Consider the following 57,541-nt stretch of genomic DNA (forward strand, 5'->3'; position numbering starts at 1 on the left):
AAGTCGCTGACGATCCCGGTGCGTGCGAACGAACCGCCGGTCTCGCGCCGCAACGTCGTCAGCCTTGCCGCCCGCACCGGGCGGTTGACCATCGACGGCGAGGTGCTCGAGGAGTTCCTGCCGGGCACCGGCTCCGTGGCGGTCTCCATCAGCGGTGCCGGCGCCCTCGACATTCCGGGCATCGTCGCCGCCCTCGACCGCTACCCCTATGGCTGCGCGGAGCAGATCACCAGCCGGGCGCTGCCGCTCGTTTACCTGGACTCTGTCGCCATTGCCGCCGGCCTCGGCCGCGACGCGGAGGTGGCGCCGAGGGTCGCCGAAGCGGTCAAAGGCGTGCTCGCCAAGCAGGCGTCCTCCGGCAGCTTCGGCATGTGGTATCCGGGGTCGGACAATCTCTGGCTCGACGCCTATGTCTCGGACTTTCTGACCCGGGCGAAGGAAAAGGACTACCCGGTGCCGCGCATCGGCTACGACCTTGCCATCGACAACCTCTCCAACCGGCTCTCCTATGCCACCGATTTCGAGGATGGCGGCGAGGATGTCGCCTATGCGCTCTATGTGCTGGCGCGGGCCGGGCGGGCATCGATCGGCGATCTGCGCTACTACGCCGATATCAAGATCAACAGCTTCGCAACGCCGCTCGCAAAGGCCCAAATCGGTGCCGCGCTGGCGCTCTATGGCGACCGGCTGAGGGCCGACAAGGCGTTCAAGGCGGCCTATGCGGACCTGTCGCGCGGCCAGGACGACGTGCGCGTCTCGCGCCACGACTACGGCTCGGACCTGCGCGACGGGGCGGGGCTGGTGACGCTCGTTGCAGAATCCCGCTCAAAGGCCCTCGACATGAAGCGGCTGGTCGCCGGGCTGGCAAAGCGGAGCCTCCGCTCGCGCTACACCAGCACCCAGGAAAAGGCCTGGATGTTGTTGGCCGCGAATGCCCTCGTGGAGACCTCGGCGAAGCCCGACCTTCGCGTGGATGGTCGCGGTCTTGACCGGGCGCTCTATGCCCGCTTCGATGCGGAACGGCTGACCGGCAATCCGGTGGAGGTGGAGAATCTCGGGGCCGACGGGCTCGACGCGGTTATCACCGTCTCCGGCGTGCCGCGCGTGCCGGAGCCGGCAGGCGGCAATGGCTACCGGATCGAGCGGGCCTATTACACCATGGAGGGAAAACCGCTCGACATCGCCGAGGTCAAGCAGAACACCCGCTTCGTCACGGTGCTGACGGTGACGGCCGAGGCCGACGTGCGCGGCCGGCTGCTGATCGTCGACCCGCTGCCGGCGGGCATCGAGATCGACAATCCAAACCTCCTTTCGGGCGGCAGCATCCAGGCGCTCGACTGGCTGGGGCTCTCCTCCAGCGCCGACCACCTGGAGTTCCGCGCCGACCGGTTCGTCGCCTCGGTCGACCGGCAGCCGCGGTCGCCGCTGTCGTTCCGGCTCGCCTATATCGCGCGGGCTGTGTCGCCCGGCAGCTTCGCCCATCCGGCGGCGCTGGTCGAAGACATGTATCGGCCCGAGCAACGCGGCCGCACGGCGAGCGGGCGGGTCGACGTCATCGGTCCGGTCCGGTAACGGTCGCGGGGGACGTTTGCGGGTCGAGCCGATGGTGGCGTTGAAAACCGGGACGGCAGGGCATGCCTGCCGGGCCCCGACCGGGGTGCAGCGGGGTTGGCGATGCGTGTGAGCGCACGGCGTCTCTCCGTTGCCGCCGGTGTCCTTGCGGTCGTCGTCGGGGCGCTTGCCGTTGCCGGTTACCTTGCCTTTGACCGCTGGGTCGAGACGGCGGTCCTGCCGCGCATGACGATCGCCACCTCGCCGCTCGTCGTCGACCGCAACGACCGGCTGTTGCGGCCCTTCACCGTCGCCGACGGGCGCTGGCGGATGGCGATCACGCCGGACGAGGTCGACCGGCGCTATCTGCAGATGCTGATCGCGTTCGAGGACAAGCGCTTCTTTGATCATCCCGGCGTCGATCCCCGCGCGGTCCTTCGCGCCGCCTGGCAGTTCGTTTCCGCCGGCGGCGAGATCGTCTCCGGCGCCTCGACGCTGACCATGCAGGTGGCGCGTCTCCTCAGCGAGCGTGACACGCGCTCCGTCCCCGGCAAGCTGCAGCAGATGCGCCTGGCGCTCGCCCTTGAGCGCAACCTCTCTAAGGAGCGGATCCTGGAGCTTTATCTGCTCCATGCGCCGTTCGGCGGCAATCTGGAGGGCGTGCGGGCGGCAACGCTCGCCTATTTCGGCAAGGAGCCGGAGCGGCTGACGGTCGGCGAGGCGGCGCTCCTCGTCGCCCTGCCGCAATCGCCGGAGCGCCGGCGGCCGGACCGCGGCAACGAAGAGGCCCACGCTGCGCGCGACCGGGTGCTTGACCGCATGGTGCGCGAGGGCGTCATCGACCGCGACGAGGCCGAGGCGGGCAAGCGCGAGCCCGTGCCCGACGGGCGAAAGCCGTTCCCGATGCTCGCCGGCCATCTCGCCCAGCACATCGTCGCCGCCCATCCGGAGCGCGACGTCCACCACACGACGCTCGACCGATCCTTGCAGGCACGGCTGGAACAGCTCGCCCATGACCGCGCCCGGCGCCTCGGCACGGGCGTTTCCGTCGCCATCCTCGTTGCCGATCATCGCAATGGCGAGATCCTCGCCTCCGTCGGCTCGTCCGGGCTGCTCGACGAGGCGCGTGAGGGCCATGTGGACATGACCCGGGCCGTGCGCTCCCCGGGTTCGACCCTGAAGCCGCTGATCTACGGGCTCGCTTTTGAGGGCGGCATCGGCCATCCGGAGAGCCTCATCGACGACCGGCCGACGGATTTTGCCGGCTATGCGCCGACCAATTTCGACGGCGGCTATCGCGGCACGGTGACGATGCGCGAGGCGCTGCAACTGTCGCTCAACGTGCCGGCCGTGGCGCTGCTGGATGCCGTCGGGCCGGCCAAGCTCGTCGCCCGGCTCGGGCGGGCCGGCGCGCATCCGCAGCTTCCCGACCTTGCCGCGCCGAACCTTGCCGTCGGGCTCGGCGGCGTCGGCATCACCCTTTTCGACCTCACGGAGGTCTATGCCGCCATTGCCGAGACAGGCACGGCGGTGACTCTCTTTGCCAGCCGGGACGATCCGCCGGCAAAGCCGAGGCAGGAGCGGGTTCTTGAGGCCCGGGCGGCCTGGCAGGTCGCCGACGTCCTTTCCGGTACGCCGCCGCCGCCGAATGCGCCGGCCGGCGACATCGCCTTCAAGACCGGCACCTCCTACGGCTATCGCGACGCCTGGGCCGTCGGCTTCGACGGCGCCCATGTGGTGGGGGTGTGGACCGGCCGGCCGGACGCCGCGCCCGTCCTCGGCCTCACCGGTATTTCCTCGGCCGCGCCGATCCTCGTCGATGCGTTCGCCCGGCTCGGCGAGAAGGTGCCGCTGCCGCGCGCGCCCGCCGGAACGCTGGTGGCCTCGACCGCGCAACTGCCGCCGCCGCTGCGGCGCTGGCGGCATCCGGAGACCGGCATTTCGGAGCGGGCGCGGGGGCCGAGCATCGCCTTTCCGCATAACGGCACGACGGTCGACCTCGGGCTCGACGCGGGGCGCAGCGTGCCGCTGGCGCTGAAGGTCCGCGACGGCGCGCCGCCCTTCATCTGGTTCGCCAACGGCCGGCCGATCGAGAGGACGCCCTTTGCCCGCGAGGCGCGCTGGCTGCCCGACGGGCCGGGCTTCGTCACCATCGCCGTCGTCGACCGCAACGGCGAGGCCGACCGGGTCACCGTATACATCGAATAGGCATTTCGCCGCGCCCCGTATTTCTGCCGGTTGCCATTATCCGCCGTCGTCGCTAGCGTTTTCAGCGACGGTCGTCCCGCGCCGGAATCACGGCACGGGATCCAAGGGAACCCGGAAGACCCTCCTTAAATCGAGGGCCGAAGCCGGGGCTGCCCCCGCAACTGTGAGCGGCGAGCCCGTCCGATCATGCCACTGGCCTTTTCAAGGCCGGGAAGGCCGGACGAAGCGTCGACCCGCGAGCCAGGAGACCTGCCGTCATGACCGCAACCCCAACCCGGACGGGGTGTTCCGGAGGAGATACGATCATGGATGCTTCCCGCCTTCGCCGGGTCCTCGACCGTTTCGCCGTGCCCCAAGCGGGCCGACACGGATCGATGCCATGGACCCGAGCAACGCCAGGACCCAGCCCTTCCGCCGCCTCGACGGCGCCGACCTTGCCGCCGCGATGCGGCTGCGCCGGGTCATCACCCTCAACACGATCTGTCCGCATACCGGAACGGTGTGCCGGCCGGGCCTCAGCCTGATCGCCCAGCTCGATGCCGCGCGCGCCTTCGGCGGGGCGGGCAGCGGCGCTGGAACCGACTTCGCCTTTGACGGCTGCGCCATCGTGGAAGAGTGCGGGCGGTCCTGCCGGCTCGGCTTTTCCGTCTCGGCCGTCCGCTCCTACGTCTTCGGCGATATCGCCCGGAGCGCCGATCTCGGCGACCTCATCGCGGAAGCAGAGACGGTCGGCGAGCCGGCATCGGCGCGGGTCGTCTCGGAGACCGTTCCGGTCAACTGAGGCGGTTTCAAGTGCTCCTTGCGGCTGAGGCGAAAGGGCCGATTGCCGTCGCGCCTGCGTCCGATAGATTGGGCCCTTGAGATGAAGGAGCGCGACAGGCGCACCGCCGCAGGGGGTTGGTCGATGGCAACGAGCGATGGCAAGCCGGAGGAAAAGGCTCCGGGTGCGACGGGTCCGGACGCGGCCAAGGCAGCGGATGCGCCCGTGCCCGGGCCGGCGCCTGCGGGTGGCCCGCCGGCCGCTGAGGCGCCGACGGCCGAAGCTCCCGCCTTTCACAGGGGCGGACCTGCTGAGCCGGAACCGGTCGAGGCCGAGGACCCGAAGCCCGAACCGCCGAAGGCCGAGCCCCCAAAAGGCGAGGCGCCCAAGCGGCCGCGCCGGGATCTCCTCGATGCGCTGGCAAAGTTCCCGCCGCTGACGGCGCTGGTGCTCGTCGCCGTGTGCCTGGCCCTGTTCCTGCCGGGCTTTTTCAACATTCCCCCGGTCGACCGGGACGAGGCGCGGTTCGCCCAGGCGAGCCGGCAGATGGTCGAGACCCGCGATTTCGTCGACATCCGCTTCCAGGACGAGGCCCGGCACAAGAAGCCGGCCGGCATCTACTGGCTGCAGGCGGCGTCCGTCGAGGCGAGCGGCATGGGCGACAAGGCGCCAATCTGGATCTACCGGATGCCCTCGCTCGTCGGTGCCGTGCTTGCGGTGCTTTTGACCTGGCGCATCGGGGCGGTCCTCTTCGGGCCGACCGTGGGCTTCGTCGGGGCACTGTTCTTTGCCGCCGTCATCCTACCGGGCGTCGAGGCGCGGCTTGCCAAGACCGACGCCATGCTGCTGGCGGCGATCCTTGCCGCCCAGCTTGTGCTTGCCCGGCTCTGGGTCGGGCGCAAGGTCGGCTTTTTCTTCACCGCGTTCTTCTATGTCGCGCTTGCCGCAGGCGTGCTTCTCAAGGGGCCGATCATCGTGATGGTGACGGGCCTGACGATGATCGGCTGCATCGTCTGGAAGCGCTCGGTGCGCTGGCTGAAGCCGCTCGCCAGCGTCTTCGGCGTTCTCCTGTTCCTCATCCTCGCCGTGCCGTGGTTCGTCGCCATCGGCATCAGGACCGACTGGGCGTTCTATACCGCCTCTTTCGGCGGCGACATGCTGGCCAAGGTCGCCGGCGCCAAGGAGAGCCACGGCGCGCCGCCGGGCGCCTATCTGCTCGTTGCGCTGGCAACGCTCTGGCCGCTCTCGGCCTTCCTGCCGGCCGGGCTCAACCACATGCGCCGGCATCCGGGCAACTCGGCGGTCTGGTTCTGTCTCCTCTGGGTCATTCCGAGCTGGGTGATCTTCGAGCTGGTGCCGACCAAGCTGCCGCATTACGTGCTGCCGCTCTATCCGGCGCTGGCGCTCGTCATCGTGGCCGGCGTGCTTGAAACCTTCGACGGCCACCGGCCGACGCTCATCGGGCGCATCTGGTCGGTGCTGCTCTTCGTGTTGCCGGTGCTGGTGCTTGCCGCCGTCATTGCCGGTGCCGTCTATCTCAACGGCACGCCGATGGCGTTCTACGCCATTCCGGTCGTCGGCCTCGGCGTCGTCGTCTCGCTGCTGGCCTGGTATTATTATCGCGGCGGCCACGCGCGGGTGCGGTTCGTCGCGACCTCGCTGCTGGCCGCTGCCATCGTCTATGGCGGCGCCCTCGGCCTTGCCGCGCCGGCGTTCTCCGATCTGTGGATCAGCGGACGGCTGGCAGCAAGGATCGCCGCCTTCGATGCCTGCCCCGATCCGAAGGTCGTCAGCGTCGGATTTTCCGAGCCGAGCCTCGTCTTCCTGTCGCCGCGACCGGTCGATTTCGCCAACAAGGACAACGCGGCCGAGGCCGTCGGTGACACCGCCTGCGGGCTCCTCCTGGTCGATGCGCGGCATCAGGACACGGTGATGGCTGGCCTTTCCGGCCTTTCCGCCGCACCGCGAGAACTGGGCCGCGAGGAGGGGCGCAACCTCAATGGCGGGCGCGCCCTCGACATCGGCGTCTTTGCCATCGGCGGTTCGGAGGGCGGCACGGCGAGCGATTGAGGGCGGCGGGGCCGGTTGTGTCCTTCGGCAACACATTCGATTTTTGTTGTGCGAGTGGTCCCATTTCCGCCTGACAATGCGGTATCACTGCGCTATTCGAACGCCGGTTGCCGGGGCGGCCGGCACCGGACCACCATCGCAAGCGGCCGGATACGCAATGAGGGGTCTCCTTGCCGGATATGACGCCGGGCGCGGCAAGAACGGGCCGCGATCGTCGTGAGGGACGAGGTCGCCCGCGCGCCGGATTCCGGCTCCGGGGGGGCCCCCCTGGATCGCGCGCGCGCCGTCGGCCGCCGGCTGAAGGCCAATGCTGCGGCCACCTATGCACTGATCCGGCGCCGCGGCCGGGCGAGCAGGAGTTGCCGCCATCCCTTCATGGCGGGGCGCCGGTTTGAGGATTTCCTCGGCATCGCGCTGCTCCTGGTCGGTTTCGCCGCCGTCTTCCTCGATCCCTTTTCCGTCGAATTCCGCCGCACGCTGACGCCGGAGATCGCCCGGACCTTCCGCTCCATCACCGATCTTGGAAAATCCGACTGGATCCTGATCCCGACCGGACTGTTGTGCCTCCTGCTCCTGTCGCTCGACTGGAAGCGCTTCGACCGCCGTCTTCGGGCGGGCCTCTCCACGCTCCTCATCTATGTCGGCTATGTCTTCACCTCGGTGGCGGCGAGCGGCATCGTCGTCATCCTCCTGAAGGTGCTGTGCGGCCGGGCGCGGCCGAAATATTACGACCAGCTCGGCGCCTTCGACTTTTCGCCCTTCACCATCGATGCGGGCTATGCCAGCTTTCCCTCCGGCCACGCCACGACCATCTTCGCGCTCGTCACTGCCGGCTTCTTCATCTTCCGGCGGGCGCGGCTGCTGCTCTTTGCCATTGCCTTCTGGTCGGCCGTCAGCCGCTTCATCATCGGCGCGCACTACCCGAGCGATCTGGCCATGGGCATGCTGATCGGCATCAGCTTTTCCTACTGGCTGGCGCGGCAGATGGCCGTGCGCCGGCTCGGTTTTCGGATCGACAGGGACGGCAGCATCAAGCCGCTGCACACACGCTGGCCCCTTGTTGCGGTCCGGGATTTGGTGCACATAGCCCGCGAAAGATGGCAGGCGTTGAAGCCGTTCTAGCCCGACTTCCTAGCTCTCGGCATCGGCACACACGCGCCTCGCCGACCTACTCGACGGACCGTCATGACTTCTGAGGTTTCCGCTTTGCCAGACGAGACCGCGGCAGCCGATGTCAGCGTCGTCGTGCCGGCGCGGGACGAGGCGGAGAACCTGCCGATCCTGATCGAGGAGATCGCCGCGGCGCTGTCGGGCCGGGCGTTCGAGGTGATCGTCGTCGACGACGGCTCGGGCGACGGGACGGGCGAGGTCGTGCGCGCGCTGGCCGGCGAGCGGGCGTGGCTCTCCTGCCTCAGGCACGAGGCGGCCTGCGGCCAGAGCGCTGCGGTGCGCACCGGGCTCCTTGCCGCGCGTGGGCGTATTATTGCCACCATCGACGGGGACGGCGAGAACGATCCGGCCTATCTGCCGAGGCTCGTAGATGCGCTTGAGGCGGCCGGGCCGGCCATCGCCATGGCGGCGGGACAGCGGCTGAAGCGCAAGGCCTCGTTCCTCAAGAAGATCGCCTCGCGGATCGCCAACCGGGTGCGCGGCGCGATCCTTGCCGACGGCACGCGGGACAGCGGCTGCGGGCTGAAGGCGATCCGCCGTGAGGTGTTTCTCCGGCTGCCCTATTTCGACAGTTGGCACCGCTTCCTGCCGGCGCTCGTCATCCGCGAAGGCTTTGGGGTCGTCCATCTCGACGTCCTCGACCGGCAGCGCCGCTTCGGGCAGTCGAAATACGGCATCTGGGACCGGTTCTGGACCGGGCTCCTGGATCTTTTCGGCGTGTGGTGGCTGCGGCGCCGGCGTCGGCGCATTCCCCAGGTCACGGAGGTCGTCGGCCATGACGGCGAGCGTCATCTCTGAAATCCAGGCGTGGTTCCACGTCGTCTTCGTCGAACAGTTCGACGTCTGGGTGATCCTCGGCTTCGTCGCCCAGGCGATGTTCATGATGCGCTTCGTGGTGCAGTGGATCGCCAGCGAGCGGGCCGGGCGCTCCATCGTGCCGGTGGCGTTCTGGTTCTTCTCCGTTGCCGGCGGCGCGCTGCTTTTGACCTACGCCATCATCCGCAAGGATCCGGTGTTCATCGCCGGCCAGGGGCTCGGGCTGCTGATCTATTTCCGGAATCTGTGGTTCATCTTCCGCGAGGCGCGCGGACCCGTCGACCCGATGAAATAGGCCTGAAGCACGTTGCGTCTTTTCTGAAGCACGCACCGTGCTTCAGGTTTTTGTCTTCACGCGATGTCTTATCCAAAAAGTCTGCCAACTTTTTGGGAAAGCGCTTTATTCCGCGGCGACGCCGGCGGGAACGCGCTGCGGCGAGGGCCGGGTCCAGATGAACAGGCATACCGGGATCATCACGGCCGCCTGGACCGCGAGCAGCATCGGCGGCACGCCGATGGCGGCGGACAGGGCGACGGCGCCGGCCATGGCGGTGGTGCCGAGGATCTTGGCGCGCGGACTGATGGCGCCGCTCTCGCGCCAATCGCGGATCGGCGGGCCGAAATAGCGGTGGTTGACCAGCCAGTCGTGGAAGCGCTCCGAGGAGCGGGCGAAGGAAAAGGCGGCAAGCAGAAGGAAAGGCGTCGTCGGCAGCAGCGGCAGCACCGCACCGGCAGCGCCGAGCGCAAGGCTCAGAAACCCAAGTGCCATCCAGATCAGTCGCATCGTGGTCTTCCCGTTGTTGCCGGACCGGTCCGTCACCTTGCCTTACGACAATGGCGGCCGGGCGGATCGGTTCCTGTCGTGCCGTGACGGGAGCGGGGAGGCGCAGCGCCCGGCACGCCAGGCAACCTGTTGTATACATATCTAGTGCAAATGCGAACGATTTGCAAGTAAAATCCGCGTTAGAACCTGGTTTGCGGCACGCAATGGGGAAAACTGCCCGGCGACGGGCGGCTCAGGTCTCCCAGTCGGTGCCGATCGGCTCGCGGTCGCGGCTTTTCTCCGTCCGGATGATGTCCCGGGCTTCTTCGCGGTCGTCTTCGGACGGTTTTTCGGGCGGGTCGTTGCGGTCGACCGGCACCAGCGCGAAGCGGTAGTACATGGGGAAATGGTCGGAGCCGACGAAGGGCAGGCGGCGGATGTCGACCAGCTCGAATTCCCTTGAATGGAAGATGTGGTCGAGCGGCCAGCGCAGCAGCGGATAGCGCGCATCGAAGGAGTTGTAGGTACCTCGGCCCTGGCGCGGGTCGAGCAGGCGCGAGATGCGCAGGAAGCGCCGCGTGGTGCGCGACCAGGCGACGTCGTTGAGGTCGCCGGTGACGATGGTGGGAAGGGTTTCCTTGCGCGCCATGCGGCCGGCAACAAGGATCTCCGCGTCGCGCCCCATCGTGTCATTGGTCGGGATCGGCGGTTCCGGGTGGAGGGCGATCAGGCGCAGCGGCGCGCCGCCCCTTGTCTCGGCCTTGATCGAAATGCTCGGAACCTCATCGTTGAGGAGGTGCTGGACGCCGGCCTCGCGCAGCTTCAGCCGTGAGGCGACGATCATGCCGTAGCTGTTGTCCAGCGGGCATTCGACGGTCTCGGCAAAGTCGTCGAGGACAGGGCGCAGGCCCTTGGCCCAGCCGGGATCGGTCTCCATGAAGACGGCGATGTCCGGCTTTTCCTCGGCGACCACCGCGCAAAGCTTGTCGTAGTCGCGGTTGCTCTGCTTGACGTTGGAGACCAGCAGGGAGAGGAAATCGGCAGTGCCGTCCGCGCCCTCGTAGCGGGCCGTCTGGGTCGGCCAGACCGGCGTGAAGGGGATGACGTGGACGATCTGGATGGCGGCAGCGGCAAGGGCCGCGCCGATGATCACAATCGCCGCGGTGTCGAAGGGCAGAAGAGCCGCCGCCAGCACCAGCGTTGCCGCACTGAAGGCGAGGATCTGCAGGCGCGCGAAATCGAACATCCGCACGGCGCCATGCGGGATCGGCAGGAGCGGTATCAGGCTCGCCAGAAGGCAGAGCGCTGCGGCTATTCCCAGTCCCAGATGCACGTGTCTCCCCCGGTGGTTGATGACGGTCGGCGGCAACGGGCGCCGGCAGGACGCCAAGCGTGCCGGCGCCGACTACGCCGATGTGACGGTGCCGGCATCGTTGCTCGACCAACGCGGGAGCCGGCGCCAACGTTCCCGGAAAACCTCAGCTTTGCGCCGGGAGATCGCCGTCCTCCCGCATTGCGTCTGCCAGGTTGGCAGCTACGGGCGCGCGCGACGGATCAGCCGGCGCCGGCAACGCGCTGTCTTCCGCCGCCATAGCGGGAAATCACCATCAGGGCGGCGAACAGGAAGGCAAGCACGGAGCCGCCGAACACGGCCATCGGGCCGAGGCCGTAGCCGACGGGCAGCGCAAAGGGGGTCGGCACGGTCACGCTGGTCGCCGGACCGGCCGCGAAATAGGCCGTCAGAGCGATGTTTACGGGCAGGATCACGAGGCTGGTGATGCCTTCGCCGAAGCCGCCGGCGACCATCATGATGAAGCCGGAAATGACGATCCATACGCTAAGCACCGGCAGGGCGGAAAAAAGCGAGGGCGAGGTGCCCACTCCGACGAAGATGCGGACCGAGTGGGCCGGGAAGATGATCCCCATCACCGCCACCCCGACGCCGACCAGTATTCCGATTTTGGCGATTTGTTTCACAATTGGCTCTCCCGTTCGGGCTGCAACGGCGCCCCCGCGAGGAGGAGAATAGCCCGGCCGGGCGGTGCCGTGCCAGGCGGCGGATGGCCGCCCGGAAAAGGACGCACCCGGCGGGTGTTTTTTCAAGAAAAAAGCGGCGCTCCACTGCCCGTGAAACGCCGCCGTCTTCCTGTGTCCGGAGAGAATTGCGAGAGGTGCCCGGACGCCTTTCCCCTTGGTCGCTCCCGCCGCCTCCGGGCGCAGCAGGCCGCGCCCGGAGGTATTGGGGGTGCGCCGCTTACGCGACGTCGTAACGGTCGGCGTTCATCACCTTGTTCCAGGCCGCCACGAAGTCCTTGACGAACTTCTCAGACGCATCGGCCTGGCCGTAGACTTCGGACAGGGCGCGGAGCTGCGAGTTGGAGCCGAAGACCAGGTCGCAGCGGGTGCCGGTCCATTTGACGTCGCCCGTCTTGCGGTCGTGGCCCTCAAAGAGGTCCTCGTCGCCGGAGGTCGCCTTCCACTCGGTGCCCATGTCCAGGAGGTTGACGAAGAAGTCGTTCGTCAGCACGCCCGGACGGTCGGTGAAGACACCGTGCGGCGAGTTGCCGTAATTGGCACCAAGGGCCCGCATGCCGCCGACCAGCACCGTCATTTCCGGTGCCGTCAGGTTGAGAAGCTGGGCCTTGTCGATCATCAGCTCCTCTTCGGTGATGGTGTACTTGGCCTTGGCGTAGTTGCGGAACGCGTCGGTGACGGGCTCCAGCACGTCGAAGGCTTCGACGTCGGTGTCCTCCGCCGCGGCGTCCATGCGGCCCGGCGTGAAGGGAACGTCCGCGGCATGGCCGGCGTCCTTCGCCGCCTTTTCGACGGCGGCCGCACCGCCAAGCACGATCAGGTCGGCCAGAGAGACCTTCTTGCCGCCGGACTGGGCGTTGTTGAAGTCCTTCTGGATGCCTTCCAGGACCTGCAGCACCTTGGCGAGCTGGTCGGGCTGGTTGACGTCCCAGTCCTTCTGCGGGGCAAGCCGGATGCGGCCGCCATTGGCGCCGCCGCGCTTGTCGGAGCCGCGGAAGGTCGAGGCCGACGACCAGGCGGTGTAGACCAGTTCAGAGACCGAGAGGCCGGAGGCCAGGATGCTCGCCTTCAGGTCGGCGACATCCTTGGCATCGACCAGCTCATGGTCGACCTCGGGGATCGGATCCTGCCAGATCAGGTCCTCTTCCGGCACTTCCGGGCCGAGATAGCGCGACTTCGGACCCATGTCGCGGTGGGTCAGCTTGAACCACGCGCGGGCGAAGGCATCGGCGAACGCTTCCGGGTTTTCGTGGAAGCGCTTGGAGATCGGCCCGTAGATCGGGTCGAGCTTCATGGCCATGTCGGCGGTCGACATCATGATCGGGACCTTGTTGCCCGAGCCGTCCGCCTGCGGCGCCATATCCGCTTCCTCAAGGCCGACCGGCTGCCAGATCCAGGCGCCCGCTGGGCTCTTGGTCTTTTCCCAGTCGTATTTGAAGAGGACGTCGAAATAGCCCATGTCCCACTGGATCGGGTTCGGCGTCCAGGCACCCTCCAGGCCCGAGGTGATGGCGTCGACGCCCTTGCCGCTCTTCCAGGTGGAGAGCCAGCCGAAGCCCATGGCCTCCAGCGGGGCGGCTTCCGGCTCCGGGCCAACTTGGTCGACCGGGCCGGCGCCGTGGGTCTTGCCGAAGGTGTGGCCGCCGGCGGTCAGCGCCACGGTCTCCTCGTCGTTCATGGCCATGCGCGCGAAGGTCTCGCGGATGTCCTTGGCCGAGGCGAGGGGATCGGGATTGCCGTCCGGGCCTTCCGGGTTGACGTAGATGAGGCCCATCTGCACGGCGGCCAGCGGGTTCTCCAGCTCGCGGTCGCCGGAATAGCGGGCGAGCTCGTGGTCGCTGGTCGCCAGCCACTCGTCCTCGCCGCCCCAGTAGACGTCCTCTTCCGGCTCCCACACGTCGGCGCGGCCGCCGGCAAATCCGAAGGTCTTGCCGCCCATGGATTCGATGGCGCAGTTGCCGGCGAGGATCATCAGGTCGGCCCAGGAGAGCTTGTTGCCGTATTTCTGCTTGATCGGCCACAGCAGGCGGCGGGCCTTGTCGAGGTTGCCGTTGTCCGGCCAGGAATTGAGTGGGGCGAAGCGCTGCTGGCCGGCGCCCGCGCCGCCGCGGCCGTCGCCGGTGCGGTAGGTGCCGGCGGAGTGCCAGGCCATGCGGATGAAGAGGCCGCCATAATGCCCGTAGTCGGCCGGCCACCAGTCCTGGCTGTCGGTCATCAGGGCGTAGAGGTCTTCCTTGACGGCCTTCAGGTCCAGCTTCTTGAATTCCTCGGCGTAGTTGAAGCCCTCGCCCATCGGGTCGGACAGCGCGGAATTCTGGTGCAGCATCTTCAGGTTAAGCTGGTTCGGCCACCAGTCGCGGTTGGACCGCATGCTGGCGTTGGTGACGCCGTGGGCGATCGGGCAACCGCCGGACTGGCTCGATTTGTCTGATTTGACGTCCATGTTTCTCTCCCATCTATCTGGATGCATCGAAGCGAATGGGTCGTTTGACGGGCCGGAACCGTTCTCTCGGGGCGGGGAATTCCGCCCGTGATCGTCCAGGCCCGCGGCCGGCAAAAAGGGAACCGGCCGGGTGGCACGCTGGCGTGCCGAATGGAAATCTTTTTCCGGAGCGCCCCGCCGCGGGGCGTCCGCCGGGGGAGTCGACGACCCCGGCTCTCCAACCTTTTCTAAAATCATTCTATTCAATGGATGCCATCAGATAAATTTGTATTTTCTGATATTTGCAATAAGATGTCCTTATGATCCATATGACCTTGAAGCAGCTTCGCTATTTTGACGCGCTGGCGCGCCATGGACACTTCAAACGGGCAGCGGAAGCGTGTGCCATTTCGCAGCCGGCGCTTTCCATGCAGATCAAGGAGCTGGAGGACAGCCTCGGGGCGGTGCTGTTCGAGCGCAACGCCCGCCAGGTGCGGCTGACGGCCTTCGGCGAGGAGGTGGCCGAGCGGGTCAACGGTATCTTGCGCTCGGTCGACGAGCTTGCCGACCTTGCCCGGGCCTCACGCGAGCGCTTGGTCGGCGGGCTCAGGATCGGCGTCATCCCGACGATCGCGCCCTATCTGCTGCCGACGCTGATCGGCAATCTCACAAGGCTCCACGAGGGGCTTCGGATCCATGTGCGCGAGACGACGACCTCGCGCCTGGTGGCGGAACTGGCCGACGGGCGCATCGACACGGCGATCGTGGCGCTGCCGGTTTCCGAGCCGTCGCTGACGGAGGTGGCGCTGTTCTCAGAAGACTTCGTGCTGGTGCGGCCGGAGGCAGAGGCCGATGCGCCGATGCCCGGGCCGGAGACGCTGCGCGACATGCAGCTCCTGCTGCTGGAAGAGGGCCATTGCTTCCGCGACCAGGCGCTCGCCTTCTGCAACATGCAGGCGGCACGTCCGCGCGAGGGGCTGGACGCCAGTTCGCTGTCGACGCTGGTGCAGATGGTCGGCGCCGGGATCGGCGTGACGCTCATTCCGGAAATGGCGGTCGCCGTCGAGACCCGCTCCGCGCCGGTCGCCATCGGCCATTTCGAGACCCCGTGCCCGTCACGGACCGTCGGCATGATCTGGCGCAAGACCAGCCCGCTCGCCGACCAGTTCCGGCAGATCGCCGAGGTCGTGCGGCAGTCGGGCGAGGGGCTTCAGGAGGCGGGCCGGCCGGCGGCGGCAACGGCGTGATGCGCGACCGTCGCCGCCTTACACGAGCCGATGCTCAGTAAAGCATCGTGCTCATGGTGATGTCGTCCCAGACCTCCTTCACCGTCTGGTGCATGTCGCGGCTGCGCTCCGAATAGTGGGTGTGCAGCAGCTTGTGCGCCTTTTCCGAATTCGGCGCATCGAGGAAGTCGCGGTAGAGCGTCTTGACCTGCTCGTTGTTGTGGGACTGGCGCACCTTGCGGGTCCGGTCGACATTGTAGATCGTCTCGCGCCGGGCCATGGCGAGCGGCAGGTAGGCCTTCTTGGAGCGCAGCGAGCCGCCGCCGTCGACGCAGCCGCCGGGGCAGGCCATGACCTCGATGAAGTCGAAATCGGCATCGCCGCTGCGGACCTTTTCAACCAGCGCCCGCGTGTCGCCGAGGCCATGGCACATGGCGACCTTGACGTCCCCGAAGGGCCCGCCGAGGTTTACGGTTGCTGTGCGCACGCCCTCAAAGCCGCGAAGCTGGGTCAGTTCGACGTCCTCCAGTTCCTTGCCGTTGACGACCGCGTAGATGGTGCGGACTGCGGCCTCCATGACGCCGCCGGTGGTGCCGAAGATGGCGCCGGCGCCGGTGAACTCGCTCATATAGGGGTTGTCGAACTCTGACGGCTCCAGGTCCTTCAGGTCGATGCCCTCACGGCGCAACAGCCGGGCGAATTCGCGGGTGGTCAGTACCACGTCCGTCTCCGGCAGGCCGCCGTCCATATGGAGCTGCGGGCGCACCGCCTCGTCCTTCTTGGCGGTGCAGGGCATGATCGAGATGACCCGGATCTTCTCCCGCGGAACGCCAAGCTTTTCTGGCAGGTAGGTCTTGGCCAGGGTCGACAGCACCTGCTGCGGCGACTTGGTGGAGGACAGCAGCGGCAGGATGTCCGGATAGTGGATTTCCGCGAAGTTGATCCAGGCCGGGCAGCAGGAGGTGAAGGTCGGCTTGCGGCCGGCCTTCAGCCGTTCCAGCAGCTCGATGCCTTCCTCCATGATGACGACGTCGGCGGCGAAGTTGGTGTCGAGCACGACGTCGACGCCGATCTTGCGGCAGGCGGCGATGACATGACCTTGCACATTGGTGCCGGGGGGCATGCCGAACTCCTCGCCGAAGGCGACGCGCACGGCGGGGGCGAACTGGATAACTGTGGTGAGTTCCGGATCGCAGATATAGTCGAGCGCCCGGTCGGTCTCGTCGCGCTCGCCGAGCGCCCCGGTCGGGCAGACCAGCACGCACTGGCCGCAGGAAATGCAGGTGGAGTTCACCTGCTCGAAGCCGTGGCGGAGGCTGACCAGCCGGTTGACGCCGGTGCCGGACATGACGAGGGCATCGACCTCCTGGAAGTAGCGGCAGACGGCGACGCAGCGCTGGCAGCGCACGCAGCGGCGCATGTCGCGGATCAGGGCCGGGGACGATTCGTCGACCTCGCGCGCCTCGGTGCGCTGGCGGTCGAAGAAGCGGTTCTCCTTCAGGCCGACAAACTGGGCGAGGTCCTGCAATTCGCAGTCGCCGTGGCGGGTGCAGGTGGCGCAGTCCTGCAGGTGGTCGGCCATCAGCAGTTCGACCTGGAGCTTCTGCATGGCGCGCACCTTGGGGGTGCGGGTCTGGACCACCATGCCTTCGCCGACCGGCGTGTTGCAGGAGGTGACGAACTGCTCCATTTCCCGACCGGCCTGGACGATTTCCACGATGCAGACCCGGCAAGTGCCGGGCGTGTGGTCGATGTCGTCGAGCTCGCACAGCGTCGGGATGTAGATGTCGTGGCGGCGCGCGCAGTGCAGGATGGTCTCGTTGGGAAAGGCGGTGCAGGCCTTGCCGTTGATGGTCAGCGAGACGGTCGCCTCGGCCGGGTCGCGCCCGATCACCTCGTTGTCGATGGTCCACATGGCTCAGGTCGCCCCTTCCGGAATGGAATGCTGGGTGATGACGGAATAGACCCGGTAGCAGCGCATGCAGCGCTGGGCCTCGGCATAGGCCTCGCGGTTGGAGATGGTCTGCTCGACCTCGCCGAACATGTGCTTGCGCAGCTCCGGATCGAGGGCCGGATTGTGCACCCGGTAGGCGGCGCGCACCGGGGTCTCGACCACGTCGTTGGCGAGGATCTTGTTGTCCTCCAGGAGCTGGCGCATGCGGGTGCGCTTGAAGAAGCGGATGGTGCCGAGCTGGATCCAGTCATTGATGTTGCGGGCCGCCTGAAGGCCGGCGGACATGGCGTAGATCAGGGTCGAGGGGCCGGTGACGCAGTCGCCGCCGGCAAAGACGCCGGGCCGCGAGGTCAAGAGCGCATCGTCGGTCTCCACGCATTTCCAGCGGTTGAAGGCGATGCCGTCGCTCTCGACCATGGCCTCGTCCTCGACCTGCTGGCCAATGGCGGCGACGATGGTGTCGCAGGGGATGGTGTATTCGGTGCCAGGGATCGGGCGCACCTTGCGCCGGCCCGAGTCGTCCGGCTCGGTCTGTTCCATCTTGACCAGTTCGACGCCGACCACCTTGCCGTCCTCGGTCAGGATGCGGGTCGGATTGGTCAGGGTGTGGAGATGGATGCCCTCGTGGTCGGCGGCGACGATCTCCTCGTCGTCGGCGGGCATGTCCCCGCGCGTCCGGCGATAGACCACGTGGACGTTGTCGGCGCCGAGGCGGACGGCCGAGCGCACGCAGTCCATGGCGACGTTGCCGGCGCCGACGACGACCACCTCGCCGGAGAGGTCGAGGTTGCGGACGCCGGCGACATGGTCGTGGACCTTCAGGAGGAAATCGATGCCGCGGTGATAGCCGTCGCGGGCATGCTCCTCTCCCTCGACGCCGAGGGCGGTGCCGGCCTGGCAGCCGAGGCCGAGGAAGACGGCCTTGTAGCCGCGGGCAAAGAGGTCTTCGACGGTGAAGTCGCGGCCGAGCTGCTGGCCGAACAGGAAGCGGCCGCCGAGCGCTGCGATGATGTCGGTCTCCATCGCCAGCGTGTCCTTCGGCAGGCGATAGCTCGGGATGCCGATCTGGGCCATGCCGCCGGCCTGCTCGTGCTTTTCGAAGAGGTCGACATGATAGCCCTGGAGGAGCAGGTGGTAGGCGCAGGAAATGCCGGCCGGGCCGGCGCCGACGACGGCCACCCGCATGCCGTCGGCGAGCGGCTTCCTGATCATGTCGCGGGTGAATTTCAGCGCGTTCGGGCCCTTCTGCTGGTCGGCGACGTAGCGCTTCAGGGTCTTGATGCCGACGGCCTCGTCGACGAATTTGCGCCGGCAGGCCTCCTCGCAATAGCGCACGCAGACGCGCCCGCAGGTGGCGGCCATCGGGTACTTCTGCAACAGGACGCCGAGGGAGTTCTCCGGCTTGCCGTCGCGGATGTAGTCGATGTAGCGCGGCACGTTGATCTTCGACGGGCACGCCTCGATGCAGGGCGCGGTCATATAGGCCATGCCGTGCTGGGCGCGGATCGGGCGCTTGGCGGCCACTTCCTTTTCGATGCGGTCGCGGAAGTTGCGGATGACGTCGAGCAGCGCGACCGAGCAGGTCTTGCCGAGGCCGCAGAGCGAGGTCTCGGTCATCTGCTCGCCGAGAATCTCGATCTCGTCGAAGTCGAGCGGGGAATCGATGCCGCGGCGCATGGCATCGAGCGCGTCGCGCACCAGCATCGTGCCCATCCGGCACGGGGTGCAGGCGCCGCAGGATTCCTCCGCCGCCTTGTTCATGTAGTGGAACAGCGCATCAACGAGGCTGACGGTCTCGTCGAAGACGAAGAAGCCGCGGTCGCCGAAAAAGGCGCGGATGGGGTTACCATCGTCGAACTCGTCGAAATTCTTCAATGCGGAAATGGAGGGTTGCGCGTCGATGGCCATGTTGCGGGCGTCGTGAACGACGCCGTCCCATACGCCAAATGCGACCTGTGCCATGGTGACCTCGATCCAGCAGGGTGACCTCGATCCGAAGCGCGCCGCATCTTCAGGGGCGGTGACCATGCGCCGGCATGTCACCAAGGCCGAAGTGCCCGCGAGCCTTCGTTCCGAGAGGGGCGATTCCGCGGCTGGAGGAACACCGCTCATCGCGCCCGAAACCATCACATAAGATGCCTTGCATAGCTTTGTGTTAGATCAATCCCTTATGTCGCAGCCGGGGACGTCCGAAGCGGCCTGCAACCATTGCCGACGGGCCTGGAACGCGCGGGTTTTCGACGAAAAGCGGCGCTGCCGGAACGCCTTTTTCCGGCCGTTTCGACGGGTGGCGGGCGTCGCCATGTCGCGCCCCCTTGCATCGTCTGCAAATCGTTGTCAGACCAGTGCAAGCCCAAGTCTTTCGATTGCCCGTCGGCACGTGCCGCACCGCTTGTTCCCGGCTTTCCCGCCGGGACCCTTGCATGCCGGAAAAAGGAGCCTCAGCCCATGTCCTTTTACCCGTCCGCCGGCATCGACCGGCGCCAGGTCCTTCGCGGTCTCGGCCTCGCCGGCCTTGCCGCCCTCAACCCCTCGCTTGCCCTTGCCAAGGCGCCGGCGCTTGCCGAGCCGCTGACGCTGTGGGGCATTCCGGCGTCTCCGTCCGCCGTGTTCGCGCGGGCGGTTGCGTCGGGCGCGATCGAGGCGGCGGCGCCCGGCACCAAATTCGATGTCTGGAAGAGCACCGACCAGATGCGGGCCGGGATCGCCACCGGCGCCTTCAAGATGTTCGCCACCTCGACCTATGCCGCGGCCAATTTCCACAATCGCGGGGCGGGGACGGTGATGGTCAATGTGGTGACCTGGGGGCTTCTTTACGTGATGGCCCGGGACGAGAGCATCGCGACGATCGAGGACCTCGCCGGCAAGCACGTGCTGCTGTCGAACAAGAACGAGGCGCCGGACCTCCTGTTCCGGCTGGTGCTCGGCTGGGCCGGGCTCGATCCGGACAAGGACGTGACGCTCGACTATGTGGGCTCGCCCGGCGAGGCGGTGCCGCTGTTCCTGGCCGGGCGCGGCGACGTCGCCCTCCTGCATGAGCCGGCGGCGACGGCGGCCCTGATGCGGGCGGCGAAGGCCAACGTGCCGATCCGCCGGGCGATCGACATCACCGAGGCCTATGGCAAGCACACCGGCCGCGGCCCAAAAATCCCGCAGGTGGGGCTCGCCGTCAGCGAGGATTTTCTTGAGGCCCATCCGGAGGTCGTCGCGGCCGTCCATGCGGCGACCGTCGATGCCGGCACATGGGTGCTCGAGCATCAGCAGGAGGCCGGAAAGCTGACGGCAAAGACGCTGACCTTGCCGGCGCCGCTGATCGCCAAGTCGCTGCCCTTTATCCGGCTAAGTGTCGCCTCGGCGAAAGACGCACGCGAGGACATTGAGCTCTATTTCGACAATCTCATGAGCCTCAATCCGGCGATCGTCGGCGGGAAGAAGCCGGACGATTCGTTTTACTGGGGCTGACGCGATGGGCAAGAGGGCGGACAGGCGCGGCTTCAGACCGGTGCTCTTTGCTGCCCTCGGCATTGCCCTCCTGCTCGTCCTCTGGCAGGTCGGGCATCTTGCCTACGGGTCGCTGGTGCTGCCCGGCCTCGGCGAGACGGCGGTCGCGCTCTGGCGCATGACGTTTGCCGGGGAGGTCGGGCCGGCGCTTGCCGCGACCGCCTTCCATGCGGCCGGCGGCTGGATTGTCGGAGCGCTGATCGGCGTCCTTGCCGGGACGCTGGCCGGGCTCGTCGACGACGTCCGGTTCACGCTCAGGCCCGTTGCCATCGTCCTTCTCGGCGTGCCGGCGATCGCCTGGATCGTGCTGGCGCTGCTCTGGTTTCCCGGCCATTCGGCCGTCGTCTTCACCGTTGCCGTCGTCACCGCGCCCATCGTCTTTGCGGCGGCGGCGGAGGGGGCGCGCAGCCTTGACGGCGACCTCGCGAAGATGGCGCGGGCCTACCGGGCGCCGCCCGTGGCGATGGCTCTCGACGTCTATGCCCCGCACATGCTGAGCCATCTCTTTCCGGCCTTTACCGCCACGCTCGCCATGTCGTGGAAGGTGTCGGTGATGGCCGAGCTCCTGTCCGGCGTCGGCGGCATCGGCGACGGGCTCGCCGCGGCGCGGGCGCGGGTCGACACGGCAGAGACCATGGCCTGGGTGGTGGTCCTCGTCGCCGTCCTCATCGTTGTCGACCGGCTCCTGCTGCAGCCGTTCCAGCGCCGAGCGGAGCTGTGGCGCGAGACCGGCGGGACCGCGCCATGAGCGATGCGCTGATCCTTGAGGGCGTCCGCTTTTCCTATGGCGATGTGCCGGTGCTTGCCGGCATCGACCTTGCGGTGCCGACCGGCGGGATCACCACGCTGATGGGCCCGTCCGGCTGTGGCAAAAGCACGTTGCTTGCCATCGTCGCCGGGCTGCTTGAAAAAGATGCCGGCCGCGTCGAACGTAATTTCGAGCGGGCGGCGATCATGTTCCAGGATCCGCTGCTGCTTCCCTGGCGCACGGCGCTCGCCAATGTCGGCTTCGCGCTGAAGGCCGGCCGGGTGCCGGCGGCAGAGCGCCGGAAGCGGGCAGGGGAGATGCTGGTCTCCGTCGGGCTTTCAGAGGCCGATGCCGAAAAATATCCGCGCCAGCTCTCCGGCGGTATGCGCCAACGGGTGGCGCTCGCCAGGGCGCTCGTCACGGAACCCGACTTTCTCATCCTCGACGAGCCGTTCAGTTCGCTCGACGGCGATCTCGCCCGGCAGATGCATTCGCTGGTGCGCGGCATCGTCGAAGAGCGCGGCGTCACGGCGATCATCGTCACGCACGATGCGGCCGAGGCGGCGCGGATCTCGGAGCGGATCGTGACCCTGTCGCCGGCGCCGGCACGGGTTGCGGGTGCGGAAGACGTTCCGGGGCCGTCCGGAGGCCGCTGAGCCGGTCCGGGCACCCGCCCGTTCAATCCGCCTCGGGGCGAGGCGAAAAATCGCGGTATTGAAACCGCTTTCGTTGGATAATGTTGCCTCGACGACTGGAACAGCGTGGCCAAAAAGGCTATTCCTAACTATGTGATCAAAAATCACATTTAAGAACGTTGGTAGGATGTCCAGGACGCGGTTCCACAAGATTAGCCGGGAAACACTGCACGATCGCGTCTATGGCGAATTGCGCGCCGCGATCATGGCGGGACGGTTCGCGCCCGGCGAGCGGCTGACCGTGCGCGGCATCGCCGAGGAACTCGGCGTCAGCGCCATGCCGGTGCGGGCGGCCTTCACCCGACTGGTGTCGGAGCGGATCGTCAGCCAGAACGCGGCCGGCGGCATCGAACTGCCGGAGATGACCCGCGACGAATATCTGGAGCGGTTCGAACTGCGCGCCCTGCTTGAGGGCCGGGCGGCGGAACTGGCGGCCGGGCGCGCCGACGAGCGGGTGGTGGCCAAGCTCAGGAAACTCGCAAAGGCGCTCACCGAGGCCTCGCTCTCCGGCGACGCCCACGCCTATGTCAGCGCCAACAAGAAGTTCAAGTTTGAGATCGTCGAGGCGGCGGGCTCGGTGCCGCTGATGGACCTGGTGGAACGGCTCTGGCTGCAGATCGGGCCGTTCATGCACCTGTTCCAGACCGACGTGCGCCACCAGGCCGAGATCGACCGCCACGACCAGGTCGTCGACGCGATCGCGCGGGGCGACGGCAAGACCGCGCGGCTCGAGCTTGAGCGCGACATCCGCGACGGCATGGACTTCCTTATCCGCACCACCGACGGCTCCTGAAAATTTACGGAATTCCGCAATGCATGTGCGTGACTCTGCTTGTGTGATTTGTGATCACTGATTACAGTGAGTCACCAGTTCCCACCCCGGAGTCCCCGATGAATCACAATCCCGCCCACAATCTGGCGCTCGAAGAGATGGACAAGGCGTGCCTGCTCCATCCCGCCACCTCCATTGCCGACCATCTTGCCAACGGTCCGCGGATCATGGCCGAGGCCTCCGGCGTCCATGTCACCGATACCAGGGGAAACCGCTTCCTCGACGGCGCGGCCGGGCTGTGGTGCGTGAATGTGGGCTATGGGCGCAAGGAGATCGTCGAGGCGGTCAACGCGCAGATGAGCCGGCTGCCGTTCTTCCATTCCTTCACGTCGATGTCGAACGAGCCCTCGATCCGGCTCGGCGACAAGGTGCTGCGCTGGGCGCCGGAGGGGATGAGCAAGGTGATCTTCGGCTCCGGCGGCTCGGACGCCAACGACACCAACATCAAGCTCGTCTGGTACTACAACAATCTGCGAGGAATGCCGGACAAGAAGAAGATCATCTCCCGCGACCGCGCCTATCACGGCGTCACCATCGGTGCCGGCAGCCTGACCGCAATGCCGGTCTATCACCAGAAATTCGACCTGCCGCTGCCGCAGATCCGCTACACGCGCTCCGTCGACATGTTCCGCGACAAGCCGGCCGATATGAGCGAGCCGGATTATTCCAAACTGCTCGCCGGCGAACTGGAAAAGCTGATCCTCTCAGAGGGGCCGGAGACCGTCGGCGCCTTTATCGCCGAGCCGGTGATGGGCACGGGCGGCGTGCTGCCGCCGCCGGAGGGTTATTTCCAGGAGGTCCAGGCTGTCCTCGACAAATACGACGTGCTGATGATCGCCGATGAGGTGATCTGCGGCTTCGGGCGCCTCGGCGCGCGGTTCGGCTCTGAGTTCTACGGCATCCGGCCGGACATCATGACCATGGCCAAGGGGCTTTCCAGCGGCTACCTGCCGCTGTCGGCGAGCGTCATCAACGACAGGATCTGGGCCGTGCTGGAAGAGACCGCACCGCAGATGGCGAGCTTCGGCCACGGCTTCACCTATTCGGCCCACCCGGCCTGTGCCGCGGCGGCACTCGCCAATATCGAGATCCTGGAGCGGGAGAACCTGGTCGGCAACGCCGCGAAGATGGGCGCGCTCCTGAAGACGCGGCTCAAGGAGACCATCGGCGACAGTCCGATCGTCGGCGACATCCGCGGCGAGGGGATGATGATCGGCCTGGAACTGGTCAAGGACAGGGAGACGAAGGAAGCGTTCGACCTCTCCCTGAAGACCGCCGGCAAGGTGCAGGCCAAGGGCTACGAGAATCTTATCCTTGTGCGCACCCTGCCGCACCGCGACGTCATCGCCATGTCGCCGCCGCTGTCGATGACCGAGGAGAACGTTGAGGCGCTGGTGGCGGGCGTGAAGGCCTCGGTCGATGCCGTCGCCGATGCCTACAAGGCAGACAGGCTGATCGCCTGACGACCCTTGGGGGGCGCCGCGTGCGTCCCCTTGTTTTTCGAGCGCGCAAAAAAAGCCCGGCAGTGATCCGTCGGGCTTTTTCGTTGGAAAGGGTGTTTGCCTACCAGCCGGCGAAGGGCGCGACCGCCTCGTCGGAGACCATCCCTGCCGCGGCATCGGCGATCGCGCGGCTAAGAATGTCGACAGCGATGTCCACCTCCTCGTCGGAAATGATCAGCGGCGGTGTGATCTCCAGCGTGTTGCCGCCGACATAGTGGACGACGGCGCCGAGCTCGAACGCCCGGTAGACCACCTTTGTGGCGAGCGCCGCGTCGGGGGCATTGGTCTCCTTGTCGGTGACCAGTTCCAGGCCGATGGCAAGGCCGGCACCACGTATGTCGCCGATGACCGGGCTCGTCTCCATGACCTCCCTCAGCCCCGCCATGAACCGGGTTCCTGCCCGGCCGGCCCGCGCCGGGATGTCCTCTTCGACCAGCGTGCGCATGACCTGGCGGCCGACGGCGGTGCAGATCGGGTTGCCGGCGGTGGTCAGCAGCGCCGCGGCGGGCGGCCCGTCGATCACCCAGGCCGGCGCGACAGCGGCCGACAGCGGCAGGCCGGAGCCGATCAGCTTGCCGAAGGTGACGATGTCCGGGACGATGCCGTCGAGTTGGAAGGCGTGGCGGACGCCGGGCCGGCCGAGCCCCATCTTGACCTCGTCGATGGCGAGCAGCACGTCGTGCTTCCTGCAGGTCTCCGACAGCGCCGTCAGAAAACCCTTCGGCGGGACGATCATGCCGCCGTCGGAGAGGATCGGCTCGGCCATCAGGATGGCGACATCGCCCTTGGCAAGTTCGGCATCGATCTCGGCGATGCTCGCCTCAAGCGATGCGGCGACCGGGTCGGGGCCGTCCGCATGGGGGCGGAACGGGTTGGGGTAGGTGGCGAGGTAGAGGTCCGGATCGGGCTCCGTGCCGCCGTCGATATGGACACCGGAGACCCGCATGGAGACGCCGAGGCCGCCATGGTAGCCGAGCTTGAAGGTGACGATGCGTTTCTTGCCGGTGGCCATCCGCGCGGCCCGGAACACGACGTCGTTGGCATCGGTGCCGGCATGGCCGAAATAGACGCGCCGGTCGCCGGTGCCGGGGGTGAAGTCCAGCAGCTCCTCGGCGAAACCGACGGAGTCCGGGTGGACGGCGGACAGGCCGCCGGCGCCAGGCGGCGTTTGCGCGGCTCTGGTCATCGCCTCGATGATCTTCGGGTGCCCGTGGCCGAGGCCGCAGGCGGTCCAGGTGGCCGACAGGTCGAGGAGCTTGCGGCCACCGACCTCGGTCAGCCAGCAGCCCTTGCCGGATTCCAGCGCGATGGGGAAGAAGCGCAGCTTCTCGATGCCGGCGACGGCGTTGCGGTCGCGCTCCAGAAGGTCGTCGATGGCGGACATGGAAAGCTCCTTGTCGTTGCGCTCACCCCTTGGCGCGGCCGAACAGGAACCAGAAGGCCAGGCTGACGATCAGGATCGAGGCGACCAGGATCAGGACGTTGAGCGGGAAGATCAGTGAGATATGGGAGGAGTGGGAGGCGGCCTGCTGCCAGAGATAGATCGGCAGGGTCTCGGTGCGTCCCTTCAGGTAGATCGAGCGGGCGATCTCGTTGAAGGAGAGGAGGAAGGAAAAGAGGCCACCGGCGATGACGCCGTCCTTGATCAGCGGCAGTTCGATCCGCCAGAACCGTTCGATCGGGCCGGAGCCGAGGTCGGCGGCGGCGTCGAGCAGCACCTTGTCGAAGCGCAGCGCGACGATCAGCACGGAGAGGAACGCGAACGGATAGGCCCAGACGAAATGGCCGAGGAACAGGGACCAGAGCCCCATCTTCATGCCGAGGGCGACCCGGAAATAGAGGAACAGCGCGGTGCCGATGACGACGCCGGGGATCATCATCGGCAGCAGCATGACGCCGACGATGCCGAAGCGGCCGCGGCCGATGCGCGGGATGGCGCGGCCGACGACGGTCGCCGTCACCATGGCGACGACGGCAACGCCGGCGGCGATCGCCAGGCTGTTGAGGAGCGGGCCGATCCAGTCCGGTTGGGCCATCAGCTCGCGGTAATATTCCAGCGTGAACGGGCCGGGAAAGCCGCTGAGCGGTTCCGCGCTGAACGACATCACGACGAGCCAGAGGATCGGCAGGTAGATGATGGCGAGGGCGATGACGCCGGCGACGAGGCCGAGGCGCTTCCAGCTATGGCGTTCCGACCAGTGCGGGATGAGGTCGATGCCGGGGCGGCGGGTCATGCGAGGCGCCCCCGTGCCATGCGCGCCGAGAGGGCACTCGCCGCGCCGATGATGGCGACGAGGATCATCAGCATCAGCACCGACAGGGCGGCGGCGACGGTATAGTTGAGGATCCTGAGCAAGCTCTGCACCGAGGCCGACAGCACGATGACGTTGCCGCCGCCGAGGAGCGCCGGCACCACCGGATCGCCGATCATCGGCACGAAGGTGAAGACGATGCCGGCGCCGAGGCCCGGCATGGCGAGCGGCAGGATGACGTGTAGGAAGGTGAAGGAGGGCGGCGCGCCGAGGTCCTTGGAGGCTTCCAGCACCTCGTCGTCGATGAGGGCGAAGGCGAGGAACAGCGGGAACACCATCGGCGGGAAATAGGGGCCGATGAGGCCGAGGACGACCGAGAACTCGGAAAACAGCAGCCAGTCGAGCGGCTGGTCGACGATGCCGAGATGCATGAGGACCGCATTCAGCGGTCCGTTGAGGCCGAGGATGCCGCGCCAGACGATGGTGCGCGAGGCAAGGCTGAGGAAGAACGGGATCGTCAGCAGGCCAAGGCAGGTGGTCCTGACGGCGACGGACCGCGTGCCCTTGGCGATCCACAGGGCGAAGGGGACCGCGAGCACGATCTCGATCAGGGTGACGATGGCGGCGATGCGAAGCGTGCGCACCGTCACCTCCCAGCGCCCGGAGGCGAGGACGTCGTAATAGGCCTGCAGCGACGGCTCCCAGACCAGCCGGAAGTTTTGCATGCTGAGGACGGACCACAGAACCAGCCCGAGGACGGGCAGGAGCGCGGCGAAGCTCCAGATCAGGACGAAGGAGCCATGCCCCTTGGGATCGACTTGTGTCGGGGGTCGAAACACCGGCGGACCTCGCAACGACGACGGCGCCCCGCCTCCGGGACGCATGGTCGGCCGGACGCCCCCGGCTGCGGGGAGGCGCCCGGACCGGACTTCGGATGAGGGGATCAGGCCTGCTTGAAGCGGGACCACTCGGCCTCGATCGCCTCGACATTGTCGGGCGAGGAGTTCTGCCAGTAGTGCGGCAGCGCCATCTTGCGCTCCACCTTGGCCATATTGGCCTTGATGGCGCCGATCTTTTCCGCGTCCCAGCCGGCGTCGGTGGCGAATTTCAGCGATGCCGTCGGGTTGGCCGTGGCATAGCCCTGGTTGACGGCGATCTGGGCGCCGTAGTCACCGCCGAGGAACCAGTCGATGGCCTTGTAGGCCTTCTCAAGGCGCTCGCCCTCGGCCTGGCTCGGCAGGTAGGCGCCGATCATCCACTTGGAATAGCCTTCCTTGCAGTTGGCGTAGACGACGTCCTTGCCGTCGCGCTGCAACTGCTTGACGACCGGCTCCCAGCATTCCTCGATGAGGACTTCCTTGTTGCCGAGCATGTCGACGGATTCCTCGTAGGAATGCCAGAAGGCACGGAACTGGCCGGCCTTTTTGCGCTCGATCAGGAAGTCGGCGACCATTTTCGCCTCTTCCGGCGTCATGTTGGAGGGATCGCCGATCTTCTCGCCCTTGCCGAGGAGATAGAGCGCGGCGTTGGGCAGGGTGGTCAGCCAGGTGTCTTCCAGGGAGATCTTGCCGAGCATCTTCTCGTTCTCGAACACCATGCCCCAGGACAGTTCCTCGTCGGCCGGTGCGACATCGCCGACCCAGTAGCCGAAGCTGTCGGCGTTGAAGACGATCGGGGCGCCGTACTGGGCGCCGTCGACGCCCTGCAGCAGCGGGCTCGACTTGACGTCGGCCGAGACGTCGCCCCACAGCTCCATGGCCGAGGGATCGAGCACCTGGAAGTGGCCCGAGGCGCCGAGCCGGTCCTCGATGCCGCCGTCGAAGATGAAGATGTCGTAGTCGTCGCCGGCCTCGTTGGCGACGACTTCCTGGACGTAGAGGCCGGGGTCGGAATTGATCGCCACGAAGTCCATCTCAAGGCCGGTGTCCTTGGCGAACCCGTCCCAGCTTGGCAGGGCGCAGGTGGTGACGCCCAGCACCCGGACCTTGCCGGAGGCGGCAAAGGCGTTGCGGGCATAATAGGGGGCGGCGAGGGCGGCGGCGCCAAGGGTGACACCCCCCTTCAGGACGGAGCGGCGTGAGAGCCGGGAGGAGATCTTGGAAGTGGTCATGCGGATGGTTCCTCTGTTGGTGATTGGAGGCGGATTATTGTTCGTTGGCGGGAAAGAGGATCGTCTGGCTTGCGCGCCATTCGATCCGGACGGACTCGTCGGTCACGGCATGGGCGTCCCACTCGCGCATGCGTAAGGGTCCGATCGCGGTCCGGTAGGTGATGTCGAGATATTTGCCCTTGTAGATGCGGCTTTCGAGGCTCCCCTCGATCCGGTTGAGGCCGGGCTCGGGCGCGCCATCGCCGGCAATGCGCACCTTTTCGGAGCGGAACGCGCAGCAGACCCGGTCGCCGGCGGCCGGCGCGCCGGAGGCGGCCCAGATGCCGGAGAAGGTCACGCCGTCGGCAGTGACCGTGACGGTTTCGGGTCCGACCTCGGCGACCACGGCTTCGAACATGTTCTCCATGCCCATGAAGCTGGCGGCAAAGCGGCTTGCCGGCCGGTCGAACATCTCCTCCGGCGTTCCTTCCTGGACGATGCGGCCCTGGTTCATCAGCAGGATGCGGTCGCTCATGGTCAGCGCCTCCTCCTGGGAATGGGTCACGTAGATGAAGGTCATGCCGAGGCTGCGCTGGAGCTGCAGGAGCTCCACCTGCATGTCGATCCTGAGCTTTTCGTCGAGGGCGCCGAGCGGCTCGTCGAGGAGCAGGATCACCGGTTCCAGCACCAGGCTGCGGGCAAGGGCGACACGCTGCTTCTGGCCGCCGCTGAGCTTTGCGATGCTGCGGTGGGCGAAGTCGGAAAGCTGCACCTGGTCCAGCATGCGCAGGGCGCGCTCGCGCCGTTCCGCCTTCGGCACCTTGCGCACCCTTAGCCCGTATTCGACGTTCTCAAGGACGTTCAGGTGCGGGAACAGGCCGTAGTGCTGGAAGACGGTGGCGACGTTGCGGCGGTTGGCGGGCACGTCCGAGACGTCGTGGCCGTCGAGGATCAGGGCGTCGACCTTGGTCGGCAGTTCCAGCCCGGCAAGGATGCGCAGGAGCGTCGATTTGCCGGAGCCGGACGGCCCGAGCAGGGTGACGAATTCGCTGCTGTTGGCGCTGAGGCTGACGTCGTTGAGGGCGGTGAAATCGCCGAAGCTGTGGAAGAGGTGGTCGACCTCCAGGATGCGCGCCGGGCGCGGCGTGGCGGCCTCGACCGTTCGGTCTTCCGTCATCATCTGCCGCTCACTCAATCCCATCGGGCACCACTCTCATGTCCCGTTGCGGCCGGACCGCGGCCCGTCATCCGGTTTTTGTTATTTTTGATAACATCTTTCCATCTTGGCGATTTCGGCCCGGAAAGAAAGTTACGTTTCTGACAGGTGCGAGCGGGCGCGGCGATCACGGGAAGACCTCGGAGACGAACTTCACCCGCTGGTAGGCTTCCAGGCCCTCGATGCCGCTTTCCGACCCGAAGCCGGATTCGTTGACGCCGCCGAACGGGGTTTCGGGTGTCGAAATGCCCGTGTGGTTGACGCCGACAAGGCCTGCTTCAAGGGCGAGTTCGGCGCGCTGGGCAAGGCCGCCGTCGCGGGTGAAGACGAAGGAGGCAAGGCCGTAGGGCAGGGCATTCGCCCGCTCCATCACCTCGTCGAATTCGGCGAACGGGGTCAGCGAGGCGATCGGTCCGAACGGCTCTTCCGACATGATCCGGGCGTTTTCCGGAATATCGGCAAGGACGGTCGGGGCGAAATAGTTGCCGGGGCGGTGCAGCACCTCGCCGCCGGTCAGGAGCCGAGCGCCCTTGCCGGTCGCGTCCGTGACGAGATCGGTCATCGCCTCAAGGCGGCGCGGGGCGATCATCGGGCCCATCCTGGTGTCCGGCTCAAGGCCGTGGCCGATGGTGAGGGCACCGGCGGCCGCGGCCATCTTTTCCGCGAATGCCTCGTAGATGCTTTCGTGGATGAAGAACCGGGTCGGCGAGGTGCAGACCTGGCCGGCATTGCGGAACTTCGCTGCCGCAAGGGTCGCGACCGCGTGGTCGACGTCGGCATCGGCAAAGACGATGACCGGGGCGTGGCCGCCCAGTTCCATGGTGGACCGCTTCAGGGTCTCGGCCGCGCGGGCCTGCAAGAGCTTGCCGACGCGGGTCGAGCCGGTCAGCGAGATCTTCTTGATCTCGGGCGCGGCGATCAGGTGCAGCGAGATGTCGTCGGGGACGCCGAAGACGAGGTTGAGCGCGCCGTCCGGCACGCCGGCCTCCTGAAAGCAGCGGGCGAAGGCGACGGCCGTTCCCGGCGTTTCCTCGGCCGCCTTCAGGATGATCGAGCAGCCGGCGCCGAGCGCCCCGGCGATCTTGCGGATGGCGTTGGAAGCCGGAAAATTCCACGCGGCGAAGGCGGCGACCGGGCCGACCGGTTCCTTCAGCACCATCTGGCGCTGGCCGGCGGCGCGGCCGGGGACGATCCGGCCGTAGGCGCGCTTGCCTTCCTCCGCGTACCATCGCGTGGCATCGACGGAAAACAGGGTCTCACCCTTTGCCTCGGCGAAGGGCTTGCCGTTTTCCAGCGTCAGCGTCTTGGCGATGGTGTCCGCCCGTTCGGCCATCAGGTCGGCGGCGCGGCCCATGATGGTGGCGCGCTCCAGCGCCGTCTTTGCCTTCCAGGCGCGGAACCCGGCGACCGATGCCGCGATCGCGGCGTCGAGATCGGCGGCCGTCGCATGGGGCACGCGGCCGAGTTCGGCGCCGGAGCCGGGGTCGACGAGGGGCGAGGAGTCCCGCGCGTTTGCGCCGATCCACTGGCCGTCGATGAAGAGGCCGATCGTCTCGGGATAGGAAGTGTCGGGCATTGGTGTCGTCAAACCTGCTGGTGATGTCTTTCGGCAGCGGCGGGGGGATTTTCCGCTTGCGGAGTCCGCTTTCCGTATTTAACCCTATGCTGTGATCTGTGATCACGCAATAGGAAATCTCACGAGAAAGGGCGGCTCATGGCACAAGCGACCGGAACGGCGCGGGAGACGTTGGGGGAGGCGGCGGCAGGCAGCCCGCTCGAGCCGCATCTCCTGCCGGTGCTGTCGGCACGACTGTCGGCGATCGTCAGGGAAATGAACGCGACGCTGATGAAGGCGAGCCGCTCGTCGGTGATCAAGAACTCCAAGGACTTTTCCTGCGGGCTCCTGACCTTCGATCACCGGCTCTTGTCCGTTGAGGACTGCATTCCGATCCACATCGCCGCGCTGGAACAGGCGACGAGGCCGCTGACGGAGTTCTTCGACGACATCCGGCCCGGCGATGCGTTCATGAACAACTGCCCCTATACGGGCAACTCGCACCACGCCGACATGACGTTGTGCGTGCCCGTCTTCGTCGACGACGAACCGATGTTCTGGACCTTGTCGCGGGCGCACCATGCCGATATCGGCGCGCCGATCCCGACGACCTATCTCACGGAGGCTGCGACCATCTACGAGGAGGGCGTGCATCTCCCCTGCGTGCGCATCCAGGAGGGTCTTAAGGACCGCGCCGACATCATCCGCATGTGCCGCACCAAGATCCGCGTTGCGGACCTGTGGTACGGCGATTACCTGGCGCAGGTCGGCGCCTGCCGCATCGGCGAGCGGCGGCTGAAGGAACTGGCGGAGCGCTACGGCACCGATGTGATCAAGGCCTTCATCCGCGAATGGATGGACTATGGCGACCGGATGATGGCCGCGGAAATCGCCAAGCTGCCGAAGGGACGCTGGCGCTTCGAGAACCGGCACGACCCGGTGCCGGGCGTCGCCGAGGACGGCATTCCGGTCAATGTGGAGGTCGAGATCGACCCCGATGCGGGTACGATCACCGTCGATACGACGGACAATGTCGACTGCGTCCCGGGCGGGCTCAACCTTACCGAGGCGACGGCCACCGCCTCCTGCCGCATCGGCGTCTTCTACAATCTCAACCCCGACCTGCCGCACAACCAGGGCAGCGCCGACCGCATCCGCATCCGGCTGAGGGAGAACTGCGCCCTCGGCATTCCGCGCTATCCGGTCGGCACCTCGGTGGCGACCACCAATCTCACCAGCCGGCTGATCGCGGCCGTCGCCTCCTGCTTTGCCCAGATCGGCACCAATAACGGCATGGGCGAGTTCGCCTATTCCCAGGCGCTCGGCGAGGCTGTCATTTCCGGCGAGGATGCGACGCGCGGCGGTCTTCCCTTCGTCAACCAGGTCTTCATCGGCTATGGCGGCGGCGGCGCCTCGCACGGCTATGACGGCTGGCTGTCCTCGGGAGCGGCCTGCGACGGCGGCCAGATGCAGGTCGATTCGGTTGAGGTCGTCGAGGGCATGTACCCGATCGTCATCGAGGAGCGCGGCTGCGCCCGGGATTCCGGTGGGCCTGGCACCTGGGACGGTGCGCCGGGCATCGAGGGGGCGTTCCGCCCGCTCGGCGGCGCCATGACCGTCTACTGGGGCTCGGACGGCGACGTCACCCCGGCAAAGGGCGTTGCCGGCGGCGGGGCGGCGGCCACATCCGGCAACTGGCGGCGCGAGGCCGACGGCACCGTCACGACATTGCCGGCCTTCGGCGATGCGACGATCGCCGCCGACGAGGCCGTGCGGTTCCGCGCCTGCGGCGGCGGCGGCTACGGCGATCCGGCGGCCCGCGACCCGCAGCGCGTGCTGCGCTCGGTGCGGCGTGGCTGGGTCAGCCCGGAGCGGGCCCGCGACATCCACCGGGTCGCCGTTTCCTGGAACCCGGAAGCGCTCGACTGGGACCTTGATGACACCACCACCGCGCAACTGCGCGGCGCGCTCTGAGGGCAGGCATGACTTACGAACTCTGTATCGATATCGGCGGCACCTTCACGGACTGCCTCGTGGAGGCGCCCGACGGCGGGCGCCACATCTTCAAGGTCCCGACGACGCCGGGGGTCTTCCAGAACGGCTTCATGAACGCCATCGAGACATCGGCCGAGGGCTTCGGCATGACGCTGGCGGACTTCCTCCAAAAGGTCGACCGCATCGTCCATGGCTCGACCGTCTCCACCAATGCCCTCGTGGAGCGCAAGGTGGCGCGCACCGGCTATCTGTGCAATGCCGGCCATCTCGATGTGCTGACCATCCGCGAGGCGCTGCCGAAGCCCGTCTTCGACTGGCGCCTCGACTATCCGGACCCCTACGTCTCCCGCGGGCGCACCTTCGGCATCACCGGCCGCATGGATGCCGCCGGCAACGAACTGGAGCCGCTTGACGAGGCCTCGGTCGTGGCGGCCGTGGACGCGCTCCGGGCGGGCGGCGCCGAGGCCATCGGCGTTGCCTATCTGTGGTCGATCTCCAATCCTGCGCACGAGATCAGGACGCGGGAGATCATTGCCGATATGTGGCCGGAGGTGCCGGTGACGCTCAGCCACGAGCTCAATCCGATCGGCCGGGAGTACCGGCGCACTATCGCCACCGTCATCGATGCCTCGCTGCAGCCCATCGTCAGCTCCTATGTGCGCGCGCTGACCGGCGCGCTCGACGCGGCCGGCTACGACAAGGATCTTCTGCTCGCCAACTGCATGGGCGGCATGATGCCCCCGGAGGAACTGATCCGGCGGCCGATCTATAGCGTCATGTCGGGGCCGACCCTGGCGCCGATGGCGGCCCAGCAGCTTCTCCCGGGCCGCAACCTGATCGTCGCGGACATGGGCGGGACCACCTTCGACGTCTCCGCCTTGCGGGACGGCGCGCCGGTCGTCTCGCCGGAGGCCTGGATCGGCCCGGACATGCTCGGCATGGCCAAGATCGACGTGCGCTCGGTCGGTGCCGGCGGCGGCTCCATCGCCTGGGTCGATGCCGGCGGCATGCTGCGCGTCGGCCCGCACAGCGCGGCCGCGGTGCCGGGTCCGGCCTGCTACGGTCGCGGCGGCACCCAGCCGACGATCACCGATGCCAATCTGGTGCTCGGCTATCTCGACCCGGACCATTTCCTCGGCGGCTCGATGCCGCTCGATCGCGCTGCGGCGGAAAGCGTGCTCTCGCCGCTTGCGGAGACGCTCGGCCTTTCCATCGAGGCCCTTTCCCATGCCATCTTCACCACCTCCAACAACACCATGGTCGGCCTGATCACCGACATGACGGTGAAGGAGGGCATCGATCCGCGCGACAGCTCGATTGTCGTCGGCGGCGGCGCGACGGCGCTGCACATCGCCGAGATCGCACGCGAGATGGGGATCACGGAAATCCTCATTCCGCGCTTTGCCGCGGGCCTGTCGGCCTTCGGCGGCCTGATCTCGGACATGCGCCGGGAGGAGGTGGCGAGCCAGCTCCATGCCTCCGATGCGTTCGACGTCGACCGGGTCAACGGCGTCCTCGACGATCTTTACGCTGCGGGCAAGGCGTTCCTCGACCGCGCCGGCGTGCCTGAGGAGCGCCAGCGCTTCGACTATGTCTTCCTGGCGCGCTACCGCTACCAGAGCTGGGAGATCGAGGTCCCGTTCATGCCGACGGATGGGCACATCACCGAGGCGGATGTCGAGGCCCTCGTCGCTGCGTTCCACGACATGCACGAGCGGGTCTATTCGGTCCGCATGGACGGCGACGTGGTGGAGTTCACGACCTGGAAGGTGCGCGCCACCGGCGTGCGCCCCGGCCGCATCGCGCCGGCCGGCATGCCGGCGGCGACATCGAGGTCCGCGACGCCGAAGCTTTCCCGCCGCGTCTACATGCACGAGCGGTCCGGCATGGTCGAGTGTCCGGTCTATTTCGGCGAAGAACTGCGGCCGGGCGATACCCTCGACGGGCCGGCGATCATCGAAGAGCCGACGACGACGATCCTGGTGCCGCAAGACGCCCGGGTGACGCTCGACAGCGAGGACAATTACCAGATGCTGCTCGGAGACGTCGCCTGAGCGTCCCGAGCGGCGGGCATGACCGGCGGCCGGCGCGGCGCCGGTCGCGTGACCGGCGTCAGTCCATATAGGAGCCGCCGTTCACGCTCAGCGTCTCTCCGACGATGTAGCTGGCGGCGTCCGACACGAGGAAGAGGGCGGCGCTGGAGATTTCTGCTGCCTCGCCGAGCCGGCCGATGGCGATGCGGCCGAGCGTGTTCGCCTTCAGCTCCGGCGACATCTCGTCGGTCAGCTCGGTGCGGACGAGGCCCGGCGCCAGGGCGTTGACGTTGACGCCCTTGGCGGCGACGTCGGCCGCCAGCGATTTCGTCAGTCCGATGATGCCGGCCTTGGCCGCCGTGTAGTGGGCGTTGCCGAGGAAGTCGCCGCGCTTGCCGGCGACGGAGCTGATGTTGAGCACCTTGCCGTAGCCGCGCGCGATCATCCCCGGCAGCGCGGCGCGGCAGCAGTTGAAGGTTCCGGTCAGGTGGATGTCGATGAGCCGGCGCCATTTCGCATCCGTGATCTCGGGCCAGGACACGAAATCGCCGATCCCGGCATTGTTGATGAGGATGTCGAGGGGACCCGCCGATGCGGCCTCGATCTCCTGAAGCATGCGCGCCACGGCCGCGCTGTCGCTGACGTCGGCGATCACCGGCAGGGCCTTGCCGCCGGCCGCGACGATCTCGTCGGCGGTTTGCCGGGCGGCATCGGCCGCAACGTCGTTGACGGCGACGGTCGCGCCATCCGCCGCAAGGTCGAGGGCCATGCGCCGGCCAAGGCCGTGGGCCGCACCGGTCACCAAAGCAATCCTGCCTGAAAAACGCATAGACCCTGTCTCCCTGCTGCCGGGCGCCGCTGCCGTAGCGATGTCCCGCCGATCGATTGTTCCGAATAATGGAACGATGTTCTGGTTACAGAGGATCGGGATCGCCTTCAAGCGTTCATCTCGGCTTTTTGGCGCATTGCGCCCTATCGCCGCAAATCCGGGCGCCTTGGTTGTTGGCCGGCACGGACGCATCGCAAGCTTTGGCGCGAACCGCCGCGGTCGGCCAAACGCGCTTGGCATTGGCGAAGGAGCGTGTATTTTCAGAACGTCGTTTCAAATGGAATTGCCAAATGTCGTCTTCCAGCCTCGATCGCTGTTTCACCATCCTTGAAATCCTCGCCGACCACCGTCTCGGCCTGTCCCTCGGTGATACCGCGAGCCGGGCGCAGATCCCCAAGAGCGCCGCGCACCGGCTGCTCAATTCCCTGTGCAGCACCGGCTACGTGGTCCAGTTGCCTTCCCGCGACTATCGCCTGACGCTGAAGATGCCCGTTCTCGGGTTCCGGTTCCTGTCCAATACCGGGATCCTGGACGAGTGCCAGCATGTGCTCGACCGGCTGGCCGGCGAGATCGGCGACCTCGTCCGGCTGTCGATGGTCAACGACGACACGCTGGTCTGGGTGGCCAAGGCGCAAGGGGCAAAGAGCAGCCTCGTCATCGATCCGGTGATGGGCCACGAGGTGGCCCTGCATGCGACGGCGACGGGCAAGGTCTGGCTCGCCTCGCTGTCGACCGAGCAGGCGCTGCGCTACGTGCTTCGGGACGGGTTCGGCACGCCGCAACAGCACGGGCCCAACGTCATCCAGACGATCGAGGACCTGCAGGCCGAGCTGGCAAAGACCAAGGAGCGCGGCTACGGCCTGGCGCTGGAAGAGGCGGATCCGGGGATTGTCGCGATTGCGGTCGGCATCCCGAGCGCCAAATCGGCCGACACCATCGTCGCCACGGTCTCGATCGCCGGGCCGACGTCGCGCCTCTCCGAAGAGGTTCTGGTGGGGCACCTGCCGAAGCTGCGCGCCGCGGCCGATCAGCTTCGCGGGATCGACGTGCTGATGGAGTTCGCCGACGCCGCGTTCTGAGGGTGCGGCGCGCTTCGGACGTCACCGCGCGGCGTCGACGAAATGCCGGGCGATCAGGTGGATCTGGTTGGCGATCATGTGTTCGCCGGAGTGGATCGCCGCGCCGCGCTTCTCCGCCTCGCGCAACAGCCGTGTCTTGGCCGGCTCGGCGATGACGTCGGCGACCAGCATGGTGGCGTTGATGCGGTCGACGGCGACGGGCAGGGGATCGTCGGCGCGCATGCCGAGCGAGGTTGCGTTGACGATGAGGTCGTGGTCGCAGGGCACCGGATCGCCGGCAAGGACCCGCCCTGTGCCGAGGACGCGATTGACATGGTCGGCGAGCGCCTCGGCCTTCGGCCGGGTGCGGTTGCAGATCGTGACGGTGACGACGCCGGCCTCAAGCAGGGCGAAGGCGATGGCCTTTGCCGCGCCGCCGGCGCCGAGCAGGAGGCAGTTGCGGCCTCTGGGATCGTGGTGCTGGCTGAGGAGGCCGTCGACGAAGCCGCGGCCGTCGAACTGGTAGCCGCAGAAGCTGCCGTCGGCCTCGCGGCGCACCACATTGACGGCGCCGACCCGTTCGGCCTCCGGATCGAGGCTGTCGCAGAGCGCGATGGCGTCTTCCTTGTGCGGCAGGGTCAGGGTGAGGCCGATGACGTTGCCGACCGCCCGCAATCCGGTCCAGACGGCGCGGAGATCCTGGCGGGCGACGCGCAGGGGCGCGCAGACGATGTTCGCTCCGAGCTCGCGAAACAGCGGGTTGATTGCCTGGGGCGTGCGGACCTGGGCGATCGGATCGCCGAGCATGCCGATGATCTTCGTGCTGCCGTCGATGGCATCCGGCGTTTCGGCGGTCTGGCGGGCGCGCGCGGCGGAGGTTTCAACAGTCATTCGGGCTTGCCCCAGGACAGGCGGTTGCGTTCCAGCCAGACGAGGCTTCCGTCTTCGACACCGACGACCAGGCCGAGCTCGCCGGTTCCGGTCCAGTCGACGGCCTCGGGCGAGCAGGCGTGCATGCCCATGGCGATGGTTTTTCCGTCGAAGGCGAAGACTTGCGGTTCGGCGAACACCGGGCGCGCGTTGCTGCCGGTGTTTTCAAGGAGGAAGATGCCGGCCTGGCCGGTGGTGCCGCGCGGCGGGCTTTCCGGGCCTGGCGGGACGGAGGCGCGGGCATGGGTGCCGACGATCAGGTGATAAGTCCCGGTGCCGAACCAGTCGCAGAGGCACAGCTTCACGCGGCCGCGTCCGCCGCCGACATCGTTGGTGAACCGCACGACATCGCCGCTTTCGAAAGAGAGCAGCCGCTTGTTGACGAGGACCGTGTCGCTCTCGCGCTCGAAGTCGCAAAGGCACCCGTCGTCGTCGAGCGCGACGTAATGGAGGCGGCCGTCTCCCAGCCAGTCGACGACGGCGGGGCGCACGCGCCAGACGGTCTTCAGGGGTTTGCCGGCATAGGTGAGGAGCTGTTCTTTCGCGAAGGCGGGCGGGTAGGTGCCGCCCTCGTTGCGGAAGAACACGTGGCGCCCGTGGATGTCGCTCATCAGGATGTCGGGCAGGCCGTCGCCGTTCCAGTCGGCAACGGTCGGGCAGGTGTAGCCGAACATCTTTTCCGAGGGGCCCTGGATCGAGCCGGTGAGGCCGGCCCGGACGCGGATCTCCGCACCTGCGGCGGTCAGCTTGACCTCGCGGCCAAGTTCCGGTGCGTGCCGGGGGCCGAGGTTGGGATAGAACAGCAATTCGCCGGTGGAGTTGCCGACGATGAGATCGGCAAGGCCGTTGCCGTTGAAGTCGTGGGCGGCGGGCGCCGGCAGGACGCTGGCATGGACGACCGGCTCGGTCGTCTCGATGCGGCCCTCGTTGACGAAGACGGGTGCGCCGTCGGCATTGGTCCCCGTGTTGCGGATGAAGGAGACATAGCCGTCCTCGGCGCCGACGAGGATGTCCGGCCGGCCGTCGCCGTCCCAGTCGACGACGCAGGGGATGTTGATGCAGTGGTCGAGGGCGAGCGGCGTGCTTTCGGGGGTCTCTATGAGGGCCGGCATGGCGACCGAGCGGTCGGTGCAGCCGGCGCCAAGATGCAGGATGTTCCAGAACTCGCCGCAGATGAGGTCGAGGCGGGCGGGATCTGAGAAGCGGCCGAAGGCGGGCGCGAGCTGGCCGTAGACCTCCAGCGGGCCGTCGCCGGCGGTGATCGGCACGCCTTTTTCCAGCTTTGGCTCGGTCAGGGTGCCGGTGTTGCGGAAGCGGTAGAGATAGGCGCGCAGGGGCCCGCCGAGCCAGCGGTCCGCCGCATCGTAGCCGCGATAGCCGTGGTCGTTCCATTCCAGCCCGTTCGGCCAGTAGTCGTCCCAGAAATCGGTGCCGACGACGAGTTCCGGCGCACCGTCGCCGTCAAGGTCGACGAAGCGCGCGACGTGGTAGAACTCGTTGCCCTTGACCCAGTCGGCATCGAGGTCCAGGCGCACCGGCTCACCGAAGCGCGGGTCCTGGCGGGTGCCGATATTGGGGTAGAGGTAGATGGCCTTGCGCATGCGCGAGGCGGAGACGAGATGGAAGACGTCGCCGTCCCGGACCGCGGTCACATAGCCGCGCACGCCCTCGACCAGACGCTCCGGACCGAGGACCGGGGTGCCGTCGGGATTGGTGCCGATCTCTTCGCGCAGATAGACCTGGCCGTCATAGCAGGCGTCCCAGCTCGACAGGATGAGGTCGCGGCCGCCGTCGCCATCCCAGTCGACCACGTCGACGCAGGTTATGATGCGCCCCGAGACATATCCTTTGGTGACCGACGGCGCGTAGCCGATGCGCTGGCCGAAATATGCCGGGCCGTTCCAGACGACCGCATCGTCTTCCCATCTCTTGACGTTCATCGCGCCGCTCAGTTATTACGAACAATGTTCCATATAGAACATCATTTCGAAATTCGGAACAAGATGCACGGCCAAGAAATCCATGGCGGCGACGGATTGCCCGCCGGGGCGGCCGGGAAAGGGACGTTATGGACAGGGTGAGGGCCATCGACGGCATCGTTCCCGTCATGCTGACGCCGTTCGACGACGGCGGAAAGGTCGATTTTCAGAGCCTTGAGCGGCTCGTTGCGTGGTACATCGCGAACGGCGCCGACACGCTGTTTGCCGTCTGCCAGTCGAGCGAGATGCAGTTCCTGGGCCTTGAGGAGCGGGTGGCGATCGCCCGCTTCGTGGTGGACCGGGCAGGGGGGCGGGTGCCGGTGATCGCCTCCGGCCACGTGGCGAGCGCTCCCGAGGACCAGATCCGAGAACTCTCGGCCATGGCGGACTGCGGCATCGACGGGCTCGTCCTCGTCACCAACCGGCTCGATACCGAGAATCAGGGCTTTGAAGCGTTTCGCGGCAGTCTTCAGGCGCTTTTGTCGCAGCTTCCGGCCGACCTGCCGCTCGGGCTCTATGAATGCCCGGCCCCGTTCCGGCGGCTCTTGAGCGACGACGAGTTGAGGCTCTGCCTTGATACCGGCCGGTTCCGGGTGCTGAAGGACGTCTCCTGCGACCTCGATACCGTCACGCGCCGGATCGGGCTTGTGAAGGGCAGCGGGTTTTCGATCGTCAACGCCAACGCTGCTATCGCGTTCGATGCCATGCAGGCCGGATCGAAGGGGTTTGCGGGCGTCTTCACCAATTTCCATCCGGACCTTTACGCCTGGCTCTATCGGCACGGGGCGTCCGGCGATCCGCTGTCCGAAGACCTGGCGACCTTCCTGGTGCTTGCCGCGACGGCCGAGCCGATGGGCTATCCGGTCCTTGCCAAGCTCCACCACCAGCGGCTCGGCACGGTCCGTTCGCTGGCAAGCCGCGTCGTCACCTACGATATCGTCGAGCGGCACTGGGCGATCGAAGCGATCCTCGATCACATCGAGGCCGGCGCGGAGCGGTTTCGCGGGCTGATCGCCGAACGGGCGAATGGGGCCCCGTCATGAGCGTCATCGTCCTTGGCAGCGTCAACATGGATGTCGTCCTTTCCGTCAACACCCTGCCGCAGGCGGGGGAGACGATCGCGGCGAGCGCCCAGAACCTTTATCCCGGCGGCAAGGGCGCCAACCAGGCGATTGCCAGCGCGCGCTGCGGCGCGCCGACGGCGTTTTTCGGCGCGGTGGGCGACGACGACTACGGCGCGGTCCTTGCAAAAAACCTGCAGGACAACGGCATCGACACGGCCGGGCTGAAGGTGCTGGCCGGCAGGCGAACGGGGCAGGCCTCGATCTACGTCTCCGCCGCCGGGGAAAACTCCATCGTCATCCTCGCCGGCGCGAACCACGACTTTGTCTTCGACGAAGACGGCGGCCCGGTGCCGGTCCCGTCCGCGCCCGCCGTCCGGCTCGCCCAGTTCGAAATGCCGCTTGCCGCCATCAAGGCCTTCTTCGATGCGCCGGGGGCGGCGTCCGGCACGCGCATCCTCAATCCGGCGCCGGCACTGCCGGACGGGCGCTTCCTGTTCGACCTTTCCGACATCCTCATCGTCAACCAGACCGAGCTTGCGACCTATGCCGGCCGTCCCGACGCCGCGTCGTCACCGGAGGCCAGCATTGCTCTCGCGCGCGGCCTGTTGTCCCGCGACGACCAGTGGGTCGTCGTCACGCTCGGGGCGGACGGGCTTGTCGCCGTCGGCGCCGGGCAAGAGATCTTCGTTGCCGGGCTCGATACCGAGGTGGTCGACACGACCGGAGCCGGCGACTGCTTTTGCGGCGCGCTTGCCGCACGGCTTTCTGCCAGCGAGCCCCTCCGCGACGCCCTGGCGTTCGCCAATGCCGCCGCCGCGCTGGCGGTTTCGCGCCGCGGCGCCGGGCCCTCGATGCCGACCTTTGAGGAGGTCGTCGCGCGGCAGGCTCGTTAGGGGCCGCGCCCGGCCGTCCTGCGGTTCGGGAGAGTGGCCTCGCCGCAAGCCCCGGTCACTCGCCTGCAGGGCGTGTGGCCTAGCGCGCCCTGCGCAGGTCTCCGCAACCAGCGCCTTTGCCGAAGCGGCCGCGCCGCACGCCGGCGTTCGCCCCTGCTGCGGTGTGTTGTCCCGGTCGACGGATTCGCGTCGCCGAGCTTGACTCAAAAGCGGACCAGCATTTAAATAGAAACGCCGTTCCGGAAATCGGAACGCTTGATAGCAGACGAACGAACGCAAAAAACGGGAGATGCCTGAAATGATCCAGATTCGGAGGAGACGATTCACCGCGACCCTGGGGGCGCTGATTGCGAGCGCGGCGCTCGTCGGTGCCGTTTCGGCGTCGAGCCCGGCAAAAGCGGCCGACGCGGTCACGCTGAAATTCTCCGCTGTCTTTCCCGCCGGCGGCCAGCAGGGCGACGGCGCCGTCCAGCTCGGCAAATATCTGGAAGAGTATTCCGACGGAAAGATCGCGTTTCAGTTCTTCCCGAGCTCGCAGCTCGGCAACAAGATCCAGAGCCTTGAGGGCCTGCGCAACGGCTCCATCGAGATGACCGAGGCCGCGGCCACCGATCTCGGCAATTTCAGCGAGCTGTGGTCGATCTTCGCGCTGCCGTTCCTGTTCAATGACGGCGCCGACGCCATCCGCGTCGTGTCCGATCCGCGCGTCGCCAAGATCCTCAACGAGGACGCCGAGGCGAACGGCTTCAAGATCATCGCCTGGTGGAACATGGGCGAGCGCAGCATCATCAACTCCAAGCGCCCGGTGAATTCGCCGGAAGACCTCAGCGGCATCAAGATCCGCGTCATGCAGAGCCCGATGCTCGCCAAGGCGATTACCGCCATGGGCGCCACCGGCGTGCCGATGGCCTGGGGCGAAGTCTATACGGCGGTCCAGCAGGGCGTCATCGACGGCCTGGAGAACTCGCCGCCGGTGATCGCCGTCAACAAGTTCTACGAGGTTGCCGACTACTACTCGCTGACGCAGCAGTTCATCATCCCCGACCCGCAGATGATCAGCACCAAGGTGTTCGACAGCCTGTCGCCGGAACTGCAGGACGCGGTGATGAAGGCCGGCGAGGCCTCCCAGAAGGACTTCAACGCCAAGTGGGAAAAGGCCGTCGCCAGCGACATCCAGCTCCTCAAGGACAAGGGCGTGCAGGTCAACGAAGTCGACAAGGCCGCGTTCCGCAAGGCCGTGCAGCCGCTGGTCGACGAATACCTCGCCTCGGCCGACGCAAAGACCAAGGCGCTCTACGACACGATCGTCACCGTCCGCGACGGTGGCTAAAGGAGAGGCTAGACCGCGAAAATAAGCCTCCAGCAAGCCGCCCCCCGGCAGGATCGCGCCAATCCCAAGTGGCAGGTTCGGCCGGGGGGATGCCTCCGAGCCCTCGGTATTCGCGTGTCCGCCAGGCGCCGGGGCTTGATCCGCGGCTCCCCACGAAAAGCAGGCGGCAGCGCCGAATGGACCTGCAAGCGGCAACCGTGACTGGCTATAAGAGAGCACATGCGCCCCGACCGGATCATCGAGCTGTTTGAGGAAATCGTCAGCGTCCTGACGCTGGGCGTCATCGTCGTCCTCGTGCTCGTTCAGGTTTTCTTCCGCTACGTGCTGTCGAGCGGGCTCCTGTGGGTCGACGAACTGGTCATCAACCTGATGGTCCTGCTGGTCCTCGTCGGCGCTGCGCTGGCGACGCGCAACGGCGCCCATATCGACCTGAGGCTGATCGTCAACGGCCTGCAGCCCTGGCTGCGCCTCGTCCTCAAGGTCCTCGGCACCCTCGTCACCATCGTCTTCCTCCTCGTCCTGATCTGGGCCTCGGCCGGCTACGCCTACGACTCGCGCAACCTCGCGACGACGATGATCGGCATTCCCCTGTGGCTCGCCTACGGCACGATCCCGCTCGGCGGCGTGCTGATCCTCTACGAGTTCCTCAAGCTGACCGTGCGCTCGGTGCGCGACGGCACCTTCAATTCCGACGAGGTTGCGCCATGATCACCGGTGTCTCGCTGATCGCGCTCCTCTTCGCCCTCATCCTGATCGGGGTGCCGGTCTATGTGTCGCTCGGCTTTGCCGGCGCGGTCGGCCTCCTCGTCATCAGCATGGGCCAGACCTTCGGCGACCCGTTCATCGCCATCCCGCAATCGCTCTATTCCGGCATCGGCTTCTTTCCGCTGCTCGCCATTCCGCTCTTCATCCTCGCCGGCGAGATCATGAACCGGTCCGGCATCACCGACCGGCTGGTCAAGTTCTCGGTGATGCTGATCGGCCGCTGGCCGGCCAGCCTCGCCAATGCCAACATCCTTGCCAGCATGTTCTTCGGCGGCATCACCGGGTCGGCGCAGGCCGACACCTCCGCGGTCGGCGGCGTGCTCATCCCGGCGATGGAAAAGGAAGGCTACAGCAAGGAGATCGCCGTCGCCGTGACGGCCAGTTCCTCCACGGTCGGGCCGATCATCCCGCCGAGCATTATGATGGTGATCTACGGCGTCTCCGTCGGTACCTCGATCGGCGCGCTGTTCATCGCCGGCGTCGTGCCGGGCATCCTGATCGGCCTGTCGCTGATCGCGACGGTCCTCGTCCTCGACCGCAAACACAAATTCCCGCGCCGCACGGGCTCGATCCCGATGCGCGAGAAGCTGACCATCACTAAGGACGCCATGTGGCCGCTGGTGATGCCGGGGATCATCGTCGGCGGCATCCTCGGCGGCGTCGTCACGCCCACGGAGGCGGGCGCGCTCGCCGTGCTCTATGCGCTGATCTTCGGCTACGGCATCCAGAGGTCGCTGACGGTCTCCGACCTGCCGGCGATGCTGCGGCGGACGGCGATCCTGACCGCCGCGGTGATGCTGATCATCAGCTGCGCCAAGATCCTGAGCTATGCCCTGACGGTGTTCCAGATGCCGCTGCTGATCGGCGCCTTCTTCCAGTCGATCTCAGAGTCGCCGATCGTCTTCCTGTTGCTCGTCAACATCCTGCTCCTGGTCATCGGCACCTTCATGGACGGCGGCGCGAGCCTCATCATCCTGTCGCCGATCCTGGCGCCGATCGCCGTTTCCTACGGCATCGACCCGGTCCATTTCGGCGTCATCATGGTGCTCAACCTGATCATCGGCCAGGGCACGCCGCCGCTCGGGCTGTGCCTGTTCATCGCCTCGGCGATCGCGAAACTGCCGGTGGAGCGCGGCGCAAAGGCCATCCTGCCGTTCATCGGCGCGGAAGTCGCCGTGCTCTTCGTCGTCACCTACTGGCCGTGGCTCGCGCTCGCCCTGCCGCGGTATTTCGGCTTCGTCGTCTAGAGCATTTTGAGCGATGCCGAAATCGCCTGAAATGCGCCAGTCGAACCGACTGCCGAGCGGCGCGACGGGAAAGGAAACCGGTAGCCCCATGCTTGATCTCGACCGCATTGCCATCAACCAGGCGACCACCAAGACCCGGTGGGGATTTCGCGCATCCGTCGAGGGATATGCCCGGCACGGCGTGCGCCAGGTCGGCCTCTGGCTCGACAAGCTGGACGAGTGCGGGCTTGCCGAGGGCAAGAAGATCCTCGATGCCAACGGCATGAGGGTTACCGGCGTCAACCGCGCCGGCCCGTTCGTGCTCGATGGGTCGGTGCCGCTGTCGGCGGCCGTCGATGCGGCGAGGACCGCCATCGACGTGACGGCCGAACTGGGCGCGGACTGCCTGATGGTGTTCCCGGGCGGCATGCCGAAGGGCTCGCGCGATCTCGCCGGCGCAAGGGGGCGGTTCGTCTCCGTCGCCGCGGCCCTTGTCGACCATGCCCGCGGCACCGGCGTCACCCTCGGACTGGAGCCGTTGCACCCGATGCTCGCCGCCGACCGGTCGGTCCTCAACACCATGACCGAGGCCAACGATCTGTGCGATGCGCTCGGGCCGGGTGTCGGCATCGTGGTCGACGTCTATCACCTGTGGTGGGACGTGCGGCTGAAGGCCGAGATCGCCCGCGCCGGGGCGGACCGGCTCGTCGGGTTCCACGTCAGCGACTGGCTCGTTCCGACAAGGGACCTGGTCTTCGACCGCGGGATGATGGGCGACGGCGTCATCGACAACGCGCAGATCCGCGGCTGGATGGAAGATGCCGGCTATGCCGGTGCAGTCGAGGTGGAGATCTTTTCGCAAGCCGACTGGTGGGAGAGGGACCCGGACGAGGTCGTCCGCACCTCGATCGAGCGCTGCCAGAAATACGTGTGAGGCCAACAGCGATGCGTATCGCCCTTCTTGAAGTCAGCCACTGGCATTTTCCGCTCTACCAGCAGGCGCTGCATCGCCCTGACGTGGAGATCGTTGCGGTTTCCGACAGGGACGCCGGCTGCCGCGAGGCGGTCGCGGCCGATTTCGGCGCGCCGGCCTTTGCCGACTGGCGCGACGCGCTGCGGCTGGAGGGCATCGATTTCGCCTTCGCCTTCGGGCGCCACCGGGAGATGCCGGCGATCGCCGAAGCGCTGATCAGCCGCGGCATCCCGTTCGCCATGGAAAAGCCCTGCGGCACCAAGGCGGAGGACGTCGCCAGGCTGCGGGCGCTGGCCGAAGCGCGCGGCCTCTACGTCGCCGTGCCGCTCATCCTGCGGGTGAGCCCTCTTTTGGAAACCCTGCGACGGGCCGAAGCCGGTGACGCTGTGCGCTACACCCATCTCGCCTTTCGCTTCATTGCGGGCCCGCCCGCCCGGTACCTCCAAAACTCGCCCTGGATGCTCGATCCGGCCGTCTCCGGCGGCGGCTCGACGATCAATCTCGCCGTCCATTTCATCGACCTGGTTCGCGAGCTCACCGGCAGCGATGCGAAGGCGGTGTTCGGCCTGATGAACAATTTCTCCTACGGCACGGATGTGGAGGACTATTCGCAGTTCTCCATGCGGATGGCGGACGGCACGCCGGCCCTCATCGAGACCGGCTACGCCTTTCCGATGACGGCGACGGAAAAGCGCGAGTTCTCGATCACGATCGGAACGACTCACGGTTATTTCCGCACGACCGACGCCGGCCTCACGGAGTATTCCCGCGCGACGGGGGAGTGCGTCACCCATCCGATCGAGCTCGACACGGACGGGCTCTATGCGGACTTCGTCGGCCGCGCCCTCGACGACTGGCGCACTGGGGCCGCGCCGATCGCCGGCCTTGCCGACGTTGAGGCCGTCATGCGGGTCGTCGATGCCGCCTATGCGTCGAATGCCGAAGGGCGAAGCCTCGATCTGGCATGAGCCTTTCTTGGGAGCGCCGATCTCGCGGCAGCGGGCGTCTGGCTTCGATCAGCGCAAGCGATAGCCCTTGTCGGCATAGTGCTTCAGGAACCGCTGGTATCGTGCCTCGTGCAGCTCCATGTGCTGCTGCCGGGGATACCGGATCTCGACATCGCGCAGCATCCGCGCGGTGACCCGGGAGACCGCATCGCTTTCCTCGAACTGGCAAAGGGCCGCGATCGCGGCGCCGAGGAGCACGGGTTCCTCCGCCTCGGACAGGACCACGTCGCAGCCCGTGGCATCGGCATAGAGATCGACGAGAAGCGCCGATTTCCGGTGGCCGCCGCTGAGGTGGATGGTGTCGATCGCGTAGCCGTGGCGGTTCATCTGCTCGATGATCAGCCTTGTGCCGTAGGCGATGCCGGCCGCCGCCGCCCAGTAGACCTTGGCGAAGGTCTCTGCCGGGTTCTCGATGGTCAGGCCGTCGATGCTGCCGCGCAGCTCGGCATCGGCGAAGGGGGCGCGGTTGCCGATGACATCGGGAATGACCTCGACGGGGCCGGCGAAGTCGGGCAGGGCGTCCGCGCGCGCCTTGAGGGCGTCCGACAGCGTATCGAGGGAGCCGGTCTTCACATCGTCCGGTGCCATCAGGGCGACGAGATGGTCGAGCAGTGCGCCGGTGGCGCTCTGTCCGCCTTCCGTGCACCACATGCCGTCGACCACCGCGCCGCCATAGGGGCCCCAGACGCTGGGAACCTCGCGGCGCGTGCGGCTGAGGCCGATATGGCAGTTCGAGGTGCCGGCTATCAGCGCCATGCGGCTCTCGATGCGGTCGTCGACGAACAGGCCGATGGTGCCGAGCGCGCCGGCATGGGCGTCGATCAGGCCGGCGGCGACCCTGCAGTTCGTGGTCAGGCCGAGGTCGCTTGCCGCCTCTGCCGAAAGGGGGCCGAGCGGGCTGCCGACGGGAACGGCTTGGTCCGGCAGGCGGACTTTCGCCGTGAGGTCGGCAAGGCCCATATCGGCGAGGAACTTTCTGTTCCAGGCACCGGCATCCGGGTCATAGGTCCATTTGCAGCCGAGGGTGCACACGGACCGGTCCAGCGAGCCGCTCGACCGGTAGGTCAGGTAGTCGGCGAGATCGCCGGCAAAGCCCAGTTGCGCCCACAGTCCGGGCCGGTGGCGCTTCAGCCACATCAGCTTGGGGATTTCCATTTCCGGCGACATGGTGCCGCCGACATTGTCGAGCACCGGGCTGCCGGAGCGGGTGATCTCCTCGGCCTCGGCAATCGCCCGGTGGTCCATCCAGACGATGATGTTCCAGCCTTGCGGACCTTCGGAAAGCGTCAGCGGCGCGCCGTTTGTGTCCAGCAGCACCAGCGAGCAGGTCGCGCTGTAGGAGATGCCTGCGACCTGTTCGGGCGCGATACCGGCCGTCGCCACGCAGTCGCGCACCGCCTCGCAGACGGCCTGCCAGATGGCGCCGGAGCTCTGCTCGGCCCATTCGGCTTTCGGGTGGTGGATTGGGATCGGCCGGCTCGCCGTTCCATGCATCCGGCCCGTTTCGTCGAACAGTCCGGCGCGCGCGCTGCCGGTTCCGACATCGACGCCGACGACATATCGCATGGTGGCCGCTCCTTATGTGTTCTGCCTGATTATTTGTTCTGTCTGAGGAATGGCGCGCGGATCGCCATGACGAGGATGAGGAAGGCGCCCCAGGCGGCGGTGGAAAGGTGCTGGCTCGCGCCCATCAGGTTCATGCCGGAGGCGATCACCTGCAGGCTCATCAGCGCCACCGCCAGCGGCAACACCTTGCCGAAACCGCCGAACGGATTGGCGCCGGCCAGGAAGCAGGCGAGGATCGTGATCAGCAGATAGGAATCGCCGTGGCCGACGCGCACCGAGTTGAACCGGGCCAGCATTAGGACACCTGCAAGCCCGGTCAGCAGGCCCGAGACCGAATAGACCAGGACGAGGGTCTTCCTGACGTCGATCCCCGAATATTCGGCGGCAGCCGGGGTCGATCCCACCATGTAGATCGCAAAGCCCTCCTTGGTTCGTCCCATCAGATAGGCGGTCGCGGCGACGGCAGCCAGGAAAACGATCATCGGGACCGGGACGCCCAAAACCGTTCCGTAGCCGATGGTGGCGAAGACATCCGGCATACCGGAGATGTCGCCGCCGCGGGTAGCCCATTCGCCGAGGCCGCGCAACAGGATCATCATGCCGAGGGAGACGAGGATCGGATGGGCGCCCACATAGGCGACGATGATGCCGATCGCAAAGCCGATGGCAAGGCCGCTGCCGAGCCCGATGGCCAGCGCCACCGGCAGGCTGACCCAGCCGGCATTGACGAGGAACGCCTTGACGAAAAAGGCGGCGAGGAGGCCGGAGATGTTCGCGGAATAGGTGACGGAGAGGTTGAGGCCGCCGGAAATGATCGGCACGAACATGGCGAGCGCCAGAAGGCCGAGTTCCGGGAGCTGGAAGGCCATGGAGCTGAACACCGGACCGGCATAAAAGCCCGGTGCGATTGCCCCGAAGACGAGGATGCTGGCGGCTAGCACGGCGACCATGGCGATGAGTTCGCCGGCCTCGCCGAGGCGGCGGAATTGCTGCAGCAACGTCCTCATGTCGCGCGCGCCTTCCTGTTCGACAGGCCGATCAACGGTGCCACCTTGTCGAAATTGGTGAAGGTCACCGCGATCAGGATGATGGCGCCGACAATCGCCTTGAAGGCATAGGGCGTGACGCCGAGGAGATTGAGCCCGTTCTGAACGACGGCCAGCAGCAGGACGCCGAGCACGGCGCCCGGCACGGAGCCGCGGCCGCCGCCGAGCACGGCCCCGCCGAGGACGACGGCTGCCAGCACGTCGAGTTCGCGGCCATAGAGCGCGTTGGGGACGACCTCGCGCACCATATGCGCCTGCATGAGCCCGGCGATGCCGGCGCAAAGCCCGAGCCAGCCATAGGCGAAGCCCTGCATAACGGCGATCCGCACGCCCGAGCGGCGGGCCGCTTCCGGATCGGAGCCGAAGCCGTAGACGAGGCGGCCGAAGCCGGTCTTTGCGAGGATGAACCAGGTGACGGCAACGACGACCAGCATGACGAGGGCCGGGAGATAGAGCGTTGCCTGGGCGCGATCGGCGCCGACGGTCAGCAGCGCGACGCGCTCGTCGAGCCAGTCCGGGATGGCGTAGATGGAGCGGCCCCTGGTCAGATACATCAGGAGCCCGAAGAACAGGTTGAACGTGCCAATCGAGGCGATGATCGAGACGATGCGCAGCCTGTGGATCAGGAAGGCATTGAAGAGGCCGAGGGTGAGGCCGCAGGCCATGGCGGCGGCAAAGCCGAAGAGCCAGTTGCCGCCGCCGATCCGGATCATCATGACGACGACCACGTACTGCACCACCGAGGCGGCGACGGAGAAGGAAATGTCGATGCCGCCGGCGATCAGCACGACCACGAGGCCGACGGCGAAGATGATGTTGACCGACTGATTGTTCAAAAGATCGAAGGCGTTCTGCACCGAAAAGAAACTGTCCGCGGCAAGGCTCAGCACCACGCACAGAGCCAGCAGGATGGCGAACAGGATGCCTTCGACGCTGCTTGCCGCCTTACGCATTGATCAGGGCCTCCAGGTCGTCCTCGCTGATGTCTCCGGGCAACAGATCCCTGGTGATCCTGCCGTTGCGCAGGATCAGGATGCGGTCGGAATGGGCGTGAATCTCGGCGGCCTCGTCGGAGATCAGGATGATCGCCATGCCCTCGGCCGTCAGTTCGTCGACGATGCGGAAGATCTCCGCCTTGGCGCCGACGTCGACGCCGACGGTCGGGGAATCGAGGATCAGCACCTTCGGCCGGGTGGCCAGCCATTTGGCCAGGACGACGCGCTGCTGGTTGCCACCCGAGAGCGAATTGACCGGCAGCGAGGGGTCGCTGACCTTGGTCCTGAGGCGCCCGATCCATTCGGCGCAGAGGGCCCGGATGCTCCCAGGGCCGAGATAGAAGGACGGGCTCGACAGCTCCTTCAGCGTCGTGATCGCCGTGTTCTTGAGGATCGACTGGGTCTGGTGCAGGCCGAGATTGAGGCGGTCCTCGGAGACATAGGCGATGCCGGCAGCAATCGCATCGCGGTTGGAGCGGAGCGCGACCGGAGCGCCGTCGATGAGGATGCGGCCACGGTCGGGGCGCGTCATTCCGAAGATCGCATGGGCGAGTTCGGTACGGCCGGATCCCAGGAGGCCCGTCAGTCCGAGGATTTCGCCGCGGTGCAATGTGAACGAGACATCTGAGAACTGGCCGGAGACCGTCAGCCCGTCCAGTTGCAGCACCGGCGCGCCAGGGTTCGTCCAGTCGCGCCGGCCTTCCTGGAGTTCGTGGCCGGTCATCAGCTCGGCCAGCCGCTTCTGGTCCATGCCCTCGGCCGGAAAGGTGCCGACGATCCGGCCGTCGCGCATCACGGTGACGCGCGAGCACACTTCGAGCACCTCGCCGAGGCGGTGGCTGACGAAGACGATCGAGATGCCGCGGGCCGACAGCTTGCGTACGATGCCGAGCAGGTTCTCCGTCTCGGTCCGCGTCAGCGATGCCGTTGGTTCGTCCATGAAGATGATGCTGGCCTCGGTCTGCAGCACCCGGCAGATGGCGACCAACTGGCGCTGGGCGATGCCGAGCTGGCGCAGGGGCGCATCGAGGTCAAGGCTGACGCCGAGGTCCTCCATCGTGGTCCGCGCCCGCCGCAGGGCGGCCTTGCGCTCAGACAGCGCAAACGGCTTTTCCACGAAGGCGTCGAAGATGATGTTCTCGCCAACCGTGAGGTCCGGGAACAGCGACAGGTCCTGCCAGATGACGTGAATGCCGCGCGCCTTGGCCTCGGCGGGCGTCATCCGCGCGACCGGCGCTTCGTCGCCGAACTGGAAGCTCGCGCCCGGCGCCGGCACATAGACGCCGGTGATCGCCTTGATCAGGGTGCTCTTGCCGCAGCCGTTCTCGCCGACAAGGCAGTGCACCTCGCCGCGTTCCAGGTCGAACGCGACATCGTCGAGGGCGAGCACATTGCCGAACCGCTTGGAAACGGCGCCCGCCTGCAACGCCATCTGTGTCATCGGGACTGCACCACCTGACATGCCGTTCCTCCGGCGGCCCTTGCCGCTCGCCTCGCAAAGCGGTCGGGGAGGGAAGGGCCGGTGATGCTGCGCGGATATCCTGGACATCCGCGCAGCATCCGCTTGGGAGGAGCGCGCAGCCTCAAAGACCCATTTCAGCGAGGCCGTCGACCGTGTCCTTGCTCAGCGCGAGCGGCATGTTGGCGAAGATGTTGGAACCTTCGAGCCGGATCTTGCCGAGGAGGGGCAGTTCGTCGCCGTCGGACACCGTACCGCCCTCGGCGAGCATCTTGCCGAGCGCCACGAAGACCCGGCCGGCCTCCAGCGGGCTCCACACATAGCCGCCGGTGATGGCGCCGGAGTGGACGAGCTTGCGGCCCTGGCCGGCCGAGAACAGGCCGACCACTGCGACCTTGCCGATCAGGCCGCGTTCTTCCACGGCGCGGGCGGCGCCGACCGGGCCCTGGCTGCCGAAGGCCAGGATGCCGGTGAGGTCATCATGGGCGCGGATCAGGTCGAGGGTGGTGTTGCGGCTGTCGTCGACGCTTTCGGCGACGCCGAACCGGTCGGCGACCTGCTTCATGTCCGGGCAGTTCTCGTCGAGCCAGGCAACGGCGGCATCGGCCCAGGCATTATGGGCGGGAACCGTCAGGCCGCCGACATAGACGGCGTAGCCGCCCTTGCACTCGGTCGACTTGGCCAGCAGCTTGGCGTGGGCTTCGCCCAGATCCTTGGCCGAGACGAGCTCGAAATCGTAGTCCTTGTTGACGGACGCCGTCGATTCGTGGGTGAGCACGATGATGCCGGCGTCGCGCGCCTTCTGCAGCACGGGCTCCAGCACCTTGGCGTCGTTCGGCACAACGCCGATGACGTCGACCTTGCGGGCGATCAGATCCTCGATTGCGCGGACCTGCAGCGCCGGGTCGGCGCTGGTCGGGCCGACCATGAAGGCATCGACGCCAAGCGCCTTGCCTTCCTTCTCGATGCCGGCTTCCATGGCGTTGAACCACGGAATTCCGCCGATCTTGGCGACGACGCCGATCGTTGTCTCGGCCATCGCACCGCTCGCCATGCCCGCGGTCATCACCGCAGCCGCAACCGTGCCGACAAGCATTTTCCTGGAAATCATCTCTACCTCCCTGGGACCGTTGGCGGCCCCGATCATTTTTCTTTGCCGTAGCGCATCGATTGTGCGCTATCGATGGTGCAATACCTCCGAACCATCGATTGTGCAAGGGGCTGCGCTATCGATTGTGCAATTTTCCTGTTGCGGCTATTTGTCGGGTAGGGCACCTCTGCCGGAGGCAAGGACATCCGGGGCAATGCAGCGAAAGCACGTCACGATCTACGATATCGCCAAGCGGGCCGGCACTTCGCCGAGCACGGTCGGGGCGGTCATGAACGGATCGTGGAAGGCGCGCCGTATCAGCGAGGCGCGGGCGGAGGAGATCCAGCGGCTCGCCCGCGACATGGGCTACGCCATCAACCTGCAGGCGAGCGCCCTGCGCAAGGAGCGCTCGCGGATCATCGGCATGATCCTGCCCATGCACGACAACCGCTATTTCAGCTCCATCTCGCAGACCTTCGAGCGCGAGGCGCGGGCGCGCGGCCTGTTCCCGGTCATCTCCTCGACGTTGCGCGACCCGGCGATCGAGGTCGAGGCGGTGAAGACGCTGCTCAGTTACCGGGTCGAGCGGATCGTCTGCACCGGCGCCACCGATCCGGACAGCATCGCCGAGATCTGCCGGGCGCGGGGCGTGCCGACCTACAATTTCGACCTGCCGGGATCGCTGGCGCCTTCTGTGATTTCCGACAACTACCAGGGGGCGCGGGAACTGACCGACAGGCTCATCGTCGAGGTACGCTCGCGCGACGGCGATCCGCGCCGACTCCTCTTCGTCGGCGGCCGGCCGAGCGATCACAACACGATGCAGCGCATCAAGGGGTTTTCCGATGCCATCGAGGCGGCGAGCGGCCCGGTGGAGCCCGGCAATGTGCTCGCCTGCGGCTATGCCGCGGCAAAGGCGGCGGCGGCCATCGAGGGCTATCTGGAAACCCACGACATGCCGCCGGGGATTTTCGTCAACTCCACGATCGCGCTGGAAGGCGTCATGAACTGGTTCGGCAGGAACGGCCTGGAGCGTCTGCAGCAACTTGCATTCGGGTGCTTCGACTGGGACCCGTTCGCGGCCCTGATCTCGCCCAACATCACCATGGTCCGCCAGGATGTGCCGACGATGATCGAGGCGCTGTTCGAGATCATCGACAAGGACGAGGCCGACCCCGGCATCCTGATCAAGATCCCGCCCGTCATTGTCGAAAACGACTGACAACGGGCTCGCCGGGCCGGGCGCGGCAGATCGACTGTAGCTGACGGAAATTGCTTGGCTGGGGAACCTGGATTCGAACCAGGACCGACGGAGTCAGAGTCCGAGATATAAATTTATAAGTTATTGTATCTATTATATAAAAACGCTGAAAATCTCGGAGTGTGCCTACGTTATGTGCCTGCAAAGTGTGCCTAAGAGGGGCATTTTTCAGCCTCAGAACCATGAGCGATAATTGTCTCGTTTTTCGCTCATTGCGGCAAAGCGCTTGGCAATCCTGGTGCGCAAGATCTGCTGAAATCGCGGTTACAGGAGAGTTACATTGAATTCTTAGAGAAGAGACATTGGTTTAACTATATGATTCATATGGCGCACCCGGAAGGATTCGAACCCTCAACTTCCTGATCCAAAGGAGCTGAGATCGTGTTTTTTGGGGTGTATTCAAATCCTTTGAGGAGGTGCGGAATTTCTGGTTACATAGCGGTTACATGACTGTTGTTGACGGCTGTGTGTTTGCACAACTATTTGTTTTTAATGGTGCCAACGAAGAGATTCGAACTCCCGACCTACGCATTACGAACGGGTCATGGCATACAATCCCGCAATTCGTGAAACACTATGAACTATCTGAATTAAATGCGGAATTTCCGCAGCTCAATTTATTTTTCCTTGCAAGAATTACAACTTTTGATTAGTATTTTGTTACATGGAAGTTACATATTGATGCCGAAACTATACTTAACTGATACCTTTGTTCGCTCTGCCAGATGCCCGGCCGATAAATACCAGGAACTGTTCTGGGATCACCCCAAGGGATTGGACGGTCAAGTGCGCCAGGGTGCGACCAACGGCCTGGGCCTGCGGGTGACCGCCCAAGGGGCCAAGGCGTTCGTCCATGTCTATCGCTTCGACGGCAAGCGCCGTCGGGTGGCCCTGGGAGCGCCGGGGACTCTGAACGTGGGTTCCGCCCGCTTGCTGGTCCAGCAACGCGAGAACCAGATCAGGGCAGGCGAAGACCCGGACGCCGCGAAGGTCGACTACCATCAGAAGCACACCACCTTGGTCAGCGACATCGCTGAACGCTACTGGCGGGACCACATTTCAAAAAAATCGGCGAAATATCAAAATCAGTACTGGCGGTACATCTGCGCCGCTGCACGGCCAACCCCGACGCACAACAACAGGCGCGGCCGGAACAAACGATGCGCGTATGCGGATTTCGGGTCAATGTACGGTCAGCGTTCGGTGACAGCGATCAAACCGACCGACGTTGCGAACTTCCTTGATCAGTTTGAGGCAGCCGGGAGCTGGAACACCGCCTATCGGCACCTCAAGGCTATGTTTAATTGGGCGATCCGGATGCAAATCATCGATATGCGCAACCCGTGTGATCCAATTCGGCAAAAGACCGTGCTGCGCCAGCGCCGCGACTACACCCCGGCCCAGATCAAGGCGATCGCCCGCCATATCTTCGCGCCGGTGTTCGATGCGCCGCCGCCGCTCGACGGCCTCACCGGCGATGCCAAACGCGAACAGGCGCTCGCCAACGGTCGCCTGACGCAACAGAACGCCCAGATGGAGGAGTTATGCCACTTCATGGGCATCCTGTTCCTGACGATGGCCCGGCCGAATGAGCTGCGCCATGCGGAGTTCGCGCACTTCGACCTCGACCAGCTCATTTGGCACAAACATCATACCAAAGGGATCAAACTGTCCCGGGCGGTCTACGAGTACGCCTACCGCTCGGTGCCGATCCATCCCAAGGTGGCGGAGCTGGTCCGCCGGCAGCGCAGCCGCTGGCCGAACGCGGCGCTGGTGTTCCCATCGCATGCGGATCCGACCCAACCCCGCGACAACTTCCGCAAGCCGCTCGCCCGGTTCAAACAGCTGGACGGCGTGCCGGAACATTTTCAGCTCTATGATTTGAAGCGGATCGCGATCTCGCTGATGCTGGTGGGGCAGGGGGTCCGCCGCGAGGACGTCAGCCACTACGTTGACCATAAGGGCAACCTCGAGACCACCATGATCTATGACCTGGGGTTTGTAGACCCGATGCGCCCCGTCACCGACAAGCTGGGCCAACTCCTCGGCGTTTAGCCTTGACTTCCGCACATACATGTAGTATACATATATTGTGCGGCGGAAGATAAGTTCCGCCAACGGACACGTCCCACCCCCGGGGCGTTTTTTTATGCCTATCAACGAAAGCCAAACCCATGGAAGGAACACCCGCCATCGTGCTGACGCACGAGGCGCTCGATCGCCTGCTTGAAGAAGCAGGCTGCCGTGCCGCCGAAAAAACCGTCGCCAAACTGCAAAGCCAACTGATCCAAGACCCGCGCGAACGCCACCTGCGCCAACTCCGCGGCTATCTCATGGACCGCAGTACCCTCCAAAACCCACGCGAGCTGTGGGCCAACGGCCACCATATCCGCCGCATCGAACTGAGCAGCAAAGGCAAACCCAAGTCGATGACCTGGTTCCAACGGTTCAAGCACGAATCCGGCCTGGCCGCCTGCATCTCCCGCCCGAGCGCCGAACACGGCCGCCTCCAGGAATGGACCTTTGAGGACATCGCCAATGCCTGGGACCGCTACTATGCCCTCCAGTGGTAGCCAGTGCGGATCTCATCCGTCACTGCCCCATTGTCCGTTCCCCAGCCCCCGATACGCCTGCAGGCCGGGGTCAAGGCCATAGCCGCCAAAGGCGGTGACCCCGTC

At 66.5% G+C, this 57,541-nt stretch carries 46 protein-coding genes and 1 riboswitch (1 of these 47 running past the window's edge); of the genes, 26 read left to right on the forward strand and 20 right to left on the reverse strand.

Translation table 11 applies throughout. The features are described from left to right. The 7 genes from M2319_RS08200 to M2319_RS08230 form a co-directional block, all read left to right on the forward strand. Positions 1-1,572, forward strand: the 3' end of a protein-coding gene (locus M2319_RS08200) for an alpha-2-macroglobulin family protein (protein ID WP_264600972.1). The gene continues 3,945 nt to the left of window position 1, outside the view; the window shows 1,572 of its 5,517 coding nt (coding positions 3,946-5,517); the start codon falls outside the window, past its left edge; it ends in the stop codon at positions 1,570-1,572. Positions 1,573-1,674: 102 nt separating this feature from the next. Next, a complete protein-coding gene (gene pbpC / locus M2319_RS08205; protein ID WP_264600973.1) occupies positions 1,675-3,759 on the forward strand; it encodes a penicillin-binding protein 1C in 2,085 nt (694 codons plus the stop codon). 51 nt (positions 3,760-3,810) lie between these two features. Then, positions 3,811-4,030: riboswitch (cobalamin riboswitch) on the forward strand. Between the two features lie 108 nt (positions 4,031-4,138). After that, on the forward strand, positions 4,139-4,540 hold the full coding sequence (locus tag M2319_RS08210; RefSeq protein ID WP_264600974.1) for a hypothetical protein: 402 nt from the start codon (positions 4,139-4,141) through the stop codon (positions 4,538-4,540). Positions 4,541-4,663: 123 nt separating this feature from the next. After that, positions 4,664-6,589, forward strand: a complete 1,926-nt coding sequence (locus M2319_RS08215) for an ArnT family glycosyltransferase (RefSeq protein WP_264600975.1) — start codon at positions 4,664-4,666, stop codon at positions 6,587-6,589. A gap of 216 nt (positions 6,590-6,805) precedes the next feature. Next, a complete protein-coding gene (locus M2319_RS08220; RefSeq protein WP_264600976.1) occupies positions 6,806-7,711 on the forward strand; it encodes a phosphatase PAP2 family protein in 906 nt (301 codons plus the stop codon). Positions 7,712-7,774: 63 nt separating this feature from the next. After that, positions 7,775-8,557 carry a glycosyltransferase family 2 protein gene (locus M2319_RS08225; RefSeq protein WP_406682085.1) on the forward strand — a complete coding sequence of 261 codons (783 nt, stop codon included), beginning with the start codon at positions 7,775-7,777 and terminating at the stop codon, positions 8,555-8,557. Continuing rightward, positions 8,535-8,870, forward strand: a complete 336-nt coding sequence (locus tag M2319_RS08230) for a lipid-A-disaccharide synthase N-terminal domain-containing protein (RefSeq protein WP_264600978.1) — start codon at positions 8,535-8,537, stop codon at positions 8,868-8,870. Before M2319_RS08225 ends, M2319_RS08230 begins: the two co-directional genes overlap by 23 nt. 105 nt (positions 8,871-8,975) lie before the next feature. Here M2319_RS08230 and M2319_RS08235 read toward each other — a convergent pair whose 3' ends face one another. The 4 genes from M2319_RS08235 to katG form a co-directional block, all read right to left on the reverse strand. Beyond that, a complete protein-coding gene (locus M2319_RS08235; protein ID WP_264600979.1) occupies positions 8,976-9,359 on the reverse strand; it encodes a YbaN family protein in 384 nt (127 codons plus the stop codon). Positions 9,360-9,591: 232 nt separating this feature from the next. Then, complete coding sequence (locus tag M2319_RS08240; protein WP_264600980.1) at positions 9,592-10,671, reverse strand: endonuclease/exonuclease/phosphatase family protein; 1,080 nt, start codon at positions 10,669-10,671, stop codon at positions 9,592-9,594. A gap of 221 nt (positions 10,672-10,892) precedes the next feature. Further along, positions 10,893-11,315, reverse strand: a complete 423-nt coding sequence (locus M2319_RS08245) for a hypothetical protein (RefSeq protein WP_264600981.1) — start codon at positions 11,313-11,315, stop codon at positions 10,893-10,895. 277 nt (positions 11,316-11,592) lie between these two features. After that, entirely contained in the window at positions 11,593-13,815 is a 2,223-nt protein-coding gene (gene katG / locus M2319_RS08250; protein ID WP_264600982.1) for a catalase/peroxidase HPI, read from the reverse strand. A gap of 299 nt (positions 13,816-14,114) precedes the next feature. Between katG and M2319_RS08255 the strand changes: the two genes are divergently transcribed. Continuing rightward, positions 14,115-15,041, forward strand: coding sequence for a hydrogen peroxide-inducible genes activator (locus tag M2319_RS08255; RefSeq protein ID WP_264600983.1), 927 nt, complete (start codon positions 14,115-14,117; stop codon positions 15,039-15,041). A gap of 34 nt (positions 15,042-15,075) precedes the next feature. Here the strand turns inward: M2319_RS08255 and M2319_RS08260 are convergent, their stop codons facing one another. Both M2319_RS08260 and M2319_RS08265 read right to left on the reverse strand, forming a co-directional pair. After that, positions 15,076-16,935: a [FeFe] hydrogenase, group A gene (locus M2319_RS08260; RefSeq protein WP_264600984.1), complete on the reverse strand. Its 1,860-nt coding sequence runs from the start codon at positions 16,933-16,935 to the stop codon at positions 15,076-15,078. Between the two features lie 3 nt (positions 16,936-16,938). Beyond that, the gene (locus M2319_RS08265) at positions 16,939-18,936 is read right to left on the reverse strand and encodes an FAD-dependent oxidoreductase (RefSeq protein ID WP_264600985.1); all 1,998 of its coding nucleotides are present in this window, start codon (positions 18,934-18,936) and stop codon (positions 16,939-16,941) included. A 486-nt stretch (positions 18,937-19,422) separates the two neighbouring features. Between M2319_RS08265 and M2319_RS08270 the strand changes: the two genes are divergently transcribed. From M2319_RS08270 to M2319_RS08290, 5 genes are all read left to right on the forward strand, one after another. Continuing rightward, entirely contained in the window at positions 19,423-20,436 is a 1,014-nt protein-coding gene (locus tag M2319_RS08270) for an ABC transporter substrate-binding protein (RefSeq protein ID WP_264600986.1), read from the forward strand. Positions 20,437-20,440: 4 nt separating this feature from the next. Continuing rightward, on the forward strand, positions 20,441-21,223 hold the full coding sequence (locus M2319_RS08275) for an ABC transporter permease (RefSeq protein WP_264600987.1): 783 nt from the start codon (positions 20,441-20,443) through the stop codon (positions 21,221-21,223). Further along, a complete protein-coding gene (locus M2319_RS08280; protein WP_264600988.1) occupies positions 21,220-21,879 on the forward strand; it encodes an ABC transporter ATP-binding protein in 660 nt (219 codons plus the stop codon). The genes M2319_RS08275 and M2319_RS08280 overlap by 4 nt, the downstream gene beginning before the upstream one ends. 166 nt (positions 21,880-22,045) lie before the next feature. Then, on the forward strand, positions 22,046-22,711 hold the full coding sequence (locus M2319_RS08285) for a GntR family transcriptional regulator (protein WP_264600989.1): 666 nt from the start codon (positions 22,046-22,048) through the stop codon (positions 22,709-22,711). Between the two features lie 98 nt (positions 22,712-22,809). Beyond that, positions 22,810-24,213: an aminotransferase gene (locus M2319_RS08290; RefSeq protein WP_264600990.1), complete on the forward strand. Its 1,404-nt coding sequence runs from the start codon at positions 22,810-22,812 to the stop codon at positions 24,211-24,213. 100 nt (positions 24,214-24,313) lie between these two features. On the opposite strand, the gene M2319_RS08295 is transcribed toward M2319_RS08290, so the two are convergent. From M2319_RS08295 to M2319_RS08320, 6 genes are all read right to left on the reverse strand, one after another. Then, complete coding sequence (locus M2319_RS08295; protein WP_264600991.1) at positions 24,314-25,636, reverse strand: aspartate aminotransferase family protein; 1,323 nt, start codon at positions 25,634-25,636, stop codon at positions 24,314-24,316. 22 nt (positions 25,637-25,658) lie between these two features. Next, positions 25,659-26,486 (reverse strand): ABC transporter permease, encoded by an 828-nt coding sequence (locus tag M2319_RS08300; RefSeq protein WP_264600992.1) that lies wholly within the window; start codon positions 26,484-26,486, stop codon positions 25,659-25,661. Next, positions 26,483-27,343, reverse strand: coding sequence for an ABC transporter permease (locus tag M2319_RS08305; protein ID WP_264600993.1), 861 nt, complete (start codon positions 27,341-27,343; stop codon positions 26,483-26,485). Before M2319_RS08305 ends, M2319_RS08300 begins: the two co-directional genes overlap by 4 nt. 104 nt (positions 27,344-27,447) lie before the next feature. Further along, positions 27,448-28,614 (reverse strand): ABC transporter substrate-binding protein, encoded by a 1,167-nt coding sequence (locus M2319_RS08310; protein ID WP_264600994.1) that lies wholly within the window; start codon positions 28,612-28,614, stop codon positions 27,448-27,450. A 34-nt stretch (positions 28,615-28,648) separates the two neighbouring features. Beyond that, the gene (locus tag M2319_RS08315; protein ID WP_264600995.1) at positions 28,649-29,770 is read right to left on the reverse strand and encodes an ABC transporter ATP-binding protein; all 1,122 of its coding nucleotides are present in this window, start codon (positions 29,768-29,770) and stop codon (positions 28,649-28,651) included. Positions 29,771-29,936: 166 nt separating this feature from the next. Next, the gene (locus M2319_RS08320) at positions 29,937-31,385 is read right to left on the reverse strand and encodes an NAD-dependent succinate-semialdehyde dehydrogenase (RefSeq protein WP_264600996.1); all 1,449 of its coding nucleotides are present in this window, start codon (positions 31,383-31,385) and stop codon (positions 29,937-29,939) included. A 138-nt stretch (positions 31,386-31,523) separates the two neighbouring features. On the opposite strand from M2319_RS08320, the gene M2319_RS08325 reads away from it, so the two are divergent. Both M2319_RS08325 and M2319_RS08330 read left to right on the forward strand, forming a co-directional pair. Next, positions 31,524-33,338, forward strand: a complete 1,815-nt coding sequence (locus M2319_RS08325) for a hydantoinase B/oxoprolinase family protein (protein ID WP_264600997.1) — start codon at positions 31,524-31,526, stop codon at positions 33,336-33,338. Between the two features lie 8 nt (positions 33,339-33,346). Next, positions 33,347-35,413 (forward strand): hydantoinase/oxoprolinase family protein, encoded by a 2,067-nt coding sequence (locus tag M2319_RS08330; RefSeq protein ID WP_264600998.1) that lies wholly within the window; start codon positions 33,347-33,349, stop codon positions 35,411-35,413. 58 nt (positions 35,414-35,471) lie between these two features. Here M2319_RS08330 and M2319_RS08335 read toward each other — a convergent pair whose 3' ends face one another. Then, positions 35,472-36,194: an SDR family oxidoreductase gene (locus M2319_RS08335; protein ID WP_264600999.1), complete on the reverse strand. Its 723-nt coding sequence runs from the start codon at positions 36,192-36,194 to the stop codon at positions 35,472-35,474. A 317-nt stretch (positions 36,195-36,511) separates the two neighbouring features. Here M2319_RS08335 and M2319_RS08340 point away from each other — a divergent pair, with 317 nt between their 5' ends. Then, positions 36,512-37,300 carry an IclR family transcriptional regulator gene (locus M2319_RS08340; RefSeq protein ID WP_264601000.1) on the forward strand — a complete coding sequence of 263 codons (789 nt, stop codon included), beginning with the start codon at positions 36,512-36,514 and terminating at the stop codon, positions 37,298-37,300. Positions 37,301-37,321: 21 nt separating this feature from the next. Here the strand turns inward: M2319_RS08340 and M2319_RS08345 are convergent, their stop codons facing one another. Then, positions 37,322-38,170: a shikimate dehydrogenase family protein gene (locus M2319_RS08345; RefSeq protein ID WP_264601001.1), complete on the reverse strand. Its 849-nt coding sequence runs from the start codon at positions 38,168-38,170 to the stop codon at positions 37,322-37,324. Then, positions 38,167-40,149 (reverse strand): FG-GAP repeat domain-containing protein, encoded by a 1,983-nt coding sequence (locus tag M2319_RS08350; protein WP_264601002.1) that lies wholly within the window; start codon positions 40,147-40,149, stop codon positions 38,167-38,169. The genes M2319_RS08345 and M2319_RS08350 overlap by 4 nt, the downstream gene beginning before the upstream one ends. 128 nt (positions 40,150-40,277) lie before the next feature. Here M2319_RS08350 and M2319_RS08355 point away from each other — a divergent pair, with 128 nt between their 5' ends. The 7 genes from M2319_RS08355 (at position 40,278) to M2319_RS08385 (ending at position 47,407) form a co-directional block, all read left to right on the forward strand. Continuing rightward, complete coding sequence (locus M2319_RS08355; RefSeq protein WP_264601003.1) at positions 40,278-41,231, forward strand: dihydrodipicolinate synthase family protein; 954 nt, start codon at positions 40,278-40,280, stop codon at positions 41,229-41,231. Continuing rightward, the gene (locus M2319_RS08360; protein WP_264601004.1) at positions 41,228-42,145 is read left to right on the forward strand and encodes a ribokinase; all 918 of its coding nucleotides are present in this window, start codon (positions 41,228-41,230) and stop codon (positions 42,143-42,145) included. The genes M2319_RS08355 and M2319_RS08360 overlap by 4 nt, the downstream gene beginning before the upstream one ends. Before the next feature lie 298 nt (positions 42,146-42,443). Then, on the forward strand, positions 42,444-43,475 hold the full coding sequence (locus tag M2319_RS08365) for a TRAP transporter substrate-binding protein (protein WP_264601005.1): 1,032 nt from the start codon (positions 42,444-42,446) through the stop codon (positions 43,473-43,475). Positions 43,476-43,694: 219 nt separating this feature from the next. Continuing rightward, positions 43,695-44,183 carry a TRAP transporter small permease gene (locus M2319_RS08370; protein ID WP_264601006.1) on the forward strand — a complete coding sequence of 163 codons (489 nt, stop codon included), beginning with the start codon at positions 43,695-43,697 and terminating at the stop codon, positions 44,181-44,183. Beyond that, positions 44,180-45,487, forward strand: a complete 1,308-nt coding sequence (locus M2319_RS08375) for a TRAP transporter large permease (RefSeq protein ID WP_264601007.1) — start codon at positions 44,180-44,182, stop codon at positions 45,485-45,487. The genes M2319_RS08370 and M2319_RS08375 overlap by 4 nt, the downstream gene beginning before the upstream one ends. A gap of 88 nt (positions 45,488-45,575) precedes the next feature. Beyond that, a complete protein-coding gene (locus M2319_RS08380; protein WP_264601008.1) occupies positions 45,576-46,400 on the forward strand; it encodes a sugar phosphate isomerase/epimerase family protein in 825 nt (274 codons plus the stop codon). An 11-nt stretch (positions 46,401-46,411) separates the two neighbouring features. Then, positions 46,412-47,407, forward strand: a complete 996-nt coding sequence (locus M2319_RS08385) for a Gfo/Idh/MocA family protein (RefSeq protein WP_264601009.1) — start codon at positions 46,412-46,414, stop codon at positions 47,405-47,407. Between the two features lie 48 nt (positions 47,408-47,455). Here the strand turns inward: M2319_RS08385 and M2319_RS08390 are convergent, their stop codons facing one another. From M2319_RS08390 to M2319_RS08410, 5 genes are all read right to left on the reverse strand, one after another. Further along, entirely contained in the window at positions 47,456-49,012 is a 1,557-nt protein-coding gene (locus M2319_RS08390) for an FGGY-family carbohydrate kinase (RefSeq protein WP_264601010.1), read from the reverse strand. A 29-nt stretch (positions 49,013-49,041) separates the two neighbouring features. Continuing rightward, on the reverse strand, positions 49,042-50,019 hold the full coding sequence (locus M2319_RS08395; RefSeq protein WP_264601011.1) for an ABC transporter permease: 978 nt from the start codon (positions 50,017-50,019) through the stop codon (positions 49,042-49,044). Beyond that, positions 50,016-51,011, reverse strand: a complete 996-nt coding sequence (locus M2319_RS08400) for an ABC transporter permease (protein ID WP_264601012.1) — start codon at positions 51,009-51,011, stop codon at positions 50,016-50,018. The genes M2319_RS08395 and M2319_RS08400 overlap by 4 nt, the downstream gene beginning before the upstream one ends. Further along, positions 51,004-52,515, reverse strand: coding sequence for a sugar ABC transporter ATP-binding protein (locus tag M2319_RS08405; protein WP_264601013.1), 1,512 nt, complete (start codon positions 52,513-52,515; stop codon positions 51,004-51,006). Before M2319_RS08405 ends, M2319_RS08400 begins: the two co-directional genes overlap by 8 nt. A 121-nt stretch (positions 52,516-52,636) precedes the next feature. Next, a complete protein-coding gene (locus tag M2319_RS08410) occupies positions 52,637-53,623 on the reverse strand; it encodes a substrate-binding domain-containing protein (protein WP_264601014.1) in 987 nt (328 codons plus the stop codon). A 193-nt stretch (positions 53,624-53,816) separates the two neighbouring features. Here M2319_RS08410 and M2319_RS08415 point away from each other — a divergent pair, with 193 nt between their 5' ends. The 3 genes from M2319_RS08415 to M2319_RS08425 all read left to right on the forward strand — a co-directional run bounded on the left by M2319_RS08415 (position 53,817) and on the right by M2319_RS08425 (position 57,436). Then, complete coding sequence (locus M2319_RS08415; protein ID WP_264601015.1) at positions 53,817-54,824, forward strand: substrate-binding domain-containing protein; 1,008 nt, start codon at positions 53,817-53,819, stop codon at positions 54,822-54,824. Between the two features lie 720 nt (positions 54,825-55,544). Beyond that, a complete protein-coding gene (locus tag M2319_RS08420) occupies positions 55,545-56,918 on the forward strand; it encodes a tyrosine-type recombinase/integrase (RefSeq protein WP_264601016.1) in 1,374 nt (457 codons plus the stop codon). Positions 56,919-57,037: 119 nt separating this feature from the next. Then, positions 57,038-57,436 carry a hypothetical protein gene (locus M2319_RS08425; protein WP_264601017.1) on the forward strand — a complete coding sequence of 133 codons (399 nt, stop codon included), beginning with the start codon at positions 57,038-57,040 and terminating at the stop codon, positions 57,434-57,436. The last annotated feature ends 105 nt before the right edge of the window (positions 57,437-57,541 follow it).

The organism is Rhodobium gokarnense, assembly GCF_025961475.1.
GTDB lineage: Bacteria > Pseudomonadota > Alphaproteobacteria > Rhizobiales > Rhodobiaceae > Rhodobium > Rhodobium gokarnense.

What these genes read in the sequence shown, in the direction of transcription:
- pbpC (WP_264600973.1), top strand. Translation starts at nt 1,675, where the DNA reads ATGCGTGTGAGCGCACGGCGTCTCTCCGTTGCCGCCGGTGTCCTTGCG.
- M2319_RS08210 (WP_264600974.1), top strand. Translation starts at nt 4,139, where the DNA reads ATGGACCCGAGCAACGCCAGGACCCAGCCCTTCCGCCGCCTCGACGGC.
- M2319_RS08215 (WP_264600975.1), top strand. Translation starts at nt 4,664, where the DNA reads ATGGCAACGAGCGATGGCAAGCCGGAGGAAAAGGCTCCGGGTGCGACG.
- M2319_RS08225 (WP_406682085.1), top strand. Translation starts at nt 7,775, where the DNA reads ATGACTTCTGAGGTTTCCGCTTTGCCAGACGAGACCGCGGCAGCCGAT.
- M2319_RS08230 (WP_264600978.1), top strand. Translation starts at nt 8,535, where the DNA reads ATGACGGCGAGCGTCATCTCTGAAATCCAGGCGTGGTTCCACGTCGTC.
- M2319_RS08235 (WP_264600979.1), bottom strand. Translation starts at nt 9,359, where the DNA reads ATGCGACTGATCTGGATGGCACTTGGGTTTCTGAGCCTTGCGCTCGGC.
- katG (WP_264600982.1), bottom strand. Translation starts at nt 13,815, where the DNA reads ATGGACGTCAAATCAGACAAATCGAGCCAGTCCGGCGGTTGCCCGATC.
- M2319_RS08255 (WP_264600983.1), top strand. Translation starts at nt 14,115, where the DNA reads ATGATCCATATGACCTTGAAGCAGCTTCGCTATTTTGACGCGCTGGCG.
- M2319_RS08260 (WP_264600984.1), bottom strand. Translation starts at nt 16,935, where the DNA reads ATGTGGACCATCGACAACGAGGTGATCGGGCGCGACCCGGCCGAGGCG.
- M2319_RS08265 (WP_264600985.1), bottom strand. Translation starts at nt 18,936, where the DNA reads ATGGCACAGGTCGCATTTGGCGTATGGGACGGCGTCGTTCACGACGCC.
- M2319_RS08270 (WP_264600986.1), top strand. Translation starts at nt 19,423, where the DNA reads ATGTCCTTTTACCCGTCCGCCGGCATCGACCGGCGCCAGGTCCTTCGC.
- M2319_RS08275 (WP_264600987.1), top strand. Translation starts at nt 20,441, where the DNA reads ATGGGCAAGAGGGCGGACAGGCGCGGCTTCAGACCGGTGCTCTTTGCT.
- M2319_RS08280 (WP_264600988.1), top strand. Translation starts at nt 21,220, where the DNA reads ATGAGCGATGCGCTGATCCTTGAGGGCGTCCGCTTTTCCTATGGCGAT.
- M2319_RS08285 (WP_264600989.1), top strand. Translation starts at nt 22,046, where the DNA reads ATGTCCAGGACGCGGTTCCACAAGATTAGCCGGGAAACACTGCACGAT.
- M2319_RS08290 (WP_264600990.1), top strand. Translation starts at nt 22,810, where the DNA reads ATGAATCACAATCCCGCCCACAATCTGGCGCTCGAAGAGATGGACAAG.
- M2319_RS08295 (WP_264600991.1), bottom strand. Translation starts at nt 25,636, where the DNA reads ATGTCCGCCATCGACGACCTTCTGGAGCGCGACCGCAACGCCGTCGCC.
- M2319_RS08300 (WP_264600992.1), bottom strand. Translation starts at nt 26,486, where the DNA reads ATGACCCGCCGCCCCGGCATCGACCTCATCCCGCACTGGTCGGAACGC.
- M2319_RS08310 (WP_264600994.1), bottom strand. Translation starts at nt 28,614, where the DNA reads ATGACCACTTCCAAGATCTCCTCCCGGCTCTCACGCCGCTCCGTCCTG.
- M2319_RS08315 (WP_264600995.1), bottom strand. Translation starts at nt 29,770, where the DNA reads ATGACGGAAGACCGAACGGTCGAGGCCGCCACGCCGCGCCCGGCGCGC.
- M2319_RS08320 (WP_264600996.1), bottom strand. Translation starts at nt 31,385, where the DNA reads ATGCCCGACACTTCCTATCCCGAGACGATCGGCCTCTTCATCGACGGC.
- M2319_RS08325 (WP_264600997.1), top strand. Translation starts at nt 31,524, where the DNA reads ATGGCACAAGCGACCGGAACGGCGCGGGAGACGTTGGGGGAGGCGGCG.
- M2319_RS08330 (WP_264600998.1), top strand. Translation starts at nt 33,347, where the DNA reads ATGACTTACGAACTCTGTATCGATATCGGCGGCACCTTCACGGACTGC.
- M2319_RS08340 (WP_264601000.1), top strand. Translation starts at nt 36,512, where the DNA reads ATGTCGTCTTCCAGCCTCGATCGCTGTTTCACCATCCTTGAAATCCTC.
- M2319_RS08345 (WP_264601001.1), bottom strand. Translation starts at nt 38,170, where the DNA reads ATGACTGTTGAAACCTCCGCCGCGCGCGCCCGCCAGACCGCCGAAACG.
- M2319_RS08350 (WP_264601002.1), bottom strand. Translation starts at nt 40,149, where the DNA reads ATGAACGTCAAGAGATGGGAAGACGATGCGGTCGTCTGGAACGGCCCG.
- M2319_RS08355 (WP_264601003.1), top strand. Translation starts at nt 40,278, where the DNA reads ATGGACAGGGTGAGGGCCATCGACGGCATCGTTCCCGTCATGCTGACG.
- M2319_RS08360 (WP_264601004.1), top strand. Translation starts at nt 41,228, where the DNA reads ATGAGCGTCATCGTCCTTGGCAGCGTCAACATGGATGTCGTCCTTTCC.
- M2319_RS08365 (WP_264601005.1), top strand. Translation starts at nt 42,444, where the DNA reads ATGATCCAGATTCGGAGGAGACGATTCACCGCGACCCTGGGGGCGCTG.
- M2319_RS08370 (WP_264601006.1), top strand. Translation starts at nt 43,695, where the DNA reads ATGCGCCCCGACCGGATCATCGAGCTGTTTGAGGAAATCGTCAGCGTC.
- M2319_RS08375 (WP_264601007.1), top strand. Translation starts at nt 44,180, where the DNA reads ATGATCACCGGTGTCTCGCTGATCGCGCTCCTCTTCGCCCTCATCCTG.
- M2319_RS08380 (WP_264601008.1), top strand. Translation starts at nt 45,576, where the DNA reads ATGCTTGATCTCGACCGCATTGCCATCAACCAGGCGACCACCAAGACC.
- M2319_RS08385 (WP_264601009.1), top strand. Translation starts at nt 46,412, where the DNA reads ATGCGTATCGCCCTTCTTGAAGTCAGCCACTGGCATTTTCCGCTCTAC.
- M2319_RS08390 (WP_264601010.1), bottom strand. Translation starts at nt 49,012, where the DNA reads ATGCGATATGTCGTCGGCGTCGATGTCGGAACCGGCAGCGCGCGCGCC.
- M2319_RS08395 (WP_264601011.1), bottom strand. Translation starts at nt 50,019, where the DNA reads ATGAGGACGTTGCTGCAGCAATTCCGCCGCCTCGGCGAGGCCGGCGAA.
- M2319_RS08400 (WP_264601012.1), bottom strand. Translation starts at nt 51,011, where the DNA reads ATGCGTAAGGCGGCAAGCAGCGTCGAAGGCATCCTGTTCGCCATCCTG.
- M2319_RS08405 (WP_264601013.1), bottom strand. Translation starts at nt 52,515, where the DNA reads ATGTCAGGTGGTGCAGTCCCGATGACACAGATGGCGTTGCAGGCGGGC.
- M2319_RS08410 (WP_264601014.1), bottom strand. Translation starts at nt 53,623, where the DNA reads ATGATTTCCAGGAAAATGCTTGTCGGCACGGTTGCGGCTGCGGTGATG.
- M2319_RS08415 (WP_264601015.1), top strand. Translation starts at nt 53,817, where the DNA reads ATGCAGCGAAAGCACGTCACGATCTACGATATCGCCAAGCGGGCCGGC.
- M2319_RS08420 (WP_264601016.1), top strand. Translation starts at nt 55,545, where the DNA reads ATGCCGAAACTATACTTAACTGATACCTTTGTTCGCTCTGCCAGATGC.
- M2319_RS08425 (WP_264601017.1), top strand. Translation starts at nt 57,038, where the DNA reads ATGGAAGGAACACCCGCCATCGTGCTGACGCACGAGGCGCTCGATCGC.